This window comes from Rhizobium sp. TBD182 (assembly GCF_001950375.1).
In the GTDB taxonomy this organism is placed as follows: domain Bacteria; phylum Pseudomonadota; class Alphaproteobacteria; order Rhizobiales; family Rhizobiaceae; genus Agrobacterium; species Agrobacterium tumefaciens.
Genome location: NZ_BDLN01000008.1, coordinates 119,405 through 177,075, shown reverse-complemented (window position 1 = coordinate 177,075; position 57,671 = coordinate 119,405). Strand labels below are relative to the sequence as shown.

The 57,671-nt window shown below is 60.1% G+C and carries 47 protein-coding genes (2 of these 47 running past the window's edge); 23 read left to right on the top strand and 24 right to left on the bottom strand.

All coding sequences use genetic code 11. The features are described from left to right. Window positions 1–9, bottom strand: the 5' end (the start) of a protein-coding gene (locus T18_RS21105; RefSeq protein ID WP_019566922.1) for a condensation domain-containing protein. 1,338 nt of this gene lie to the left of the window's left edge; only the first 9 of its 1,347 coding nucleotides appear in the window; the start codon lies at window positions 7–9; its stop codon lies beyond the left edge, outside the window. 48 nt (window positions 10–57) lie between these two features. After that, a complete protein-coding gene (locus T18_RS21100) occupies window positions 58–4,497 on the bottom strand; it encodes an amino acid adenylation domain-containing protein (RefSeq protein WP_075807804.1) in 4,440 nt (1,479 codons plus the stop codon). Between the two features lie 81 nt (window positions 4,498–4,578). On the opposite strand from T18_RS21100, the gene T18_RS21095 reads away from it, so the two are divergent. The 10 genes from T18_RS21095 to T18_RS21050 all read left to right on the top strand — a co-directional run bounded on the left by T18_RS21095 (window position 4,579) and on the right by T18_RS21050 (window position 16,992). Beyond that, the gene (locus T18_RS21095) at window positions 4,579–5,754 is read left to right on the top strand and encodes an isochorismate synthase MenF (protein ID WP_038494929.1); all 1,176 of its coding nucleotides are present in this window, start codon (window positions 4,579–4,581) and stop codon (window positions 5,752–5,754) included. A gap of 18 nt (window positions 5,755–5,772) precedes the next feature. Beyond that, window positions 5,773–7,392 carry a (2,3-dihydroxybenzoyl)adenylate synthase gene (locus tag T18_RS21090; RefSeq protein WP_038494926.1) on the top strand — a complete coding sequence of 540 codons (1,620 nt, stop codon included), beginning with the start codon at window positions 5,773–5,775 and terminating at the stop codon, window positions 7,390–7,392. Window positions 7,393–7,465: 73 nt separating this feature from the next. Then, complete coding sequence (locus T18_RS21085; protein ID WP_038495882.1) at window positions 7,466–8,335, top strand: isochorismatase; 870 nt, start codon at window positions 7,466–7,468, stop codon at window positions 8,333–8,335. A gap of 13 nt (window positions 8,336–8,348) precedes the next feature. Further along, window positions 8,349–9,104, top strand: a complete 756-nt coding sequence (dhbA, locus tag T18_RS21080; protein WP_038494923.1) for a 2,3-dihydro-2,3-dihydroxybenzoate dehydrogenase — start codon at window positions 8,349–8,351, stop codon at window positions 9,102–9,104. Window positions 9,105–9,134: 30 nt separating this feature from the next. After that, window positions 9,135–9,848, top strand: a complete 714-nt coding sequence (locus T18_RS21075; protein WP_038494921.1) for a 4'-phosphopantetheinyl transferase family protein — start codon at window positions 9,135–9,137, stop codon at window positions 9,846–9,848. A 129-nt stretch (window positions 9,849–9,977) separates the two neighbouring features. Then, complete coding sequence (locus tag T18_RS21070; protein WP_025595095.1) at window positions 9,978–11,891, top strand: PhoX family protein; 1,914 nt, start codon at window positions 9,978–9,980, stop codon at window positions 11,889–11,891. Between the two features lie 163 nt (window positions 11,892–12,054). Next, window positions 12,055–12,450: a cupin domain-containing protein gene (locus tag T18_RS21065; protein WP_003518141.1), complete on the top strand. Its 396-nt coding sequence runs from the start codon at window positions 12,055–12,057 to the stop codon at window positions 12,448–12,450. A 219-nt stretch (window positions 12,451–12,669) separates the two neighbouring features. Then, window positions 12,670–14,301: a SulP family inorganic anion transporter gene (locus tag T18_RS21060; protein ID WP_410118143.1), complete on the top strand. Its 1,632-nt coding sequence runs from the start codon at window positions 12,670–12,672 to the stop codon at window positions 14,299–14,301. Further along, window positions 14,285–14,902, top strand: a complete 618-nt coding sequence (locus T18_RS21055; protein WP_038494918.1) for a ParB-like protein — start codon at window positions 14,285–14,287, stop codon at window positions 14,900–14,902. Before T18_RS21060 ends, T18_RS21055 begins: the two co-directional genes overlap by 17 nt. Then, the gene (locus tag T18_RS21050) at window positions 14,899–16,992 is read left to right on the top strand and encodes a mechanosensitive ion channel domain-containing protein (protein WP_038494915.1); all 2,094 of its coding nucleotides are present in this window, start codon (window positions 14,899–14,901) and stop codon (window positions 16,990–16,992) included. Before T18_RS21055 ends, T18_RS21050 begins: the two co-directional genes overlap by 4 nt. Before the next feature lie 24 nt (window positions 16,993–17,016). Here T18_RS21050 and purU read toward each other — a convergent pair whose 3' ends face one another. From purU to T18_RS21020, 6 genes are all read right to left on the bottom strand, one after another. Continuing rightward, window positions 17,017–17,901, bottom strand: a complete 885-nt coding sequence (gene purU, locus T18_RS21045) for a formyltetrahydrofolate deformylase (protein WP_013762268.1) — start codon at window positions 17,899–17,901, stop codon at window positions 17,017–17,019. A 90-nt stretch (window positions 17,902–17,991) separates the two neighbouring features. Next, window positions 17,992–19,260 carry a serine hydroxymethyltransferase gene (gene glyA, locus T18_RS21040; protein WP_038494912.1) on the bottom strand — a complete coding sequence of 423 codons (1,269 nt, stop codon included), beginning with the start codon at window positions 19,258–19,260 and terminating at the stop codon, window positions 17,992–17,994. 17 nt (window positions 19,261–19,277) lie between these two features. Then, the gene (gene soxG, locus T18_RS21035; RefSeq protein ID WP_038494909.1) at window positions 19,278–19,832 is read right to left on the bottom strand and encodes a sarcosine oxidase subunit gamma family protein; all 555 of its coding nucleotides are present in this window, start codon (window positions 19,830–19,832) and stop codon (window positions 19,278–19,280) included. A 13-nt stretch (window positions 19,833–19,845) separates the two neighbouring features. Continuing rightward, entirely contained in the window at window positions 19,846–22,836 is a 2,991-nt protein-coding gene (locus T18_RS21030; protein ID WP_038494907.1) for a sarcosine oxidase subunit alpha, read from the bottom strand. Continuing rightward, on the bottom strand, window positions 22,833–23,153 hold the full coding sequence (locus T18_RS21025; RefSeq protein ID WP_038494903.1) for a sarcosine oxidase subunit delta: 321 nt from the start codon (window positions 23,151–23,153) through the stop codon (window positions 22,833–22,835). The genes T18_RS21030 and T18_RS21025 overlap by 4 nt, the downstream gene beginning before the upstream one ends. 11 nt (window positions 23,154–23,164) lie before the next feature. After that, the gene (locus T18_RS21020) at window positions 23,165–24,418 is read right to left on the bottom strand and encodes a sarcosine oxidase subunit beta family protein (RefSeq protein ID WP_003518155.1); all 1,254 of its coding nucleotides are present in this window, start codon (window positions 24,416–24,418) and stop codon (window positions 23,165–23,167) included. A 100-nt stretch (window positions 24,419–24,518) separates the two neighbouring features. Between T18_RS21020 and T18_RS21015 the strand changes: the two genes are divergently transcribed. Both T18_RS21015 and T18_RS21010 read left to right on the top strand, forming a co-directional pair. Next, window positions 24,519–25,550 (top strand): GlxA family transcriptional regulator, encoded by a 1,032-nt coding sequence (locus tag T18_RS21015; RefSeq protein ID WP_019566906.1) that lies wholly within the window; start codon window positions 24,519–24,521, stop codon window positions 25,548–25,550. Between the two features lie 129 nt (window positions 25,551–25,679). Next, window positions 25,680–26,558, top strand: coding sequence for a hypothetical protein (locus T18_RS21010; protein WP_038494899.1), 879 nt, complete (start codon window positions 25,680–25,682; stop codon window positions 26,556–26,558). A gap of 8 nt (window positions 26,559–26,566) precedes the next feature. Here T18_RS21010 and T18_RS21005 read toward each other — a convergent pair whose 3' ends face one another. Next, window positions 26,567–27,604 (bottom strand): LacI family DNA-binding transcriptional regulator, encoded by a 1,038-nt coding sequence (locus T18_RS21005; RefSeq protein WP_003518158.1) that lies wholly within the window; start codon window positions 27,602–27,604, stop codon window positions 26,567–26,569. 139 nt (window positions 27,605–27,743) lie between these two features. Between T18_RS21005 and T18_RS21000 the strand changes: the two genes are divergently transcribed. The 6 genes from T18_RS21000 to T18_RS20975 all read left to right on the top strand — a co-directional run bounded on the left by T18_RS21000 (window position 27,744) and on the right by T18_RS20975 (window position 33,917). Next, the gene (locus T18_RS21000) at window positions 27,744–28,778 is read left to right on the top strand and encodes a Gfo/Idh/MocA family protein (protein ID WP_038494896.1); all 1,035 of its coding nucleotides are present in this window, start codon (window positions 27,744–27,746) and stop codon (window positions 28,776–28,778) included. Between the two features lie 12 nt (window positions 28,779–28,790). Further along, entirely contained in the window at window positions 28,791–29,693 is a 903-nt protein-coding gene (locus tag T18_RS20995; protein WP_013762259.1) for a sugar phosphate isomerase/epimerase family protein, read from the top strand. Window positions 29,694–29,761: 68 nt separating this feature from the next. After that, window positions 29,762–30,994 carry an ABC transporter substrate-binding protein gene (locus tag T18_RS20990; protein WP_003518162.1) on the top strand — a complete coding sequence of 411 codons (1,233 nt, stop codon included), beginning with the start codon at window positions 29,762–29,764 and terminating at the stop codon, window positions 30,992–30,994. A gap of 114 nt (window positions 30,995–31,108) precedes the next feature. Further along, on the top strand, window positions 31,109–32,011 hold the full coding sequence (locus tag T18_RS20985) for a carbohydrate ABC transporter permease (protein WP_003518164.1): 903 nt from the start codon (window positions 31,109–31,111) through the stop codon (window positions 32,009–32,011). Next, window positions 32,008–32,835: a carbohydrate ABC transporter permease gene (locus tag T18_RS20980; protein WP_003518166.1), complete on the top strand. Its 828-nt coding sequence runs from the start codon at window positions 32,008–32,010 to the stop codon at window positions 32,833–32,835. The genes T18_RS20985 and T18_RS20980 overlap by 4 nt, the downstream gene beginning before the upstream one ends. Further along, window positions 32,832–33,917 (top strand): ABC transporter ATP-binding protein, encoded by a 1,086-nt coding sequence (locus T18_RS20975; protein ID WP_038494892.1) that lies wholly within the window; start codon window positions 32,832–32,834, stop codon window positions 33,915–33,917. Before T18_RS20980 ends, T18_RS20975 begins: the two co-directional genes overlap by 4 nt. A gap of 69 nt (window positions 33,918–33,986) precedes the next feature. Here T18_RS20975 and T18_RS20970 read toward each other — a convergent pair whose 3' ends face one another. Beyond that, window positions 33,987–34,652, bottom strand: coding sequence for a transglutaminase-like cysteine peptidase (locus T18_RS20970; RefSeq protein WP_038494889.1), 666 nt, complete (start codon window positions 34,650–34,652; stop codon window positions 33,987–33,989). Window positions 34,653–34,910: 258 nt separating this feature from the next. On the opposite strand from T18_RS20970, the gene T18_RS20965 reads away from it, so the two are divergent. Both T18_RS20965 and T18_RS20960 read left to right on the top strand, forming a co-directional pair. Next, complete coding sequence (locus T18_RS20965; RefSeq protein ID WP_003518169.1) at window positions 34,911–35,927, top strand: DUF1402 family protein; 1,017 nt, start codon at window positions 34,911–34,913, stop codon at window positions 35,925–35,927. 301 nt (window positions 35,928–36,228) lie between these two features. Next, window positions 36,229–37,788, top strand: coding sequence for a TerC family protein (locus tag T18_RS20960; protein WP_038494886.1), 1,560 nt, complete (start codon window positions 36,229–36,231; stop codon window positions 37,786–37,788). 113 nt (window positions 37,789–37,901) lie between these two features. On the opposite strand, the gene T18_RS20955 is transcribed toward T18_RS20960, so the two are convergent. The 7 genes from T18_RS20955 to T18_RS20925 all read right to left on the bottom strand — a co-directional run bounded on the left by T18_RS20955 (window position 37,902) and on the right by T18_RS20925 (window position 46,037). Next, window positions 37,902–38,528: a dual specificity protein phosphatase family protein gene (locus T18_RS20955; RefSeq protein ID WP_038494883.1), complete on the bottom strand. Its 627-nt coding sequence runs from the start codon at window positions 38,526–38,528 to the stop codon at window positions 37,902–37,904. Between the two features lie 49 nt (window positions 38,529–38,577). After that, the gene (locus tag T18_RS20950) at window positions 38,578–39,495 is read right to left on the bottom strand and encodes an inositol monophosphatase family protein (RefSeq protein ID WP_038494881.1); all 918 of its coding nucleotides are present in this window, start codon (window positions 39,493–39,495) and stop codon (window positions 38,578–38,580) included. 59 nt (window positions 39,496–39,554) lie between these two features. Next, complete coding sequence (locus T18_RS20945) at window positions 39,555–40,643, bottom strand: ABC transporter substrate-binding protein (RefSeq protein WP_038494878.1); 1,089 nt, start codon at window positions 40,641–40,643, stop codon at window positions 39,555–39,557. 73 nt (window positions 40,644–40,716) lie between these two features. Beyond that, the gene (locus T18_RS20940; protein WP_233284969.1) at window positions 40,717–41,853 is read right to left on the bottom strand and encodes an ABC transporter substrate-binding protein; all 1,137 of its coding nucleotides are present in this window, start codon (window positions 41,851–41,853) and stop codon (window positions 40,717–40,719) included. A 25-nt stretch (window positions 41,854–41,878) separates the two neighbouring features. Further along, window positions 41,879–43,006, bottom strand: a complete 1,128-nt coding sequence (locus T18_RS20935) for an ABC transporter substrate-binding protein (RefSeq protein WP_038494874.1) — start codon at window positions 43,004–43,006, stop codon at window positions 41,879–41,881. A gap of 44 nt (window positions 43,007–43,050) precedes the next feature. Beyond that, on the bottom strand, window positions 43,051–44,184 hold the full coding sequence (locus T18_RS20930) for an ABC transporter ATP-binding protein (protein ID WP_038494871.1): 1,134 nt from the start codon (window positions 44,182–44,184) through the stop codon (window positions 43,051–43,053). Continuing rightward, the gene (locus tag T18_RS20925) at window positions 44,184–46,037 is read right to left on the bottom strand and encodes an ABC transporter permease (protein WP_038494868.1); all 1,854 of its coding nucleotides are present in this window, start codon (window positions 46,035–46,037) and stop codon (window positions 44,184–44,186) included. The genes T18_RS20930 and T18_RS20925 overlap by 1 nt, the downstream gene beginning before the upstream one ends. A gap of 518 nt (window positions 46,038–46,555) precedes the next feature. On the opposite strand from T18_RS20925, the gene T18_RS20920 reads away from it, so the two are divergent. After that, window positions 46,556–47,542 (top strand): LacI family DNA-binding transcriptional regulator, encoded by a 987-nt coding sequence (locus T18_RS20920; RefSeq protein WP_003518188.1) that lies wholly within the window; start codon window positions 46,556–46,558, stop codon window positions 47,540–47,542. A gap of 48 nt (window positions 47,543–47,590) precedes the next feature. On the opposite strand, the gene T18_RS20915 is transcribed toward T18_RS20920, so the two are convergent. The 4 genes from T18_RS20915 to T18_RS20900 all read right to left on the bottom strand — a co-directional run bounded on the left by T18_RS20915 (window position 47,591) and on the right by T18_RS20900 (window position 52,509). Continuing rightward, window positions 47,591–49,234: a Na/Pi cotransporter family protein gene (locus tag T18_RS20915; RefSeq protein ID WP_038494866.1), complete on the bottom strand. Its 1,644-nt coding sequence runs from the start codon at window positions 49,232–49,234 to the stop codon at window positions 47,591–47,593. A 97-nt stretch (window positions 49,235–49,331) separates the two neighbouring features. Continuing rightward, window positions 49,332–51,014 (bottom strand): metallophosphoesterase family protein, encoded by a 1,683-nt coding sequence (locus T18_RS20910; protein WP_038494863.1) that lies wholly within the window; start codon window positions 51,012–51,014, stop codon window positions 49,332–49,334. Next, window positions 51,008–51,616, bottom strand: a complete 609-nt coding sequence (locus T18_RS20905; RefSeq protein ID WP_038494860.1) for a dual specificity protein phosphatase family protein — start codon at window positions 51,614–51,616, stop codon at window positions 51,008–51,010. Before T18_RS20905 ends, T18_RS20910 begins: the two co-directional genes overlap by 7 nt. A 53-nt stretch (window positions 51,617–51,669) precedes the next feature. Beyond that, window positions 51,670–52,509, bottom strand: a complete 840-nt coding sequence (locus tag T18_RS20900) for an inositol monophosphatase family protein (protein ID WP_038494857.1) — start codon at window positions 52,507–52,509, stop codon at window positions 51,670–51,672. Between the two features lie 215 nt (window positions 52,510–52,724). On the opposite strand from T18_RS20900, the gene T18_RS20895 reads away from it, so the two are divergent. Together T18_RS20895 and proP are read left to right on the top strand one after the other, a co-directional pair. Next, window positions 52,725–53,021: a PRC-barrel domain-containing protein gene (locus T18_RS20895; protein WP_003518197.1), complete on the top strand. Its 297-nt coding sequence runs from the start codon at window positions 52,725–52,727 to the stop codon at window positions 53,019–53,021. Between the two features lie 185 nt (window positions 53,022–53,206). Then, complete coding sequence (gene proP / locus T18_RS20890) at window positions 53,207–54,727, top strand: glycine betaine/L-proline transporter ProP (RefSeq protein WP_025595114.1); 1,521 nt, start codon at window positions 53,207–53,209, stop codon at window positions 54,725–54,727. A gap of 65 nt (window positions 54,728–54,792) precedes the next feature. On the opposite strand, the gene T18_RS20885 is transcribed toward proP, so the two are convergent. The 3 genes in view from T18_RS20885 to T18_RS20875 are tightly spaced (at most 55 nt apart) and all read right to left on the bottom strand, a layout consistent with a single transcriptional unit that may run on beyond the window. Next, entirely contained in the window at window positions 54,793–55,518 is a 726-nt protein-coding gene (locus T18_RS20885) for an SDR family oxidoreductase (protein WP_038494854.1), read from the bottom strand. A gap of 55 nt (window positions 55,519–55,573) precedes the next feature. Beyond that, window positions 55,574–57,184: an FGGY-family carbohydrate kinase gene (locus tag T18_RS20880; RefSeq protein ID WP_038494851.1), complete on the bottom strand. Its 1,611-nt coding sequence runs from the start codon at window positions 57,182–57,184 to the stop codon at window positions 55,574–55,576. Between the two features lie 25 nt (window positions 57,185–57,209). After that, on the bottom strand, window positions 57,210–57,671 hold the 3' portion of the coding sequence (locus T18_RS20875; protein WP_013762241.1) for an SDR family oxidoreductase. It continues 270 nt past the right edge of the window; 462 of the gene's 732 nt are visible here — the last part of the coding sequence; the start codon falls outside the window, past its right edge; its stop codon occupies window positions 57,210–57,212.

Here is a 57,671-nt window from a genome sequence, read left to right as displayed (position 1 = left end):
ATGCGCCATCTGTTTTTCCTTGAATTATTTCCGTGATTTGGGCCGCAATAACGCGGCTCATGCCGCCGAAGCGGGTAAAAGCGAACTGACCTGTTTGGCGTTTCGGCAACGCAGGAGTTGCTGCGGCGAAAGCTCCACGCCGAAGGCGCTGCGAATTTCGGCCGAGACGGTTTTCAGATGCGAGGGCAAAAGGCCAAGCGCCAGCAGATCACTGCTAGTATCCACATCTACCGGGTTTTTACCCAGCACGCCGAGATAGATATCCAGCACGCGGAGATCGCCCTGATCGGCGGCTTTGACTGTTACAGCTGCGGGTGCCTTTGCCGGTTCCGCTGCCATCAGCAATTCGCGGGCGCGGCGGCGATCCGGCTTGCCATTAGCCGAGAGCGGCAGATCGGCCACATTGAGAAAGCGGCCGGGCACATGCGATTCCGGCAGATGCCTGCGGGCAAAATTGCGCAGGTCGGCGGTGGAAAGCTCAAGGCCGGGCATCCGAACATAAAGCACGCCGATAGCGGCCTCCCCCTTTTGCTCGGCACCGTAATCCACCACCAGTACACGCTGGATGGAGGGGTGGCGGATAAGTTCATTTTCCACATCCGGCAGCGAGACCCGCACCCCGCGCACCTTGACGTAACCGTTGACCCGGCTGGCGAACATGATCTTGCCATCCGGCCGGTAACGGCCCCTGTCTCCGGTGCGAAAAGCGCGCACCGCATGTCCATCCGTATCGCTGACCGTCACGAAATCCGTCTGGGTAATGGCGCCATCTTCCAGATAGCCGATCGCCACATTCACGCCCACTGTGTGGATGCGCCCGACAACGCCCGTCGGGCAATGGCCGCCCTGATCGTTGAGGATGAAATAGCGATTGCCGGGCAAGGGATGCCCGTAGGGTATCGCCGAGGTATCGGCTGTCACGATCTCGTGCCAGATGCTCCAGATGGTCGTTTCCGTCGGCCCGCCCAGCGATATCAGCCGAAGCTCGGGTTTCAGCCGGCGCAACTCCTCGATGACCACGGGCTTGATGTAATCACCGCCCTGCGCAACGAGCCGGAGCGAGCCGAGCTGGTCGCCACGATGGCAGGACAAGAGCATCTCAAGAATCGCCGGCACCGAGCACCACAGCGTAACGCCGTGTTCGGCCACCAACTCGTTCCAGCGGACCGCATCCTTTTCCTCGCCGGGTTCCGGCAGCACCAGTGTCGCACCGGCGGCAAGCGACCCAAAAACATCGAAGACCGACATGTCGTGGTGCAAGGGCGTGACGGAGATGAAGACGTCATTTTCCGTCACCGCCCATTCCGAAAGCGTGCTGCCGATGACATTGGCCGTGGCCCTGTTAGAGAGCACGACGCATTTCGGCTTGCCGGTGGTACCGGAGGTATAGAGGTAATAAGCGGGTGCTTCGCTTGCTGAAAGTGCCGCCAGTTCCGCCGCGTTAACGGGCACGCCGGAGGCGGCTGGCGCTGCGAGAAGCTCCTCGGGACCGACAGCGTCGAATCCTTGCGGAACGGAACGGGCAACGATCATGGCCGGGCGGCAATTGGTCAGCAGATAGTGCAGGCGATCTTCCGGCGAGCTCGCATCGATCGGCACCCAGATGGCGCCGATAAGTGCAGCGGCGAGCGTGACGGCCGTGTGCTCCGGGCTGCGCGGCAGGCACACCGCTACGACATGGCCCCGGCCGATGCCGCGCGTCTTAAGGCCCGCCATCGCCCGCGCCACCGCGTCGCGAAGTTCGTGATAGGAGATGCGCCGTTCGCCGTTGATCAGGGCCGTGCGCGATCCGTCTCCTTCGAAAAGATGCGAGGCGATCCGTTCCAAGAATGGCGGGCAGACGAAGTTCCGCTCGTCGCCATTCAGCCGATAGTGAGACAGGTCGACGATCTCGCGGAAATTCATCGAAAACGTCCCGCTGGCGGTGATCGCGGTAATCGCACGCTCTATGGCGCCGAGAATGCCAGCCACCATTCCGGCATCGATCGCCTGCTCCGCATAATCGATATCGAGGACGAGATCGCCATCCGGGTTTTGCGAAAACCGGAAATCCAGCGCCACCTGTGGTGTCTGGGTCAGCCCGTCCGTCCAACGAAGCGTGGAAGCTTGCGAAAGCGTCGGCCATGAGAGGCCGTTGGTGATGACGACAGGCAGGGCGAGCCCGCCGGGATTGGCGTTGAGAAGGATGCGATTGAGATCGATCCCTGAAAAAGCCAGATGATTGAGGCCCTCAAGCACATCCGTTTGCAAAGCTGCGGCACGCTCCGCAAAATCGCCCTTGGCCGCGTCCCATTTGAGCGCGATGAAGCTCGAGCGATTGGCAAAGGTGCCTTCCACCTGCGGGGCGACGGGAATGCCGACGACGAGGGCACCTTCGTTCAGCCAAAGCGACAGCACATCGAGGATTACCGCCGTCAGCGCAGAGTTCTTGAACAGCCGCTCTTTCGCGCCGATCCGTGAAAAGGCGGTAAAGCGTTGTTTTTCCACGGTCAGGCTCTGGCGGCTGTAACGCGAAACGGCAATGGTTTCGAGCGGGGCTTTCCAAGGCAGTTGCGAGGGCACTTCCGCACCCTCAAGTTTCTCCGCCCAATAGGCGGCATCTTCGGCGCGGGCCGCTGCGATATCCTGCTGCGCGGCGATGTTTGCTACGGTTGATGCGGGCGGCACGACATCGTCGAAGAGTTCCGCCGCAAGGCTGGCTATTCCCCGCCCATCGAGAATGAGGGCGTCGAAGCGCAGGAAGACCGCCACGCTGTCCCCCACCGCAACCTCCGGCAGACGAAAGACCGTGACCTGCCAGGGAGAAGCGGCAAGATCGAAATGGGCATGGGAGAAATCCTGCCGCACGGTGCCGATCCGCTGTTCGGCTTCGGCAGCGGACAGGTGCGAAAGATCAACAATATCAAGGTTTAGCTTCGGCTCATTCGAGACCACCTGCACCAGACGCCGCTCATCGATGTGGGTGCGCAGGCTTTCATGCCGCTCGACCATTGCGGTGAGGCCCGAGCGAAGCAATGCCGGATCGATATTGCCGCGATATTCGCGGAACTCCTGCATCGCCACGCCGCTCAGCGGCAGATGGGTGCCGCGACCGAGCAGATAGGCCTTTTGCAAGGCTGAGAGTGGCCGTTCCATGGATTTTCCTTTTGTCTGCACTGTCGCTTCAGGCGCTTGCAAGCCTAATCGCTCCACGGTCTCGGAAACGAGATCAGGGCTGGTGGCAAGGTGGCGAAGACGGGCGGTATAGGCGTCGAACAGGGCTCGCAGCCAGCTTTCCGGCAGCGCATCGAGCCGCACATCCCAGTTGATCAAAAGCCCGCCATCGAGCGCTGCGACCTGCGCATCCAGCGCAACTCCAGGCCCCTGCGAGACGGTGTGGATCATCGGGCCGAACACGCGCCCCACATTTTCCGAAAACAACTCGCCCCCGGGCAAATCGACACCCGCGGTAAAGACAACCGGTGAGGTCTGCAAACCGCCGCGCAGGCGGGAAAGGTCGCGCATGACGCTGACCCCGGGATAGGACTGGTGCGCCAGAAGCCCGTTCATTTCTCCGAACAGCCGTCCAAGCAGTCGCTCAAGGCTCTCCTCAGGCCGGATATCAACGCCAAGCATGAGCACATTGGAGAATTCGCCGACGATGCCATCGACCCCTTCCACCAGCGGCGCGCGCCAGAAAGCCGGCACGGAAAGCCGGAACTTTTCCGTATTCGTCGCTTGCGAAAGCACCATTGCAAAGACACCAAGCAACAGGGTCGACGTGGTCACGCCGCAGCGCCGCGCCATCCGTTCCAGACTGCTGCGTTCAGCCGGAGAAAGTCTTGCTGCAAGGCGATCGGTGTGAACGGCGCGTGACGGGTCCTCGGGCAAAAACGGCAATGGCGGTGCCTCCGGAATATCGGCAATATGTTGCCGCCACCACAGCCGGTCCCTTTCACGCTGGGCTTTGAGTTCCGGATCGGATGCAAGACTTTCCGCCCAGCTGAAAAACGATGGTGGTGTATCCCCCAATGGCTCGAGTTCGTCCGCGTCGGCTTCATAAAAGCGGGCGAGATCTTCCAGCACGATACGCATACTGGCGGGATCGATGGCCAGCATGTCGGTATCCAAATGCAGCCTGGCGCGACCTGCGGGCAGCAGGCTGAGCGATACTGCCGCCGGTGGGGCAACGCGCAGATCGATCTGGCGATGGCTCCACGCCTCACGTTTGGTGGCAAGACGGTGCGCAAGCGCCTCCTCATTGAGAGACGCCATGTCCTCCACGTCGAGGCCGAGCGGCCGGCCGGCGGGGTCCACCGTCTGTCGCCCTTCCGCATCGATCCTGAGGCTGAGCATGGGGTGACGCCGGCAAAGCCTTTCGACCGCGACGGCCAGTCTTTCCGCCTCCAGCCCCCTGCCTTCGAACTCGAGATAGAGATGCGGCGTAACTTTTCCGAGTATCCCGTCCGCCTCTCGGCCAACCCAGTAGGCAACCTGCATGGGGGTTAAATTTAGCATGTGAATTTGCACCGATTGACAAAACATGATTATCATAATCAAGTATAAGCCACCGTCAACCACTCGCACAGGAGGCATCCCATGAAAACGGGAGCACTCAGGACGAATGACGTCGATTCCGACGAAATTACTGATTTTGATAGAGAATTTCTGTTCACTTCTGGCTCGGGCGAACTGCGTGCCAGAGGCATTCGCGAAAGGATAACGATTCCTGCCCATGGCGCCGAAGACGCGGGAAGCCCTTTGCAGAAGGCGATAAAGGCCGCTTTTGAGAGGGCGCGCAGGGCCGGACAGGACAATCCCATCGCCATTGGCGCCATCCCCTTCGACGTCAACGAGCCATCCTGCCTATATATCCCCAACAACCATGAGTCGAATCCAAAGGGTGCCGCTTCGATCTCGACTGATTCGGCCATGCCAGCGCTTGTCGGCCAAAACAGCCTGCCCGATGAAAATGGTTTCAAGCGCGCCGTCGAGCATGCCATCGTCAATTTCCGCCATTCCGATGTCCGCAAGGCAGTGCTTTCGGTCATGCGCGAACTGACCTTCGCCTCCGAGGTCAATGTCGAAAGATTGCTGGCCAGCCTCGCCAAACAGAACCGCGAGGGTTACCAGTTTCGCATTCCGCTGCCCGATGGCGGCGATCTGATCGGCGTGAGCCCCGAACTCCTCATCCGCAAGCAGGGTGAAAAAGTCATCTCGAACCCGCTCGCGGGCTCGGCAAAACGCATGGCTGACCCGGTAGCGGACAAGGCCAATGCAGACCGGCTTTCGGCTTCGGAAAAAGACCATTACGAGCATAGCCTCGTGATCGAGGATATACGCTCGCTGCTTACGCCTTGCTGCACTGAAATCGACGTTCCCGAAAAACCCTCCCTCATCAACACGGCCGCTCTCTGGCATCTTTCAACGCGCATCGAGGGTCGCCTTGCTGATCCCGAGACCAATGCGCTGCAACTCGCGTGCCTGCTGCATCCCACACCTGCTGTTTGCGGTTTCCCCACCGAGCGTGCCCGCAGGCTTATTCGCTTCGTCGAGCCTTTCGAGCGTGGGCTGTTCACCGGCATGGTCGGCTGGACGGATGCCGAGGGTAACGGCGAATGGGTGGTGACAATCCGTTGCGGCACCGTGCAACGGCAAACCGTGCGGCTGTTCGCAGGCGCCGGCATCGTTGAAGCCTCGGAACCCGAATCCGAGTGGGCCGAGGTGCAGACCAAGCTCAAGACCATGCTGAACGCCTGCGGTCTTTCTGCCTAATTTTCCCAGGGACACACCATGACAATCGAATTTGAACGCTGGCCCGAAGATCTGGCGCGCCGATACCGCGACCGCGGCTACTGGATCGACAGACCGCTCAGCGACATCCTCACCCAGCAGGTGGAACTTCGGCCGGACGCGACCGCGCTGATCTGCGGCGACCGCCGCTTCACCTATGCCGATCTCGACCGGCAATCTTCCAATCTTGCCGGGCATCTGGCTGCCGCCGGGATCGGCAGGGGCGACACGGCACTGGTGCAATTGCCTAATATCGCGGAGTTCTATCTCGTCTTTTTCGCTCTGATGAAAATCGGCGCTGCACCCGTCAATGCGCTTTTCAGCCATCGCCGGCTGGAAATGACCTCCTATGCGGAACAGATTGCGCCAAAGCTGGTGATCGGCTCGCGTTCGCACGAGCTTTTTGCCAATGACACGTTTCTGGATGCGCTGAAGCTTGCCTCTCCGCAGCTTGCCGTAACGCTGCTGCTTGGTGAGACGGAACCGCAGCGCAGCCTAGAACAATGGCTCTCATCACCCGCCGAAAATGCGCCGCATTACGGCCCTTCGGCAGCCGATGAGGTAGCGTTGTTCCAGCTTTCCGGCGGCAGCACCGGAACACCGAAACTGATCCCCCGCACGCATAACGACTATGACTACAGCGCCCGGGCCAGTGCGGAAATCTGCGAGTTGACGCCGCAGACCCGTTTCCTCTGCGCCATTCCGGTGGCGCATAATTACCCCATGAGTTCGCCGGGTGCGCTTGGCGTGTTCCACGCTGGCGGCACCGTGGTAATGGCGGCCAATCCCGAGCCGCTTGCCTGCTTTGACCTCATCGAAAAACATGGCATCGACATTGTGCCTCTGGTGCCGCCGGCCGTGGCGCTGTGGTTGCAGGTGGCGCCCGCCCATCGCGAACGGCTGAAATCCCTCAAGCTGCTGCAGGTCGGCGGCGCAAGCTTCGCTGAAGCTTTAGCGCGTCAGGTGCCGCAGGTGCTGGGTTGCGCCCTCCAGCAGGTCTTCGGCATGGCGGAAGGTCTGGTGAACTATACCCGCGCCGGTGATCCCGACCATATTGTCTTCACCACGCAAGGGCGGCCGATCAGCCCGGATGACGAGATCCGCATCGTTGACGAGGACGGCAACGACGTCCCAGAAGGCGAAGCCGGCATGCTGGCGACGCGCGGCCCCTATACGTTTCGCGGATATTACCGCGCCGCCGAGCACAGCGCGCGCGTCTTCGACAACCAGGGTTTTTATTATTCCGGCGATGTCGTTCAGCGCACGCCCGAAGGTTACCTGCGGGTGGTTGGCCGGGTGAAAGACCAGATCAATCGCGGCGGCGAGAAGGTCGCATCGGAAGAGGTGGAAAACCTGATCCTTCAGCATCCGGATGTGACGCATGCCGCACTGGTCGCGATGCAGGACGAACTCCTCGGTGAAAAAAGCTGCGTCTTCGTCGTTTCCCGCAATCCCGCTCTCAAGGCACCGGCCATCCGCCAGCATCTCTCTGGTCTGGGTGTTGCGGATTACAAGCTGCCGGATCGGGTGCGTTTCATCGACACCATGCCGCTTACTGCCGTCGGCAAGATCGACAAGAAACGTCTGCGCGACATGCTCGCAGCGCCAATCCCGGCGTAATTGAGCGTGCACGCCTCAACCATTTGAAAATTGCGTGTCGCCCATGCCGATGCGCCAAACCATCGAGGTCAATATGACGATCCCCACCATTTCCGATTATCCGATGCCGGTCGCAGCAAGCTTTCCGGCCAACAAGACAAAATGGCAGCCGGACGCCAAGCGCGCCGTGCTGCTCATCCACGACATGCAGCGTTATTTCCTGCGGTTCTACGAGGCCGACGGCAGGTTGATGACAACCCTCATCGACAATCTTGCAAAGGTAAAGGCATGGGCGGTTCAGAACGGCGTGCCGGTCATCTACACCGCCCAGCCGCACGACCAGCCTGCCGCCGACCGCGCGCTTCTGAACGACATGTGGGGACCGGGCCTGACCGTGGTCGACCCGGAGTTGCAGAAGGTCGTGGACAAGCTTGCGCCGACGCCCGACGATGTGGTGCTGACCAAATGGCGCTACAGCGCCTTCCAGCGTTCAGACCTTGCCGAGCGCATGAAGGGGTGGGGCCGCGACCAGATCATCATCGGCGGCGTCTATGCCCATATCGGCTGCATGATGACGGCTGTTGAAGCCTTCATGAAGGATATTCAGCCCTTCATGCTGGGTGATGCCGTCGCCGATTTTTCCGAAGCCGAACACCGCATGGCGCTGCAATATGTGGCAACACGCTGCGGCGTGGTGATCGACACTGCAAGCCTTGCCGGCGCGGGAGAGACCACCGATATCAGCGAATGGCTGAAGGCTCGCGTCCTGCAAATGGTGGAGGACGAGAGCGACATCGACCCGGATGAGAACCTGATCTTCTATGGGCTGGATTCGCTGCAGGTGATGAAGCTTGCCGGCGAACTGAAGGAACGCGGCGTCATCGTGGGCTTCGAAGAGCTTGCCCGCGTACCGACGCTTTCTGCCTGGTGGGCGCTGATCGAAGAAAAGCGGCTCGCGGCCTGAGCGGACGGACAAGATGATGCAGAACAGATTTAACGGGCGGCGCGTGCTGGTGACGGGTGCCGCGCAGGGCATCGGCCGCCGCATCGCCGAGCGTTTCACCGAGGAAGGGGCCGAGGTCATCGGCCTTGACCTCATTGCCGATGCAACCGATGCAACCTTCCGCCAGATCACGCTCGACATCACGGACGCGGCGGCAGTGGAGGCGGCGAGCAAGGCGATCGAGAAGGAATGGGGCGGGCTGGACATTCTCGTCAACGCCGCCGGCATCCTCCGGCTCGGCGACAGCGAAAGCCTGACGCCGCAGGACTGGAACGCCTGCATGGATGTCAATGCTGCGGGGCCGTTCTACCTGCTGCGGCAATGGAGCGGCGTCTTCAAGCGGCAGCGGCGCGGGGCAATCGTCAACATTGCCTCCAACGCCGCCGTTGTACCGCGCATCGGCATGCTCGCCTATTGTGCTTCCAAGGCCGCACTCGTCAGCCTCAGCCATTGTGCAGCACTTGAACTCGCGCCCTATGGCGTGCGCTGCAATGTGGTGTCACCCGGCTCCACCGATACACCGATGCTGGCCGGCATGCTGAACGATCCCAGTGGCAAACAGCTACTGGTCGCCGGTCTTCCCGAGCAGTTCAAGCTCGGCATTCCGCTGGGCAAAATCGCGCGGCCGGACGACATCGCCGACACGGTGCTGTTCCTCGCCTCCGATCAGGCAGGCCATGTGACGATGCAGCAGATCGTGGTCGATGGCGGCGCCACGCTTGCCGCCTGAGCATCGGTCCGCGTGATGAGGATGACAGATATGGCCCACGCGCCGGCGTTTTACGGCGAAGCTGTTTCCGGCGATCCACCCGAGGCCATCTGGCCTTGGCCGGACGACAGATGCGATTGTCATTGCGTCACCCTTCATTACAGCGCCGAAGAAGGGCGCGGCGGCAAGGTCCCTCCCTTGCCGCCGCAGCTTTTGCGCGCTGCGCCCAGACGCAAGGCGGAATTTATCGCCGGGCGCAGATGTGCTGCCGAAGCCATACGCCGTCTCACCGGCCGCGCCGCCTTTCCCGGCATGGGAGAGGATCGCGCCCCTATCTGGCCCGAAGGCGTGGTCGGCGCGATTTCCCACAGCCACGAGCGGGCAATTGCGCTTGCCGGCTCTTCCGAGCGGTTCTGCGGCATTGGCATCGATATCGAAAGGCTTCTGAGCGAGGAGGAAGCTTGCGATATTGCCCCGCAGGTACTGACCGCAAACGAACGCCTCAGTCTTGGAAACGACATCGATCCCTTCATGACCGGGCTGATCTTTTCGGCCAAGGAAAGCCTGTTCAAAGCGCTTTATCCGACCGTCAGACGTTTGTTCTTTTTCGAGGCGGCGGAGTTATCCGGCTATGAAGAGTGCGGTTCAGCATCCCTTCGGCTGACGACCGACATCAGCGGCGAGTGGCGCAAGGGAACGGACATTGCTTTCCACTTCTGCCGCTTCGAAGGCTTTTTGCTCACCCGTATCCTTCTCCCGCATTAAGGGAAAAATACAGAATTGTTTTCTGTGAAGATCATATTTAAAGTCGTTATTCCCGTCATTTGTGTGAAACACTGAAACGGTACGCACCGTGTTGGAATGATTCCAAACATGCAACGGTGGAGATACGATATGACCGACATCGATACGAGCAAGCTTTCCTGGGATGCGTGGGACGAGCTGCAAAACCCGCCGCCGGCCGAAACCGATTTCGACCGCGTGGTCGAGACCGCGATTTCCCGCCGCGGCTTTCTCGGTGGCGTGCTTGCCTTCGGTTCGGCCGCAGCAGCCATGGGCACGCTCGGCAACCTGATGACCAGCACCTCGGCGGAAGCGCAGGAAGCGGCAGCCGGCCGTTTCCCCTTCAAGCCGGTGGCTGCCGCGACCGACCACACCATTCACGTGCCGGAAGGCTACAGCTGGAAGCCAGTCGCCAAGTGGGGCCAGCCGCTGTTCTCCAACGTGCCCGACCTCGACCCTACCAAGGGTGTCAGCGTTGAAAACTCCGACAAGGTCTTCGGCGAAAATACTGACGGCATGGAACTGTTCATGGTTGGCAATCACCAGCTGATCGCCGTCAACCATGAATATGTAAACCCCGAAACCAACCTGCCGCATGCCGAAAAGGGCAACCCGAAAACGGCCGACGACGTCAAGATCCTGCAGAACATGCAGGGCGTCACCGTCATGGAAGTTGCGGAAGGCACCGGAGGCTGGGAAATCGTTCTCGACAGCCCGTTCAACCGCCGTATTCACCACAACACCCCGATGAAGCTTTCCGGCCCGGCCGCAGGCTCGGACCTCGTCAAGACCGCCGCAGATCCGAAGGGTGTCGACTGTCTGGGGACCTTCAACAATTGCGGCGCCGGCCGCACGCCCTGGGGCACCTACCTCACCTGCGAGGAAAACTTCAACGGCTATTTCGGTACCACTGATGCCGCCTTCAAGCTGCCGGATGACTACAAGCGCTACGGCATCGTCGCCGAGACCCGTTACGCCTATGAGAAGTTCGATGCGCGTTTCGATGTCGCCAAGAACCCCAACGAGCCGCGCCGCGCCGGTTACGTGGTTGAGATCGATCCTTCGGACGCCTCCTCCACCCCGATCAAGCGCACCGCCCTTGGCCGCATCAAGCACGAAAACGCCGCTGTGGTGATCGCGCGTGACGGCCGCGTGGTGGTTTACATGGGCGATGACGAGCGTGGCGAATTCCTCTACAAATTCGTCTCCAACGGCATTTACGTGCCCGGTGGCGACACCTCGAAACTGCTAGACGAAGGCACGCTCTACGTCGCCAGGTTCTCGGACGACGGCGCTGGTGAATGGCTGGCTCTAACGCCTGAGACGACAGGCATGAAGATCGATGAAATCTGCGTCTTCACCCGTCAGGCCGCTTCCAAGGTGGGCGCGACAACGATGGACCGCCCGGAATGGGTCGCCATCAACCCGGTCGCCATCGAAGCCTATTGCGCCCTTACCAACAACAGCCGTCGCGGCGAAATGAAAGACGGCAAGTTGCGCGCCAATGCTGGCGGCGACGCCATGGCGATCAATGCTGCCAACCCGCGCGAAAAGAACGAATACGGCCAGATCGTGCGCTGGTACCCGGAAAACGACGATCACGCGGACGGCAGATTCAAGTGGGACCTGTTCTGCATGGCCGGCAACCCCACCGTTCACAAGGATGCCTATGCCGGCTCTTCGAACATCAACGAAGGCAACATGTTCAACTCGCCCGATGGCATGATGTTTGACTCGACCGGTCTCCTCTGGATCCAGACCGACGGAGAGGACAGCAACGAAGGCAACTTCGCCGGCCAGGGCAATAACCAGATGCTGGCAGGCGATCCGGCCACCGGCCGTATCGAGCGTTTCCTGACCGCGCCGAAGGGTTCCGAAGTTACCGGCCAGACATGGTCCGGCGACAAGCGTACCCACTTCGTCGGCATCCAGCACCCCGACGCCCCCTTCCCGGATGGCGAAGGCAAGCTGCCGCGCTCCACCGTTATCGCCATCAAGCGTGACGACAACGCGCAGATCGGCTGACGCTTTGGCTTAGGCGGAACCGGGTCTCGGCATAGCGGAGATCCGGTTCCTGTCACCCGTGACCAAGGGTCGATGCGGCCTGACTGAATTTTCACTCGCCAGTGGACAAGAGAGGCATTACCGCTTCAAATCCCCCCACACGATACCAGTCAGGAGAATGACCATGGAAATATTGCGCGCGGGAACACGGGCCTCAACCAAAGGCCCCGAGGCATGGTTTACCGGCACGGTCCGTATCGATCCTCTGTTCAACCCGTTCGATGCAGAGCGGGTGCAGGGCGCTCAGGTCACCTTCGAACCAGGCGCGCGAACCGCATGGCACACGCACCCGCTCGGACAGACCCTGATCGTGGTTTCAGGGTTTGGAAGGGTGCAGCGCGAGGGTGGCCCCGTGGAAGAAATCCGCCCCGGCGATACCGTGTGGTTCGCGCCGGGCGAAAGGCACTGGCACGGGGCGGCACCCGATGTCGCCATGACGCATATCGCGCTTCAGGAAGTGAAAGACGGCAAGGTCGTGGACTGGATGGAGCACGTCACGGACGATCAGTATGGTGGCTGAAGCGGCCTGGCCGAAATGGCGCTCGTCCTGCCTGCCGGACGATCTCCAGCGTTAAGCAACATCCGGAAGAGCCGAAATATTTCGGGGGCGCGATTTAAACTTTGACTCGTATGCGCATTGGGTGAACCTTCATCGCGTCGCGGGAACATGGTGGAGAATCGTGATCTTAACCGGTGGAATTGTCCTTGCCCTTATCACCGCCAATGCGGTTGCAATTCCATGCCCATGACACTCAACCGGCGCGATGTGGTGGCGGGGTTGTCGATTGCCGGCCTGATGTTACCGGAAGCGATCGCCTATTCGGGGATTGCCGGCGTTCCAGCCCAGCACGCCATCCTTGCCGCCATCATGGGCTGCATCGTCTATGCCATTTTTGGCCAGAGCCGTTTTGCGGTCGTCTCGCCCACATCCTCCTCCGCCGCAATCCTGGCGGCAATGCTTGCGACGCTCTCGGTCACACCAGCGCAAAAGATGCTGCTCGTTGCCATTACGGTCGCTCTGGTGGGCCTGCTGTTTCTGCTTGCAGCTGCCACGCGGCTCGGCGCCCTGTCGAGTGTGATCTCGCGCCCGGTGCTGCGCGGTTTTGCCTTCGGCCTCGCCATTCTGATCACCATAAAGCAATTGCCGAGCCTCTTCGGGATAAAGGCGCAGTCGGGCGAGCCGCTTTCCATTCTCCTGCAAATCCTCTCCCGCCCGCAGGACTGGAGCCTTGAAAGCATCGCCGTCGGCGTTGCGGCACTCGCCGTGCTGCTTCTCCTGCGCAGGAGCCCCGCCATTCCCGGCAGCCTCGTCGTCATCGTGGCAGGAATTGCCATCTCGATCCTGCTCAACCTTCAAAGTCGGGGCGTAGCCGTCGTCGGCCAGATCGATCTTGCCGGCATATGGGCCGGCCCGTTTTCGGTGTCGCTCGACGATGTCGCGCATGTTGCCCGCTTCGCGCCGCCACTCGTCCTCATCCTCTTTGCGGAATCATGGGGCACCATCCGAAGCCTTTCGCTTCGCCATGGCGAGATTGTCGATTCCAATCGCGAACTCAGAGCATTCGGGCTTGCCAATATCGCCAGCGCCGCCATGCAGGGTATGCCGGTTGGTGCGGGTTTTTCCGCAGGCGCAGCAAGCGAGGCGGTTGGGCCGCAAAGCCGGCTTGCCTCTGCCATCGCCGCAATCGGCCTGGCGGTCTTCAGCCTGCTCGCCGCCAGCTGGTTCGCTTTCATCCCGGAAGCAGTCCTTGCCGCCGTGATCGCCGTGGCGCTGCTGCATGCGCTCGACCCCGCGCCGATCATCCGTTTATGGCGGCTCGGCAACGACGCCTATCTGGCACTTGCCGCCGCAGCCAGCGTACTTGCCTTCGGTGTGCTAAACGGCATGCTTGTCGCCGTCGCCCTTTCCTTCGCCGTCTTCGTTCGCCGGCTTTCCCTACCGCATGTCATGCATCTTGGCCGGCTGGGCGATAGCCACGACTTTGTCGACATGGAACGCCACCCGGATGCGAAGGATGTGTCAGGCATGATTATTCTCCGGCCCGCACAGCCGCTTTTCTTCGGCAATGCGGAACCGATCCTTGCCGCCGTTACCAAATACATCGTTGCGCGGCCGGAACTGCACATCGCAATTGTCAGCCTTGAGGAAACATTCGAACTGGATTCCACCGCGCTTGATGCGTTGCTGGAGTTCGATGCAGCGATGCAGCGCAGCAGCATCGTGGTCTATTATGCGCGCATGCACGACCATCTGAAGGATCTGCTGCTTGCTGGCGGCGGATCCGACATGGTGGCGCGCAGCAATTTCAGTGTCGATGATGCCGTGACGGCGGCCATGCATCGGGAGGACAGCCGTGCCACACAATCTTGAACCGCATCTGACCCCGGTTGAAATCACCTCACTCAAACCAACGCAGATGACAGTCGGTCTGCGCGAGGTGGAGGACAAGCGGCGGCAATGGGCCGCCATCCGTGAGGAAAAGGGAGCCGACTTCCTCGGACACCATATGGTACCCGTCGTCCTTGGTCACAAACAACGTCTTTATCTGGTGGACCACCACCACCTCGCTTTAGCCTTGCATGAGGAAGGCGTGAAACATGTACTAACCAGTATCGTTGCCGATCTTTCCCATCTCGACCGGCAGGAATTCTGGTCGGTGATGGACCATCGCAACTTCGTCTATCCTTTCGACGTGGATGGCGTGCGCCATCCTATCGAACATCTTCCCAAACGGATCGTCGATCTCAAGGACGATCCCTTCCGCGCGCTGGCCGGCGCGATTCGCGACGCTGGCGGTTTTGCCAAAATAGACGCTCCCTTCAGTGAATTCCTCTGGGCGGATTTCCTGCGCCGCCGGGTGGGTGGCAAGAAGCTGCGACATTCCTTCGAGGACGCGGTTGAGGAAGCGATGCAACTGGCACGCTCGCGCGATGCGCGGCATCTGCCTGGATGGTGTGGAGCGGACCGATGACCACCCTTCCCTCCCTTTTCCGAGTGATGGCGGCTGCCATCGCAGTTTTCGTACTTGGCGCGGCGAGCCTAGCTGCGCAGGAACTACCGCCGCCAGCGAGACCGGCCCCTACGGAACAGACGACAGAGCAGAAAGTCGACCAGTTGCTACAGCTTCTGGGACAGGACGATGTTCGTGCCCTTCTCACACAGAAGCTTGCGGCGGCCGGCACAGAGCAGCCGCCAGAACTGACGCCGCAGAGCCAGTTGAGCGATCTCGACCAATGGGCAAGCAAGCGGCGCGAACACCTAGGCCGCCTCGCAAGGGACCTGCCCGGCATGTCCACGCAGATCATCGCGGCGCTGGGAAGGCTTTGCGACGAGATAAGCAACTACGGTGCAGCCGTCTTTTTGCTGCACGTATCCATCCTGTTCGGTGCGGGCCTTGCCGGCGGCATTACCACGAACCGGATCATAGCGATGCAGGCCTCCCGCAGGAACGTCGCGGATATCGGCAAGGAGGCCTCGTCTGTCGTATCGCGGAGGCTTTTGCCCGTCTTCGGCTACGGCATTGCTGCCACCGCCATGTTCCTTGCCATCCAGTGGTCACCTTTGCTGAGCGCCGTTCTCCTGCCCTGGCTTGCAACCAGCATCGTGTTGCCGCTGCTTTTTGCCTTCACGGGCCTGCTGCGGCGGGTCGTTGGCCGCGAGGCCAATGCCCGGCGCGATTTCTGGATCGTCCGCTGGACATGGCTCCTGACCCTTGCCGGCGTCTTCTGGGCATTACTCAGGACGCTCGAGAATCTCGATGTCCCGCGTGACACGCTTGGGCTTTTGTCCTCCGCCATGGTCGGCCTGCTGTTCCTGCTCGCATGCATCTGGATCTGGCGTCGTCCGGTCGGCGATCGCCGCTCGGAGCGGGCTAGGTCAATCGATGTCGCGCTGATCTTCGGCCTCATCATCCTCTTCGGGTTGCGGCTCGCCGGCGCCGGGGTCCTGTTCTGGATCGGGCTTTATGCGCTGGTTCTGCCCGGCCTTGCCTCGACGCTTGGCATCGCGGCGCGAAAGCTGGCAACCGACATCGGCACCTATGGGCAAAGCGATCTTCGCCCGGTTCTGGTCGAGCGAGGCGTGCGGCTTGCAATCGTCGGGACTGCCATCCTGTGGCTGATCTTCCTCGTGCGCGCGCATCCGAATTCCCTGCCCGATGGCGCATTGCTGACGTCGATCGTCGTCGGCGTCCTGCACGGGGCGCTGATCCTGCTTCTCGCCGATCTCGTCTGGATCGCCATCAAGTCGATGATCGCACGGCGGCTGGAGTTGAGTACACCCGCCGGCAACCCGATGAGCGGCCAACCGGGTGTGGGCCAGCCGCAAGATGACCGGCTTTTGACCATTCTGCCGATCCTTCGCAACATGCTCGGCATCATCATCGCCGCGGTTGCGGTCATGACGGCACTTTCGGAACTCGGCGTCAATATCGGGCCGCTGCTGGCGAGCGCCGGCATCTTCGGCATCGCCATCGGTTTCGGTTCGCAGACGCTGGTCAAGGACATCATCAGCGGCGTGTTCTACATGATCGACGACGCCTTCCGCGTCGGCGAATACATCCAGAGCGGTTCCTATCGCGGCACGGTGGAATCCTTCAGCATCCGCTCGGTCAAACTGCGGCACCATCGCGGCCCGATTTTCACCGTCCCGTTCGGATCGCTCGGCGCCGTCGAAAATATGAGCCGCGACTGGTCGATCGACAAATTCCTCGTCACGGTCGCCTTCGATACTGACATTGCCAAGGTCCGGGCCATTACCAAGGAGATCGGTAAGGCGCTGAAGGAAGACCCGGAATTCGGACAGTTCCTGATCGAAACCGTCAAGCTGAAGGGCGTCGAGCAATTCGGCGAATATGGCATGACGCTTGGTTTCGGCATGATGCTGCGCGCCGGCGGGCAATCCTCCATGGTGCGCCGCAAGGCCTATTCGATGCTGAAGGATGCCTTTGCGCAAAACGACATCCAGTTCGCCAGCATGGCGGGCGCCTATCCCACATCTACACGAAGCGCGCGGCCACAGGAGCCCGAAGCAAGCGACGGGACGGGGCCGGTGGAAGAATAGGCCTCCGGCAACCGCGCCCCAACCTTAGCCCATTCGTTCGGACATATATTCGCCCGGCGAAGCTGGAAACACCACGGTCTTGTTGCCGTTGAGGAAGACACGGTGATGGATATGGGCATGAATGGCGCGCGCCAGAACCTGGCTTTCCACGTCCCTCCCGAGGCTCACATAATCCATGCCGCTCTGGGCATGGGTGACGCGGATCGTGTCCTGTTCGATGATCGGGCCTTCATCGAGATCAGCGGTGACGTAATGGGCCGTCGCGCCGATCAGTCGCACGCCGCGCTCATAGGCCTGCTTGTAAGGGTTTGCGCCCTTGAAGGAAGGCAGGAAGGAGTGGTGGATGTTGATGATGCGGCCAGACATTTCCTGGCACAGCCGTTCCGACAGAACCTGCATGTAGCGCGCCAGCACGACGAGTTCGGCGCCTGCATCGCGCACCACCTGCAGTATGGCCGCCTCGGCTTCCGGTTTCGTCTCCGGCGTGACGCGAATGTGGTGAAAGGGAATATCCTCGTTCACCACCTGCTTCTGATATTCGAGGTGATTGGAGATGACAGCGACAATCTCCACAGGCAATGCACCAATGTGGGAACGATAAAGCAGATCGTTCAGGCAATGGCCGAAGCGTGAAACCATGATCACGACTTTCGTTTTCCGCGAGAGATCATGGATATCGTATTCCATGTCGAAATCGGCGGCGACGGAAGCGAACCCTGCGACGAGAGCAGCGGGTTCCATCCCTTCCTCCGAAACGAAGCTCAGCCGCATGAAAAAGCGGCCCGTTTCCAGGTCGGTGAATTGCGAACTGTCGTTGATGTTGCAGCCGGACCGCGCGAGATATCCGGACACGGCGGCAACGATGCCGCTGCGTGCCGGGCACGAGACTTTCATGACATAGCTGGTCAAATCCTGCTCCCCTTGATGGATCAGCGATCGGGCACATTGGCGGTGATGCCGCCCTGCCCGATCATGGCTAACGAGACCGATAATAGCGTGTTACGCGCCGTAGATCGGGAAGTCCTCACACAGCGCAGCAACCTCGGCCCGCACGTTCGCCTCAATCTCAGCATTGCCTTCGGCACTGACAGCCAGCGCGTCGATGACGCGCAGGATCAGCACGCCGATGCGCTCAAATTCGGCCACGCCGAAACCGCGCGTGGTGCCGGCCGAACTACCGAGCCGGATACCCGAGGTGACGAAGGGCTTTTCCGGGTCGTTGGGAATGGAGTTCTTGTTGCAGGTGAGGCCTGCCCGCTCAAGAGCGATTTCGGCAACCTTGCCGCTAACGCCCTTCGGACGCAGATCGACCAGAACCATATGGCTGTCGGTTCCACCAGACACGATCCCCAGACCGCCATCCGTCAGCACTCGCGCCAGAGCCTGTGCATTGGCGATGACCTGACCGGCGTAGTCGGCAAAGTCCGGCCGCAGCGCCTCGCCGAAGGCAACGGCCTTGGCAGCGATGACATGCATCAGCGGGCCGCCCTGATTGCCGGGGAAGACGGCCGAATTCAGCTTCTTCGCCAGATCGGCATCGTTGGTCAGAATTACGCCGCCGCGAGGGCCGCGCAGGGTCTTGTGGGTGGTGGAGGTGACGACATGGGCGTGCGGCACCGGATTTGGATATTTGCCGCCGGCGATCAGGCCGGCATAATGGGCCATGTCGACCATCAGCCATGCGCCAACTTCGTCGGCGATCTTGCGGAAGCCTTCGAAATCGATCTGGCGCGGATAGGCCGAGGCGCCTGCGACGATCAGCTTCGGCCTGGTTTCCAGCGCCTTTGCCCGCACCTTTTCCATATCGATCAGATGCGTCTCTGCATCCACCTCATAGGAGACGACATCGAACCACTTGCCCGACATGGTGACCGGCGAACCGTGGGTCAGGTGGCCGCCATGGGCCAGCGAAAGCCCCATGATTCGGTCGCCCGGCTGAAGAAGTGCTAGAAACACCGCCTGATTGGCCTGCGCGCCGGAATGCGGCTGAACGTTCGCGAACTCCGCGCCGAAAAGTTGCTTCAGCCGGTCGATGGCGACCTGCTCAACCTTGTCGACGAATTCGCAGCCGCCATAATAGCGTTTGCCGGGATAACCTTCGGCATATTTGTTGGTCAGCACCGAGCCTTGCGCCGCCAGAACGTCGGCGGACACGATATTCTCCGAAGCGATCAGTTCAATCTGGGTTTTCTGGCGATCGAGTTCCTCGGCGATGGCGTCGGCAATCACCGTATCCGAAACGGCATTATGGGACAGACGGTTGAGCATTGTTTCCTCCTCAAGAATCAGGCGATTTCGGCGGCAAGTTCCTTGCAGCCGGTTTCAAGCAAATGGCCGAGATGCGGCGCGAAACTGTTCCAGATATCCATACGGAAACCATCCGGCGCATCGCGCCACAGCACCACGGTCACGCCATCGAAAATCGTTCTGCGGGCCTCGCCAACCGGAATGGTGTCGATGTCGCGGGCGCAGCCGAGTGTCAAAAGCTCGGCGGCGAGCGGCCCCTTGATCGCGAGCGTCACTTCCCTTCTGGAAATATCGACGAGACTATGCGGATGGCCGGCATAAACGCCAGCGCAGGCCGCAATCACCCCGTCGACCGCGCCAACGGGAGCAAGGATCGTCCATTCGTCGGGGCCAAGGCGCACGGCCTCGATTTCGCCTGCAGCAGTGCGAGCGCCGATCCGGTCGGGCAGGGTCAGGCCAAGGGCTGTATTGAGCGGGACCAGATCGCCGCGCGCACGCAGCGACAGCCGCCCCTGCGCGGCCAATATGCTGACCCGGGCTGCTTTGCTCTCGGCCAGCGTGCCGGGAACGGGGGAGGAAACGCGCATGTTCATTGTCATCTCCGGGTCAGATCTTCAGGCGGGTGTTTTCGGGATCGACAAAGACCATCCCGGTGATTTTTGCGGCAATCGTGCGTTCGGGCATCGGAATATAGACGGTCTCTCCCATCCGCTCATGGCCGCCCTCGACCAGCGCCAGCGCAATCGGCTGGCCAACCGCATCCGAATGATAGGATGAGGTGACATGACCGACCATTTTCATCGGGATAGGCTGCTTCGGATCGAAGACAATCTGCGCGCCCTCTTCCAGCTTCGAGCGGTCTTCGGTCAGAAGACCGACGAGGTGACGACGGCCCTTGGCGACGAGATCGGGGCGCGCGAGGCCACGCTTGCCGACGAAATCCGGTTTGGTCTTGCCCACGGCCCAGCCCATCGCGGCATCATAGGGCGTGACCGTGCCGTCGGTATCCTGGCCGACGATGATGTAACCCTTTTCGGCACGCAGCACATGCATGGTTTCCGTGCCATAGGCGGTGATGCCGTATTGCTGGCCGGCCTCCCACAGGATTTCCCAGAGTTTGCGGCCGAGCGGCGCGGGCACGTTGACTTCGAAGCCGATCTCGCCGGTGAACGACACCCGGAACAGCCGCGCCGGCATGCCGGCCACCGTGCATTCCGCGCAGGACATATGCGGGAAAGCCTCTTCCGTCAGCTCGACGCCCTCGACCAGCGGAGCGAGCAGCTTTGCCGCATTCGGGCCGTTCAGCGCAATGGTAGACCATTGCTCGGTGGTGGAAGTCAGCCAGACGTTGAGATCAGGCCATTCGGTCTGGAGGTAATCTTCCATCATGTTCATCACCCTTGCCGCACCGCCGGTGGTGGTGGTGACGTGGAAGCGATCCTCGGTCATGCGGCCGATGACGCCGTCGTCGCGAATGAAGCCGTCATCACCCAGAAGCAGGCCGTAACGGCAGCGGCCGGGCGCGAGCTTCGACCACGGGTTGGTGTACATGCGGTTCATGAACTCGACCGCATCCGGCCCGACGACCTCGATCTTGCCGAGCGTCGAGGCGTCGAACATGCCGAGGCTTTGCCGCACCGCCCGGCATTCGCGGCCGACTGCCGCATCCATGTCTTCACCTGGTTTGGGGAAGTACCAGGCGCGCCGCCATTGGCCGACCGGTTCGTAAACCGCGCCATGCTCTTCAGCCCAGCTGTCGATCTGCGTCTTGCGCGTCACCTCGAAATGCTGGCCGCGATGATAACCGGCGAAAGCGCCGAAGGTCGTCGGCGTATAGGGTGGGCGGAAGGTCGTGAGGCCTACTTCCGGCTGGCGTTTGCCGAGCGCTTCTGCCGCGATGTTGAGGCCGTTGATATTGGACATCTTGCCCTGATCGGTCGCCATGCCGTTGGTGGTGTAGCGCTTGACGTGCTCGATGGAGCGCATGCCCTCGCGCACGGCCAGCCGCAGATCCTTTGCGGTCACGTCGTTCTGGTAATCGACGAAGGTCTTGGCCTTGCCGGCATCGCGATCGCTCGGCAATTCCGTCAGCGATACGCCGCCGCCGGTGCGGTCGTGCTCCACCGCATAGTCGCGGGTATCGCCCGTCTTGCCCAGGGCTGCAGCGATCTTCCGGCCCTGCTCGGCGCCATCCTTCAGCACCGCTTCAATGCCCCAAAGCCCGCGCCCGGCGCCGGCAATTGCACAATCCTCATTGGTCATGGCCGGCAGGAAGGTGGTCCGCTGATCGTCCCAGGCAAGCTTGCCCTGCGTATGGGAAAACAGATGCAGCGACGGCGTCCAGCCGCCAGACATCAGCAACGCATCACAGGCGATTTCCTGCCCCGCGCCGACCGTGGAGCCATTCACCGGATTGACGCGGACTGATTTCACACGCAACCGGCCCGAAGTCGCCGTCACGGTATGCGACAGCCGCACCGGAATGCCGAGCGCGCGCGCCTCGTTCACCAGTTCCTCGCGCACCTTCGCACGGGTATCGACGATGGCCTGCACCCGCGCGCCTGCGCCATGAAGATCGAAGGCGGCATACCAGGCGCTGTCATGGCTCGTCACCACCACCGGCCTGTTGCCGACCTTGACGCCATAGCGGTTCAGATAGGTCTGGGCGGAGCCCGCCAGCATCACGCCCGGCCGATCATTGCCATGGAAGACCAGCGGTTTCTCGAGAGCCCCCTGCGCCAGCACCACATGGCGCGCCCGCACCCGCCACAGGCGTTCACGCGGCATGTCCTTGGTCACGGTTTCGAGATGGTCGGTCAGCTTTTCGCAAAGCCCAATCATGTTCTGGTGGTAGTAGGCAATCGCCGTCGTGCGGGTCATGACCCTGACGCCGCGCTCCTTCAGCGCCTTCAACTCGTCCGCCAGCCAGTTCCATGCTGGCTGGCCGTCGATCTGCGCCTGCGGCTCGGACAGCAGCGTCCCGCCGGCTTCGGCATTTTCGTCCACCAGCACGACCTTGAGACCATCGACCGCCGCTGCGCGCGCCGCAGCCAGACCCGCAGGACCGGCGCCGACGATCATCACGTCGCAATGCAGGTTGCGCGAGGCATAGGTATCGGGGTCTTCTTCCGTGGGCGAGACGCCGAGACCGGCCGCCGCGCGGATGAAGGGCTCATAGACCTTGTTCCAGAAGCTCTTCGGCCACATGAAGGTCTTGTAGTAAAAGCCCGCCGAAAACAGCATATAGGCCATGTCGTTGACTGCGCCGATATCGAATTTCAGGCTCGGATATTTGTTCTGAGAGGTGGTTTCCAGCCCGCTCCAGATTTCCTGCACCGTGGCGCGGGTATTTGGCTCGAACCGGCCGGAGCCGCGGCGGGTGCCGATCAGCGCATTCGGCTCCTCGGAACCCGCCGCTACAGGGCCGCGCGGGCGGTGGTATTTGAACGAGCGGCCCATGAGATGTACGCCATTGGCGAGAAGCGCGGAGGCGACCGTATCCCCCTTTACGCCGCGATAGGTCTTCCCATCGAAGGTGAAACTTACCGAGCGGGCGGCATCCACCCGGCCACGGCCGGAAACGCGATAGGAGTTCATTTCGACACCTCGGAGCTGGCTGGTGCGCGGGTCAGGGAAGAAAGCTCTGGACGCGGTTCGCCCGCGCGATAGGTCGTGAGGAACCGGTCGCTCACCGTGTCACGCACGGCATTGAAGAAGCGGCCACAGCCATGCAGGTGCCACCAGCGCTCGAAATGCGGACCCCTGGCGTTTTCGCGGATGAACAGGAATTCTTCCCACTGTTCATCACTCTGAGATGAGGGGTCGGCCGCGCGCACGACATGGGCCTGCCCGGCATAGGTGAATTCGGCTTCGGGCAGCGTTTCATGGCAATAGGGGCAACGGATCAGCAGCATGGGTTAGCTCCTCAGTGCGCCACGGCAGCGGCGGCGGCCTCGTCGATCAGGCGGCCGGAGCGAAAACGCTCCAGCGTGAAAGGCGCGTTGATCGGGTGCGGTTCGTTTTTCGCGATGGTCCAGGCGAAGGTGTGGGCAGCGCCCGGCGTGGCCTTGAAACCACCCGTGCCCCAACCGCAATTCACATAAAGCCCGTCGACCGGCGTCTTGCCGAGAATGGCCGAGCGATCCGGCGTGACATCAACAATGCCGCCCCATTTGCGCAGCATCCGCATGCGGTTGAAGATCGGGAAGATTTCGACGATGGCGGCGATCGTATGTTCGATCAGCGGCAGGCCGCCGCGCTGCGAATAAGAGGTATATTGATCCGTGCCGGAACCGATCACCAGCTCACCCTTGTCGGACTGGCTGATATAGGCGTGAACCGCATTCGACATGACCACGCAGGGGAAGATCGGCTTGATCGGCTCGGATACCAGAGCCTGCAGCGGATAGCTTTCGAGCGGCAGGCGCACGCCTGCGGTATCCATGACCACCGAGGTGTGGCCGGCAGCGGAAACCGCAACTTTTTTCGCCTTGATGAAACCTCGCGCCGTTTCGACACCCGCGACGGACCCGTCGGCGTTGCGGCGAATGGCGGTGACCGGGCAATTCTGGATGATATCGACGCCACGGGCGGCAGCACCGCGCGCATAACCCCAGGCAACCGCATCGTGGCGCGCCGTGCCGGCACGTTCCTGAAGCGCACCGCCCATCACCGGGTAGCGGGCGTTTGGCGATATGCTCAGCGGCGGACAATATTCCTTGCATTCTTCCGGGGTAAGCCAGCGATTGTCGACACCGTTCAGACGGTTGGAATGGATGTGGCGCTTGAAGCTCTGCACGTCGTGGACATTATGGGCGAGCATCAGCACGCCGCGCCGCGAATACATGACGTTGTAGTTCAGTTCCTGGCTCAAGTTTTCCCACAGATCGACGGCGTGATCGTAAAGACGCGCGCTTTCGTCGTAGAGATAGTTGGAGCGGATGATGGTCGTGTTGCGGCCGGTATTGCCGCCGCCGAGCCAGCCCTTGTCGATGACAGCGACATTGGTGATACCGTGCTGGCTGGCCAGATAATAGGCCGCACCCAGACCATGGCCGCCGGCGCCGACGATGACCACGTCATATTCGGCTTTTGGCTGGCTGTCGGGCCATTGCTCGTCCCAGTTCTTGTGGCCGGTCAGGGCATTCCGCAGGAGATTGAAGGCATTAAAACGCGTCATGAGCGGGCCTGCTGGTTGGAACTCTCGGTATTCAAAAGCCTACGGAGATTTACAGCGGCCGGGCTGGACAATCGCGTCTGTTTGCGTGAATATTTGCGCCATGAGCTCTCATCGCGCCAAGAAACGCCTCAGCGTCGCCTTCCTGCTCGCCGACCGGTTCACGCTGTCGGCCTTCGCCAATTTCGTCGATGTGCTGCGTCTTGCTGCCGATGAGGCTGACCGTTCCCGGCCGATCCTGTGCGAATGGTCCGTGCTGTCGGCGACCCTAGGCAATGTGCAATCGAGCTGTGGTGTGAAGGTGCAACCGGATACGCGGCTCATCGACGCCGTGCATTACGACTATATCGTTGTTGTCGGCGGATTGATCAGCGACCACAGCGCCCTGCCGCCGGAGGCATTGCGGTTCCTGAAAGACCGTGCGGCAGCGGGCACTCCCCTTATCGGGCTCTGCACCGGCGTTTTCATTCTACATGAAGCCGGCCTGCTGGATGGTTATCGCTGCTGCGTGAGCTGGTTCCACCATCAGGATTTTCTCGATCGTTTCGACGCCGAGCAGATGGTCTCCGACCAGCTCTTCGTCATAGATCGCAACCGCCTGACCTGTTCGGGCGGCCATGGTGCTGCGCATCTGGCCGCGTTCCTTGTGGAGCGCCATGTCGGCCAGTCGGCCGCCATCAAAAGCCTCAATATCATGATGATCGACAGTGCGCTCAGCGGCGAAAAACCCCAGCCCGGCCAGCAGAGCACCAGAACGGCAACCGATCCCCTGGTCAGAAAGGCGATCCTGCGCATGCAGCAGAACATCGAGGTTCCGAGAACCGTGCTGGAACTCGCGCGCGATCTCGGCCTTGGCCGACGCAGCCTCGAACGGCGTTTCCTTGGAGACCTGAAAGCAACGCCCTCCAAGGTCTATCTTGAGCTGCGGCTCGACCGCGCCCTTTCCCTCCTGCGCACCACGCGTGACCCGATCACCCAGATTGCGCTCGCCACCGGGTTTTGCGATGCCCCACACCTTTCCCGTACACTTCGTGCCGAGCGCGGCTTCAGCCCCAGCGAATATCGCAAAACGCAGATTGGCCACACGACAACAGACGAAGAATTCGCCGTCGGCGTGTTGTTGCCGCAACCTTGAGGCTTTGCTGTTCACCTGCGAAAAGTCCGGCCCTGCAAAAAATAGATCAACGTATTTGATATGGTCAGACTTGCCCGTACCGGTATAAAAGTCCTCGATCCTGTTTAGGGGAGCCGTGGGGGGAATGGGATGAATTCAGAGCGTCGTGGCGTTCTCGCGCTTTTAGGTGGCCTTGTGCTGGGAAGACCGTCTGTCGGCAAGGCCGCGAGCAACGTTCCGGCAGTTGCCCAATCCCGCTCCGAATACAAACCCCGGCATGTCCTTTGTTTTCTTGGCCCGGAAAATGGTCTGGCAGCGCTGCGGCAGAGCGCTCGCGCCGCTATCGATAAATTTGCCGGCGATTTCAGTCTCGATGAGGATTATTCGCAGGATGAACCGGACGACAGGATGGAACGCTCCTTCAATGTCTGCTGGGATCGTGTCGAGCCGGACGCCTATCAGGAGAGTGACGAGGAGGCAGTTGCAGGCCACGGCTCGGTTCTTTATGTGCTTGGCCCGTCAATGGCCGCGGAAACAGCCGTGGCGACCTGCGGTAAAGCCCTGATGTTCGTGCACCACATGCTCGATAGTGGCGCAGTTGCTGTAAAGGGTGAAAGCGCCGGCGTTGCCCATGGTGTGCAGCGGTGGAAGGAACTCTTCGAACAGTCGCGCCGTAACGCGACCGCAAACGACGCCCTGGCATTCGCCAGAACCTGCCGTCTAGCCTTCGCGCGCCGGCCCATCGGCGGCGATGCCGACGGCATGGGGAGCGTCGGCTTTCATCTGGTCGGATTGCCTGACGTGGAGATACACTTCACCCGAAAAGACCAGCAGCAGCCCTCAACAAATAGCGAGCAGCTGAAGATCGCCGCGCTGATTGACGATATCGCCGATCAAATGACCCGCAACGGGGTTGAAGCGGCCGTGAAGGATCGTCGTGCCGACCTGTCCGATGACACGCGGTATGAGGAGGACGAATATAAATTCAATCCGTTCGGCGTTGCGACCATTCGAGACCACAAGCCTTGACGCCACGCTTATAAAGATGCGGGGCCTGGGTCGCTCTCTCCGGCGACAAGCTGCATCGGCCAGACGCAGTAACGCGCCTGATTTGGGTAAAACGGCGCATAGGCCGGCATGGTAGACAGAAGCGTCTGCGCGACCATTACACCGAGATCGTGCAGGGACATGCGGAAACTGGTCAATCGCGGTTCGAGAAACTGGCCGCGTGGACCATCACGAAAACCGATGACCGCAAGATCCCGTCCCGGTTTCAGACCCACTTCCGCCAGACGGCGATAAAGGCCAAGGGCCATCAACTCATAGATCAGCACAAGCGCGGTTGGCCGCGGCCGCATCTGTAGCCACTCGCTGGCGGCGTGATATCCGCCCTGCTCGCTCGATTTCGCCCGGATGACCAGAGAAGGATCGTAAGCAATGCCGTTCTCCTCCAGTCCGCGCCGGTACCCGTCCATGAAAACATAACCGAGATTGACGTCGCTATCGGGTGCGGCAACCGCAATGGTGCGATGGCCGGCAGCGGCGAGCCGGTTGACGGCACTGCGCGCAACCTCCTCGAAATCGAGATCGATCCACGCATGATCGGCGCTGGAAGAGGTGCGGCCGAGCGTTACGAAAGGCAAGCGGGTCTGCTTTAAAAAATCGACACGCTTATCGACACGGCGGGTCGAGGAAATGATCATCGCATCCACCATGCGGCGCGCCACCATGCGCTTGAGATATTCGTCCGGGTCTTCCTCACCCGGACACGGCAGAACGATAAGATCGAGATTGTGAGCGGAAAACACGCTTTGCAAACCATCCGTCACTCCCATGAAGAAGTTGTCGGAGTTTTCCACCGTCTGCGCGTCGCTGCCGGTCATCAGGCCGATGACGTTAGTCGTCCCCTGCCTGAGGCTGCGGCCTGACTGGTTTGCGACATAGCCAAGTTTTTCCGCCGCCTCCAGAACACGCCGCCGCGTCTCCTCGTTAACGTCGGGCTTGCCGTTCAAGGCACGGGAAACGGTGCCTATCGATATCTCCAGATAATCGGCAAGCTGACGAATTCCTTTCATGCACTCCCCCTCCTGAGCCGGGTACCAAATATGGGTCCCCAATAACGGTATTGACATATCTAACATGATCATCCTAGTGTCGTAAACGTTTACGATGCTCTGCGCAAAGAGGAGTTTGCCCAGAGAGCGGGGAGAGAAGATGACATACAATGCCGTTTTATGCGGGTGCGGAGCTATGGCCAAAGGCTGGCTGCGCGCCATTCAATCGACGCCGGACATTCTCGGCGCGATCAAGATCGTCGGGTTCGTCGATCTGAACGAAGACACGGCACGCGCGCTTGCCGAAGAATTCTCCCTCACCGACGTCATCATCGGCGTCGATCTCCGCGATGTTCTCGCACGGACCAAAGCCGACATCCTGTTCGATGTCGTCATCCCGCAGGCACGGTATGCCGTGGTTGAAACCGGTCTTGCAGCCGGGTGTCATGTGCTCAGCGAAAAGCCGCTTGCGGCCTCGATGGAAGAAGCCGAAAAGCTGGTGGAACTGGCGGAAAAGGCCGGAAAAATTCATGCTGTGGTGCAAAACCGGCGCTTTATCTCCGGTATCCGGCGGCTGCGCCGGGCCGTGGAAGACGGCATTATCGGTGATTTGACGGCCATTCACTGCGACTTTTTCCTCGGGCCCCATTTCGGCGGTTTCCGCGAGGAGATGAAGAACGTTCTTCTTCTCGACATGGCGATCCACACTTTCGATGCGGCGCGTTTCGTCGCCGATGAAAAGCCGCTCTCCGTGTTTTGCGTGGAGAAAAATCCGGCAGGCTCCTGGTACGCCCACGGGGCAAGCGCCAATGCCATATTCGAGTTCTCCAACGATGTGGTCTTTACCTATCGCGGCTCCTGGTGCGCGGAAGGCGAAAGAACCAGTTGGGAAGCCCGCTGGCGGCTGATTGGCTCCAAGGGCATGATCCTCTGGGACGGCGAAGACAATTTCTCCGCATCCGTCGCCGGCGAAGAGCCGGGTCTTCTACGCGGATTCAAGACCGTAAACGTTTCCGACAGTATTTCCGAGAAGGATACGCACGGCCACGCCAGCGTCATACTCTCGTTTCTTCAATCCATCCTTACCGGCCAGATGCCGGAAACGGCTTCCTTCGACAACATCAACAGCCTGGCAATGGTGATCGGCGCGATTGAAAGCGCCCGCATCGGCCAGCGCGTTTCCATCGCAGCATAAGGACCGACAGACGTGAGCAATCCGGCAAAATCCATCCGCATCGGCACCATGGTCAGCGCCACCAAGGGACAGGCAGCTGAACGCATCGGGCAGATAGCCGATCTTGGTTTCGAAAGCTTCGAACCGTTCTTCTGGCAGACGACCAACGGCCAGGACCTTGCCGAGCTTGGCAAGCGTTCACTTGACGCGATCGGTGACCGCGACATCACCATCGGCACGCTCGGCATGTTCGGCAATCCGCTGGAGGAAACGGAAATCGACCTTCAGACCTTGCAGGGCTGGAAAGACTGCATCGACAATGCCCATCACTTCGGTGCCACCTGCGTTGCCGGTTTCACCGGCCGCCTGCGCGGAAAGCCGCTGCCCGAGAGCCTGCCCCGTTACAAGGAAATCTGGAGCGAGCTTGCCAAACGCGCAGCGGACAAGGGCGTGAAGATCGCCTTTGAAAATTGCGCCATGGACGGCAACTGGCAGACCGGCGACTGGAACATCGCCCATAATCCGGATGCGTGGGAACTGATGTTCAACGAAACGCCGGACGAGAATATCGGCATCGAATGGGAACCCTGCCACCAGATGGTTTATCTCATCGATCCGCTGCCGCAGATCCGCAAATGGGCGGACAAGATTTTCCACGTGCACGGCAAGGATGCGACCATTCGTTGGGATGTCATTCGTGAGCATGGGATTTTCGGCAAGGAAAAATTCGTCTTCATGCGCACGCCGGGCTTCGGCGACAGCAACTGGACGGACATTATTTCGGAACTGCGCCTGGCCGGCTGGTCCGGCTCGATCGACATCGAAGGCTGGCATGACCCCGTCTATCGCGACGCGCTGGAAATGACGGGACAGGTACACGGCCTGAACTATCTGAAACATTGCCGGGGCGGCGATTTTGTCGTCGATCCCACCTGAGGAATGGAAGCCTTTGGGAGAAGGCTTCCAGTAATTGCAGAGACGATAACCAAGAGGAGGAGATTATTATGGGTATCGCGAAATGCATGATCGCCAGTGCGCTTGTTCTGGCAGGCGTATCCGCCGGTGCGATGGTGGCGCATGCGGAAGATGTGACCTTGACCCTGTGGTCGCTGGACAGGGACATCCAGCCGGCACCCAACCTCGTTAACGAGTTCAACAAGCTCAATAACGGCATCAAGATCGAATATCGGCAGTTGCAGTTCGATGATGTGGTGAGCGAATCCATGCGCGCCTACTCGACCGGCAACGCGCCCGATATCATCGCCATCGACAACCCAAACCACGCCATGTTCGCCGCACGTGGCGCGTTTCTTGACGTGACGGATATGATTGCGAAGTCGGACGTCATCAAGACGGCAAACTATTTTCCGGGCCCGCTGAAATCCGTAACCTGGGACGGCAAATATTTCGGCGTCCCGAAGGCGACGAATACGATCGCACTCTATTACAACAAGGACCTGTTCAAGGCAGCCGGTCTCGATGCGGCAAAACCGCCGCAGACCTGGGACGAGCTTGTGGAAGCTGCCCGCAAGCTGACCAACCCCGCCAAGAATGTTTACGGCATCAGCTTCAGCGCCAAGGCCAACGAGGAGGGCACCTTCCAGTTTCTGCCATGGGCGCAGATGGCCGGCGCCACCTACAAAAACATCAATACCGATGGCGCGGTGAAAGCGCTTGAAACATGGAAGACCCTTCTCAGTGAAAAGCTGGCCTCGCCGGATACGCTGACGCGCAGCCAGTGGGATTCCACCGCCACCTTCAACGCCGGCAACGCGGCCATGGCGATCTCCGGTCCTTGGGAAATCGACCGCATGCTCAAGGACGCCAAGTTCGACTGGGGCGTGACGCTACTGCCGGTTCCGACGCCGGACGCGCCGCGGTCTTCGGCCATGGGCGACTATAACTGGGCGATCTTCTCCAAGAGCAAACATCCCGCCGAAGCCTTCAAGGCCATCGAATTTTTCGCCTCGCAGGACAAGGACATGTTCAAGAACTTCGGGCAATTGCCGGCGCGTTCCGATATTCCCGTTCCGCCCACCGGCAACGCGCTGAAGGACGAAGCGCTCAAGACCTTTATCGAGCAACTCAAATATGCGCAGCCGCGTGGTCCCTCGCCTGAATGGCCGAAGATTTCCAAGGCGATCCAGGACGCTATCCAGGGCGCCCTGTCGGGTCAGATGACGCCGAAGGCCGCGCTCGATCAGGCCGCTGAAAAGATAAAGCTGATCGAAGGCTGATCTGTCTGGGCGGGCGGCCGGGTTCACCCGGCCCCATCCAAGGGGTTCCTCCCGGTGGGGCTGCCTGCTGCTTAATGCAGCGGCGGCCCCGATCGGAGCTTGTGAGGATGTTTCATGAAAAAACTGTTTTCCAGCGTCAGCGACGGTCGTGGTTTCGACCTCATCCTCGTCGCATTTCCTTTGGGCTTCCTGTTCGTCATGGCGGGGCTGCCGCTCATCTACAACATCGTCATGAGCTTTCAGGAAGTCGACATGTTCAGCCTGGGCACCTTCGTGCGCCCCTTCGTCGGCTTCAAGAATTATATCGACCTGTTCCGGCAACCGGAAACATTGCCGATCCTTTTCAACACCGTCACCTTTGTCGTCACCTCGATTGCCGGGCAATTTGCCATCGGCTTCGGTCTGGCGCTGTTCTTCTGGGTGAACTTTCCCGGCGCCACCTGGCTGCGCGGGCTGTTCCTCGTTTCCTGGGTCATGCCCGGCCTCGTCGTCGGCGCGATCTGGAACTGGATATTGTCAGGCGATTTCGGCGTGCTGAATTTCTTCCTGCGGGAAAGCGGCATGATCTCAGGCAATATCTTCTGGCGATCGGACGCGAATTTTTCGCTCTGGGCCGTGGTCATCGCCAATATCTGGCTCGGCACCTCGTTCAACATGATCCTTCTTTCTGTCGGCCTCGCCTCCATCCCCGGCGATCTCTACGAAGCGGCGGAGCTGGATGGCGCGAACGCCTGGCAGCGTTTTTACACCATCACCCTGCCGATGATGCGTTCCACCATCGGCGCGATCATCTCGCTCGGCCTGATCTTCACGCTTCAGCAGTTCGATCTTTTCGCCGCCATCACCGATGGTGGGCCCAACAACAGTTCCAACGTGGCGCAATATTGGGCCTGGGATCTTTCGTTCCGGCAATATGATTTCGGCAAGGGCGCGACGATCTCCGTCATCATGATCGTTTTCGTCATGCTGGCTTCCGTCGTTTATGTGCGCTCGACACGGCATGAGGTGCGCGGATGAGTATCACGACCCGCAACCGGTTGATGCTGGCAATCGCCATCGTGCTTGCCGTCATCTATCTCTTTCCGCTCTACTGGATGTATCTGACCTCGCTGAAAAGCGGCTCGGAGATGTTTGCGAACCCGCCGGGCTTCTGGCCGGCCGATCCGCAATGGCAGACCTATGCCTATGTCTGGGAAAGCCGCAATATGGGCCGTTATCTGTGGAATTCGGTGCTCATCGCTTCAAGTGCCGTGGCGCTCATCACCGTGCTTGGCGTTGGCTGCGCCTATGTGCTGGCGCGCTATCGCAACGTCTGGGTTGATATCGGCCTCTTCCTCATCCTCATGCTGCAGGTTCTGCCGGCGTCCCTTATGATTACGCCGATCTTCGTCGGCTTCTCGCAAGTGGGTCTGCTGGATTATCCCCGCCTGTCGGTCATTCTCGCCATTGCGGCGAAAAGTATGCCCTTCTTCGTGGTGCTGGTGCGCGCAACCTTCATGGCGGTGCCGCAGGAGCTGGAAGAGGCAGCGCTTGTGGACGGCAATTCCCGCGTCGGCGCCTTCTTCAACATCGTGCTGCCGCTTGCCAGAAACGGCATTCTCGTCAGCGCCATTCTCATTTTCATGCAGGCATTCGGGGAATTCGTCTATTCGAAATCGATGATCCAGGCGGCTGAATTGCAGCCTGCCAGTGTCGGCCTCAATTCCTTCATGGGCCCCAACACCAGCGAATGGAACAACATCATGGCCTATGCGACCATGTATGTGACGCCCATTCTTGCCCTGTTCATTCTCTTGCAGCGCCGCATCGTTTCCGGCCTGACATCGGGAGCGTTAAAATGACCCTTCAGATCGAACTTTCCGGCGTAAACAAATATTACGGTGCCTTTCACGCGCTGAAGAACATCCATCTTTCCATCAAGAAGGGCACCTTCGTCGCCCTCGTCGGCCCGTCCGGTTGCGGAAAGTCCACCTTGCTGCGTTCTCTGGCGGGGCTGGAAACCATATCGAGTGGCGACATGCGCATTGCGGGCACTTTGATGAACGGCGTGCCGCCGCGCAAACGCGATGTGGCGATGGTGTTCCAGTCCTATGCGCTCTACCCGCACATGACGGTGGAGGAGAACCTGACCTACTCGCTGCGCATGCGCGGCGTGGCAAAATCGGAGGCCCGCAAGGCGGCAGAGGAGGTTGCAGCCACCACAGGCCTGTCAAAGCTGATGAAGCGCTATCCGCGCGAACTTTCCGGCGGGCAGCGCCAGCGTGTGGCGATGAGCCGCGCGATCATCCGCAACCCGCAGGCATTCCTGTTCGACGAACCGCTCTCCAATCTAGACGCGGCCCTGCGTGTGCACATGCGCAAGGAAATCCGCGCGTTGCACGACCGCCTGCACGCCACCTCGGTCTATGTCACCCATGACCAGATAGAGGCTATGACGATGGCGGATCACGTCGTCGTCATGCGCGACGGCGTGATCGAACAGCAGGGCACGCCACTGGAATTATACGACCGCCCGGTCAATCGTTTTGTTGCTGGCTTCATCGGTTCACCGGCAATGAATTTCATTCCGGCAACGGTCAGCCCGGACGGCGCGACGCTTCAGCTGCGTTTCAGTGAAGGCGAGCCGCAGCAGTCCATCAAAAACCCGGCTCCCTTATCGCCCGGCAAGCGTGTCATCGTTGGTATCAGGCCGGAACACATCCGGCCGCGAACCGCAACCGGCGCGGCGCTGACGTTACCTGTTTCGGCCGTGGAAACCACAGGTTCGGCCACCTTCCTCACCCTTGGCACATCGACCGAAGTGGTCATCGCTATACAGGGACGCAGTGAGGTCAGGAGCGGCGAAGTCGTCGGCCTCGACATCAACCCGACCGACCTGCATTTGTTTGATGAAGAGACCGGAGCCGGCCTCGGAGGCCGGTGAAACGAACCACCGGGCATATCCGGACCGGACGGCCCTTCGGGGCTTTCCGATCCGCACGAGGCGAAATCTTCAGCGCCCCATGATGATGTCGAGGATGTTGCGGCGCGCGGTTGCGGAGGTGGCGGTGGCCCGGCCAACCTCGCGAGCGGCGATGGCGGGCGAACCGGAACCTTCAATATCCACCCATCGACCGGCATGTTCCGTGGATTGACGCTTGAGATAGGTATAGGGCGTTTCGTCCCAGCGAAAGATCTTCGATTTCATATTGTCGAGAATGAAATCTCCGCGGTCCGTTCTCACCGTGAGGATGGCATGGCCATCGCCTTTTTCGTCGCGGACAACGGTGATCAGCAGATCGGAAACCGGGAAACCGGCATCCATAAGCCGTTTCCGTTTCTCCAGCGTGAGGTCCTCGCAGTCTCCCGCGCCGTTATAGGGATACTCCCAATAGTCCTCGTAACCCCACACTTCCATGTCGGAACGCTGGTCGATTTCGATATTGACTGCGCTGTTGATCGAAACAAGGGTAGCCCAGACATCAGGCGTAAGACTGAGCGGCGGCATTTCCTTGACCGGCTGACATTCATCCGTATGCCGCTTGCAGAAATCGTAATGCCCGATGGGCTGCGACGTGAACTTGCCAGTCTGCATCGAAGGAGACGCCTGCACCGGCGCAGCGAAACCCGCGACGGCCAGAATGAAACATGCTTGCAGCAATTTGATGAGATGGGTCATGTTCGTCTCCTGACGACATGACCTACCGGTGGCGATTTGAGTTCACATGAAACAAAATGCTCGACTTTTAACGAACCCGATAATTCCGCTCCCGATGGTCCCGACAACGAGCGGCGTTGACTGGGATAACGCCGGGGGAGCCACGGCATCTGAACGGTCAGCAACGGTAAAGTGAGCAGCGGGAACTTGCCACGCCGGGGCGGCCTGCCTATGAAGAGGCCGTCACGCAATAGTAATCCACATATTAGAGAACGCTGCATGAGCCTGTTTGCGAAGACCACCCGCGCGGCCGCTGTCATTCTGGCACTGGCCTGCCTGCCCTCAAATGCCGCAGCGCAGCAGATGGTCGTCGTACCTCCCGGAAACCGCTCCGCCCAACAGCCGGAAATACCCCAGGCCTCGGCGATCAGGACCAGGGCGTTTTCCACGACCTATGAGGAAAAATTCCGCAAGACGGTCGATCTTCTAAACAGCGAACCCGGTCTACTTGGCAAGATCAGGAAGGCGGGAGCGGCCTATGGCATCGATCCTATCCATATCGTCGGCGCTATCGTTGGCGAACACACTTTCAACGTCACCGCCGTGGACCGCCTGCAGACATATTACGTCAAGGCCATTTCCTATGCGGAACTCGATATAAAATTCAGCTATCAGGGCGTTGCCCTGAAGACGTTTCTCGAGCGTCCGGAATTCCGCTCCTGCGCGACGCTTGCCACGACATCCGAGCAATGGAGCTGCCGCGATATCGTTTGGGATGCAAGTTTCCGCGGCAAGGTCGTCGATGGCGTGAGCTATGAAGCGATTTCGTTCCAGCGGGCATTCTTCCAGCCCTTCTATGCCGGACAGACCTTTGGTCTTGGCCAGATCAGCCCGTTGACGGCGCTGCAAGTTACCGATCTCGTAAACAGAACCAGTGGTCTGCCGAAACTCTCCGCCGACAGGCCGAAAGAGATTTACCGCGACGTCATGGATCCTGACCGGAGCATCATCTACATCGCCGCTATCCTTCGAGATTCCATCGACGCCTACAGGGAAAAAGGCTTCGACATTTCCGGCAATCCCGGCATCACCGCCACCCTCTACAATGTCGGCCAACCCCGGCGTCGCGCCGAACGCCTGCGGACGGCCGTGGATGCAGGCGCAAAGAACCTCCTGCCGGTTGAAAACTACTATGGATGGCTTATCAACGAGCGCCTCGACGTTCTGAGAGGCATCCTCGATGGCAAGGCCATCGACAAGCGAACCACCTCGGATATCGGCGAAAAAACGCGATAATGCCCTTGCAGGGAGGATTGCAAATCCGCCTCGCAAAGGATGATGCACGCAAAACGCTTCCCCGACCGCCCGGAATCTGCTACTGCCACGTGCACAAGAATTGACTGATAGTGGGATAATTCCGCGATATGCCTGACGAAGGCGACAGTACCGACGATAGTCGACACCGAACGAGGCTGGCTTGCGTAAAGCGAAGCCAGCCTCGTCCTTTCTTGTTTTCTTCAACGAAACGGGTTTCAACCTCGGATGTTCAGTCCGGGGCTTTTTGCGTTCGCGCCCGTTCCCATAAAGGCCCCTGACCATGGAATTCCTCGCAGATCCAAATATCTGGATCGGCCTCGTTACCCTTATCGTCCTCGAAGTCGTCCTCGGCATCGACAACCTCGTTTTCATCGCGATCCTCGCCGACAAGCTGCCGCCGCATCAACGCCACAAGGCGCGGATCGTCGGTCTGTCGCTGGCGCTTGTCATGCGCATTCTGCTGCTGTTTTCGATTTCATGGATCGTGACGTTGACGCGGCCGCTATTTCAGGTCGCGGACTTCTCCTTCTCCGGGCGCGACCTCATCCTCATTCTCGGTGGTGCGTTCCTGCTCGCCAAGGGAACGATGGAACTGCACGAACGGTTGGAGGGCGCGCATAAGCCAAAACAGGGCAAGGTCGTCCATGCCGTCTTCTGGCAGGTGATCGTGCAGATCGTGGTGCTTGATGCCGTGTTCTCCCTCGACAGCGTCATCACCGCCGTCGGCATGGTCAACAATCTCTGGGTGATGATTACCGCCGTCTGCGTGGCCATGGCCGTGATGATGGCAGCATCGAAGCCGCTGATGAGCTTCGTGTCGAAACATCCCACCGTGGTCATTCTCTGCCTCGGCTTCTTGTTGATGATCGGCTTCAGCCTGATCGTCGAAGGCTTCGGCTTCCACCTTCCCAAGGGTTACCTCTATGCCGCAATCGGCTTTTCTGTGCTCATCGAGGCGGCAAACCAGATTGGCAGGCGCAATCGCGAAAGACGTATCACCGCCGGTGATATGCGCGAGCGGACGTCCGATGCCATTCTGCGGCTTCTGGGCGGCCGTGTCGGCGAAGAACAGTCCCTAGGCGAGACAGCCGACGTCATCGCGGCACAGGCGGCACGAAGCGACCTGTTCAAATCCGAGGAAAAGGACATGATCCGCGGTGTCCTTACGCTTGCCGAGCGCCCCGTTGTCTCAATCATGACGCCACGGACGGAAATCGACTGGCTCGATGTCGACGCCGATCATGATACGCTAAGGAACCGCCTGCTGGAACTCGACCATTCCCGCCTGATGCTCGCGCAGGGCAAGCTGGATTCGTTCCTCGGTGTCGCCGCAACAAGGGACTTGCTACGCGATCTTCTGCATGACGGCAAATTGAACCTAGAGCGCTCGCTGCGCAAACCCCTCGTCGTGCATGAAAGCGCCACCGCGTTGCAGGTCATGGAGCAGCTGCGCAAATCCCCGCTCCAGATGGCCGTCATCGTCGACGAATACGGCACGCTTCAGGGAATAACGACGCCTACCGACATTCTCGAGGCTATCGCCGGCGAATTTCCGGATGAAGGCGAGGAATCGCAGATTTCGGAACGGGCAGAGGACGGTTCCTGGCTGCTGGACGGCGCTGTCGACGTGAGACGGGTATCCTATCTGCTGGATATCGATCTGGTGGACGAGGACGATCGTTACTCCACCGTCGCCGGCTACATCCTCTGGCGCCTCAATCGCCTTCCCGAGATCGGCGAACGTGTTTCCGGCGACGGGTTCGAGTTCGAGATCGTTTCCTGCTCGGACAGAAACATCGAAAAGGTCCGGGTCTGGAACACCACGCTTCCCGAGGCGTGAGCTGGAAAAATCCCGAACCCGTTTCAAAATGGCGACGTGACGTGCAAGCCACGGCACGTCTCCACATTTGCATCACCGAGGAAGCGGCCGAGCGGTGAAAACCGTCCTCCGCTCTAGTGGGCGGCATCGATCGTGGTAATCCAGCCGGCGGCGCGGCGGGCTGCTTCCGCAAGCACCGGTTTCGGCGCCTTGTACCATTCGTTTTCAGGCAGCTCACGCTTCACGCGTACGAAGCTGATGGCATCGTCGAGCGTCGGGAATTCCACCGGCAACGTCATATGCAGAAAGAGCGCAACAACGGCGACGGAACGCGAGCGGCCGCCGCGGCAATTGATCAGCACGCTGCCGCGCTCGCGCCGGGGATAGGACGGCTTGTCGGGCAGTATCTGTTCGAGCGCCGCCCGCAGGATGTAATGGGCCGCAACCATCTGGGTATCGGGATTTCCATCGCCGTCGATCAGGCCGATCTTGTAATAACGTATTTCGCCGGGTCCATAGACGCTGCCTTCATGATCGGAAACGATCTGCCGCTGCTCCACGAAGTTGAAGTCGAGATTGACGGCGCAATTGACGACGGTGGTGATGCCGTTTTCACGCAGAAGCTTCAGATCGCTGGCGCCTTCCTTACCTGAAATGAAGAGATCGACGCCATAAAGCGGATGCCGCTCATATATGCGGCTGAGCTTCGGCAATTCGCCGGTTTCCTGTTCGCGAGATAGGGTCTTTTCCGGTTGCGGCATGTCTTGTCTCCATCGGCGCCGATGTGGCGGCCGTCATGTCCTTGCTTGTTCAGGCGTTTGCAGCCGTCTGGCTTGGCGGGATCGCTGCCCTGGCTATGCGGCTTGCGGATATGGATCGCGCCACCCGCTGCAATGTCTGGTAATTCGCCCCCTCGCCCGTGGCGATATAGCCGGGGCAGAGAAAATCGGCCGACCCCTCCGCCACCTTCCCCAAGGTCAGCGGCTCGTATGTTCCCCCGGCATTCTTGAGAATGAGGATGGCTGCTGCCACATCCCAGGCGTTGACGCCGAAGCCCGCAGCAGCATCTGTCCAGCCTACCGCCACATGCGCGATGCTGAGGGCAGCGCTGCCGGGCCGGCGCAGCGTCGAGAAGGTCTCGACAAGCGCACCGAAATTGGAAAGCGCCGCATCCCGCCCATCCAGCCGGAAATCGCGCGAGACCGGATAGCCCGTGATAAGCGTCGCCCGGGTTTCATCTGCAACGCTGCGGGAGCGCAGCCTTTCGCCATTGAGATAAGAAGCCTCGAGGTCGGCGGAAAACATCTGGTCAGCCACGGGGTCGTACACCACGCCGGCAACGGCTTCCCCACCGATGACGGCGGCAATCGATACGCACCAGAAGGCAAGGCCACGGGCAAAATTCGCCGTGCCGTCAATCGGATCGACATACCATTGCACCTCGCCGTTGCCGATCTGGCCACCCTCTTCGCCCATGATCGCCGAATTCGGCTCCCGTTCGAGAATGACGGCGCGGATCGCGGCTTCGGCGCGTTTGTCGTGAATGGTGACGATGTCGTGGAGATCGACCTTGTAATCCACCGCCATATCAGAGCGGAATGCCACCAGCAGCGGATCGCGCACGGCACGCGCCGCCGCTTCGGCGATTTTCATCAGCCGCACCGAGCGGGAAAGCGCCTCCTCATTTCCAGATTTGTTTTCAGTCGAAGAAGGGCTTTGCATCGGCATATCCAGTCTGTTTTTTTCGCAAAGGAGGGACCGGCGCGGCAGGACCGCGCCAGCCTGGATTATTTCCTGTAGTTGACGCGCCAGACATCCTGCCATTCCTCGCGACGATCGAAATCGTTGAGGCCGGTGGCGGACTCGTAACCCATCAGCCTGTCGGCAACCTTCATCAGCCCCGACGGCTCGTCAGCCGGCATCTTGATGTCGATATTGGTCGGCAGCTTGCCGTCCTTCATCTGTGGTGCGATGCCCTCTTCCGTCAGGATGTAGTGGACGAAGAGTTTCGCCATGTTCGGACTTTTGGTCTTGGAGGCGATGAGCCCAAGCTTGATGTAGGTCCAGCCGACCCAGGGATCGAGACCAGTGCAGAGGCCGAGCTTGTAGCCCTTGTCGGCATTGTCGCGGAACTTGGCAGAGCTGAGCAGGCCGAAGAAGGGCTGCTTCTGGCCGGGTGCGCCGACGGCCTCTGCCACCGGGTCATCGCCATCGGTGGCAAGCGGGCCGTTCTGCGCCAGCGCCTTGATCCAGGCTGCGGCCGCATCCTTTTCGATATCCTTGCCAAAATGCGCCTTGTAGGCGGCCGCCACCTTCTCGTTGCCGTGGGCTTCGAGCTGGTTGAACCAGTCCGTATAGGTGCTCTTGCTCAAGGGATCGACCATGGCGACCTTGCCTTTCCATTTCGGCTCGGTCAGTTCCCAGATGTTGGTCACCGGGCATTTATCATAGGCTTCCGTATTGTAAGCCCAGACATTGGCGTTGGTGGAGATTGCCAGCGGGTTCTGGAACTGCGCCGGGATTTTCGCAACCATGTCACCCGGCAGGTAATTCTCGACAAAACCTGCCGGCAGAAGCTGCGCGAGCGCCGATGGCGCATCGGTGATCAGCACCACGTCGCCCTGCACATTGCCGGACTGGCTTTCACGGATGATCATTTCCAGCTGGCTGTTGGCGGAAACCTTCACGCCTGTCGCCTTTAACCCGTATTTGGCGCTGAACTTGTCGGCCATCTCCACGATCTTGCCGGTGCTGTCGTAGATATTGATCGGCTTCTCCTGCTTCGCCGCCGCCAAGATCGCATCGAGATCGAAGGTTTCTTCGGCTGCAGCCCCCATTGCGGATAAGCCTGCAACGGCGATGGCTATCGCCGTCATCGGTAAAAATCTGCTTCTTCTCATCGTTCCCCTCCCAAGGAAGAGGCAAGGCAGGCTCGCGCCTGCCCTGCCGTTATTTTTTGTAGTTCACACGCCAGAAATCCTGCCAGCCTTCGCGCTTGTCGAGGTCGTCGGCCGCCGTTGCGGCATCAAAGGCCATCAACTCGTCGAGATGATCGGCTACCCGCGATGGTTCGTCCGCCGGCAGACCGATTTTCGTGTTGCCGGAGATTTTGCCATCGACCGTCTGCGGCGCGATGCCCTCTTCCGTCATCAGATAGTGAAGGAAGAGCTTTGCAGCATTCGGGCTTTTGGTCTGCCCGGCAATCAGGCCGAAGCCGGGATAGAGGAACCCGGAAAACGGTTTGACACCGCTGCAAAGACCGAGCTTCAGCCCCTTGGCCTCATTATCGCGGTATTTCGCCGCCGAGGTGATGACGAAAAAGGGATCGGTCTGTCCCGGAGCGCCCGCCGCATCGGCAACCGTGCTCGAGTCCGTCAGCAGGGGAGCGTTCTCGGCAAAGGCCTTCACCCAGGCAGCCGTCGCGCTTTTTTCACCCGTTTCCAGCTTCTTGCCGTAAAGCTCCTCATAGGCCTTGGCGACATCGGCATCATGATGGGTTTCGATCTGGTTGAACCAGTCGGCATAAAGCGGCTTGTCGAAGAGATCGAGCATGGCAAGCTTGCCCTTCCAACGCGGCTCCGTCAGCTGCCAGATGTTGGTGACCGGGCATTTGTCGTATTTCTCGGTATTGTAGGTCCACACATGCGGATCCGAAACGACCACGAGCGGATCGCGCAGCTTTTGCGGAATATTGCTTTCCATATCCGGTGGCGACCAGCTGGTGGCTATGCCTTCCGGCAGAAGTTCCCCCATTGCGGAGGCGACATCCGTTGCGACGCTGACATCGCCGACGACATTGCCGGCGCGGTGTTCGCGGATCATCAACTCGACCTGAGTTGCCTCGTTCACTTTCTTGCCGCTTGCCTGCACGCCATATTTGGCGGTGAAGGCCTGTGCGGTGTCGACGATCTTGCCGGTCACCGCATAAACGGTGATCGGTTTTTCCTTCTTCGCGGCGTCGATGAGCGCATCGATATTAAAGGCGTCCTGCGCGTGGGCAGCACCGCCAAGCGCCAGCGAGAAGATGAGGGAAAGGGCTGAAGTCACCATCCGCCGCCGCTCGCCACCATATCGGTTCTTGGTCATGATATTCACTGTGTCGGTCCCCCCGTTATTTCTTGTAATTCACACGCCAGAAGTCCTGCCAGGTTTCGCGCGCATCCCAGTCTTCCAGGCTGGTGGCCATGCTGTAGGGCAGAACGCGGTCGAGCACGGCGCCGATACCCGAAGGTTCGTCGGCGGGCAGTTTTACGTCTTTGTTGGTGGACATCTTGCCGTCGATCGCCTGCGGCGCGATGCCTTCAGCAGTCATGACGTAGTGAATGAAGAGCTTTGCAGCATTGGGGCTGTCCGTGCCCTTGGTGATCAGGCCGACACCTGGATAAAGCCAGCCGATCCACGGCTTCAGCTCCTTGCAGAGGCCGAGTTTCATGCCCTTGTCGGCATTATCGCGAAACTTCGCCGAGCTGATGAGGCCCATGAAGGGCTGCTTCTGGCCAGGCGTGCCAACGGCTTCCGCCGCCGCTGCATCGGCATCGGTCAGCAGCGGCGCGTTGGCGGCAAGTGCCTTGACCCAGGCCGCTGTCGCGCTTGACTCTGCGGTCTCGAGGTCCTTGCCGTAAAGCGCCCTATAGGCCGCCTTCACCTCCCCATCGCCATGCTTAGCCATCTGGTTGAACCAGTCGACATAGGATGCCTTGCCGAGCGGATCCTGCATCGCCACCTTACCCTTCCACTTCGGGTCGGTCAGTTCCCAGATATTGGAAACGGGGCATTTGTCGAAAAGCTCGGTATTGTAGGCCCAGACATTGGCGCTGGTGACGACGGTCAGCGGATCCTGATATTCTGGCGGAATATTGCCAGCGAGATCCGGCGGCAACCAGCTTTCGACAAAGCCCATTGGAATAAGCTGTGCCATCGCCGCCGGGGCATCGCTGATGATCGAGACGTCACCCTGAATATTGTTGGCCCGCGCCTCGCGGATGACCATCTCCAGCTGCGCTGTTGCCTTTACCTTCGCACCCTCCGCGCCCACGCCATACTTCTTGGCGAAATTCTTCGCCATTTCCACGATCTTGCCCGTGCTGTCATAGACGGTGATCGGCTTTTCCTTTTTGGCAGCCTCGATCAGGGCGTTGAGGTCGAAAGGCTCCCCCGCCTTCGCCACGCCGCCAAACGTTGCCAGAATTGCCGTTGCACACAGGAGACGGCTAAGGCCGCCCGTCATTTTCCGCTTCATACTGCTCCTCCTTCAGCAAGCGATTGTCAGTCTTTTCGTCGTTGTCAGTTGTAGCTACTGCTCCTCAGCACGGCGTCCGCTTCAGTGATCCGTTGCCCTTTTGCGTCGAACACATGCAGGGCGTCGGGAGGCACGTGGAAAAACACACGGTCGCCACTATCGACGCGCGGCAGGGCATGGGTGGTCAGGAACAGCGTGTGGTTCTCGCTCCTCAATTCGAGAATCCAGCTGCCGCCCGTCGGAAGCACGCCGGTCACCGTCATTTGACCGAAGAGGCTGCCCTGCGGTACATCCTCAGACTTTGCCGCGTAACCCATCGCCTCCGGCCGCATGCCGACCGAGGCGATGCCGCGCAACTGCGGATAACGTGTTGCGAAATAAGCCTCCGCATTGTCGGCGATATCAGACACGCCGGGCTGGCCGAAGGTCAGAATATTGATCGGCGGACTGCCGACGAATTCGGCGACGAAGCGGTTGGCCGGACGGTCGTAGATATCGTTCGGCGTACCCATCTGCTGGAGCGTGCCCTCGTTCATGACGGCGATTGTCGTTGCAAGTGTCATTGCCTCCCACTGGTCATGCGTCACGAAGACGATGGTGGTCTTGAACTCCTTGTGCAGCCGCTTCAGCTCGGCGCGCATTTCCAGCCGCAGCCGGGCATCGAGGTTGGACAGCGGCTCATCCAGAAGCAGCACACCGGGATTGACGGCAAGCATGCGGGCCAGCGCCACACGCTGCTGCTGCCCACCGGAAAGCTGTGACGGATAACGGTCGCGGTACTTGGCAATGTCGAGCGCCTGCATGACGCGCTCGACGCGTGCCTCCCGCTCGGCTTTCGGCAGCTTGCGCAGGCGCAGGCCGAAATCGGTGTTGCGCTCGATGGTCAGATGTGGCCAGAGCGCGTAGCTCTGGAAGACGAGCCCCATTTCGCGCTTTTCCGGCGGCACGAATATGCCGTCATTGACGGAATCTATTACCCTGTCGCCGACACGGATTTCGCCGCCGGAGAGGTTTTCAAGACCCGCGATCATGCGCAGCGTCGTGGTCTTGCCGCAGCCGGAAGGGCCAAGCAGGCACATGAATTCGCCGTCGCGGATTTCGAGATCGAGATCGGAAACCGCATTTGCGGAATTCACGCCGTAGTTCTTCTGCGCCCCGCGCAGGTTGATGGTAGGCATCAGCTTCCAAGTCCTTCTGCAAGATTTGTGCGGGTCAGCTTCTGGGCCAACAGGGTACCGAAATAGGCAATGCCAGCGATGATCAGCACCACGGCGTTTGCGGCCTGCGTATAGTGGTAGTCGACCAGCCGCAGCGAATAGGTGGTCAGAACATCCGTGCTCGGCACCGCGAGGATCACGAACAGGCTCAAGCCCTTGATGCCCGAGATGAAGGGCAGGAGAACCCCCGTCACCAGCGATCCCTTCTGGATCGGGATGACGATCGAGACCATGCGGCGGAACCAACCGGCACCGGCAATCTGTGCTGCCTCTTCCGGGTCCTTTCCAAGCTGTGTCATGGCCGAGATACCGGCGCGCGAGGCATAGGGCATCTGGTCGGCAATCAGTGCGAGGATAAGGATCGTCACCGTGCCGTAGAGCGCCGGCATCGGCCCGCGCGGAACCGCAAAGAGCGAGAGATAGGCGGCGGCAAAGGCGATGCCGGGCACAAGATAGGGCAGGAACGTGACCTGACGCAGATAGACCGACAGGGCGCGCACCGGCGTGCGGATGACGACATACCCGACCAGAAGGCCGAGGACGCCAGATGCGAGCGAGGCAAGACCAACGATCATCATCGTGTTCTTCGCGGCTGCCCATAGATCGGGGCTTAAAAGAACGCCGGTCTGCAAGGCCACCGTGTTGAGATTGCTGCCGATCCAGTAATCGAGCGTGAAATTGTCGAACGTGAATTTGGCCGGCATCTTCATGACGGTCGAGAGAGCGAGGGTGAGCAAAGGCAGGCCGACGCTGAGAATGAAAACAACGGCCGCAAAGCCCGTTGCCGGAAGACGCATTTTGCCGAGGCGGCTTTGCCGGTTCATCGACCCCTTCGAGCCGATCGTCACGAAACGGCGGGCTTCGCGAACCAGGCGGGCATCGATCATCAGCGTGATGATGCCGATGAGCATGATCGAGGCAGCAACGACACCGGCAACGCCGGTCTGGCGCGAGGCGATGCTGCGGAACAGCGATGTCGAGAGGACTTCGAACTTCACGGGAAGCCCGAGAACATAGGGTACGCCGAATTCGCCAAGGCACTTTGCAAAGATCAGCACCATGGAAGAGAGCAGCGCCGGGCGCATCAAGGGCAGGATGACCTGCAAAGCCACCTGATAGCGATGAGCGCCGAGAATGCGTGCCGAATCCTCCAGCTGCGAGTCGAAGCGGCGCAGCGCCGAGCCGAACAGCAGGATAACGAAAGGTGTATAATGCAGGGCAAGGATGATGGTGATCGGGAAGCGCCCATAGGCCACCCAGTCCGGCGGTGTAAGGCCCATCGCCTCGAACCAGCCGGGTTGGCCGCCAACGGTGCGGTTCTTGAACAGCGTCGTCCAGGCGAGAGCGAAGGTCCATGCGGGCAGCATGTAGGGCACGATCAGCGCGGTAGCGAACCAGCGGCGACCGAACATGTCCGTGCGGCTGATAAGCCAGGCAAGCACCGTGCCGATAACAAGCGAAAGCGCAATCGCCCCCAAAGCGACGGTGAGCGTGTTGAAGAGCGGATGCCAGAAAAGATCCGTTGCGACGGGCGAGAAGAACGCCCTGTCGAGATAATAGAGCGTGAGGTCACCGACATCCTTGCCAAGACGCCGTTCGTGGCCGAACTGGACACGGACGGCATCCAGAACGATAGAGATGATCGGAACGACGATCAGATAGGTGAAAAGTAACGCCGTCAGCACGCCGATGAGCGTCGTCGGCTCCCTGAGCGCGACCTTGAGGCGATATCGCCAGGCCTGCCATGCCGAAGGCGCGGTCGCCGTGGGACGCCCCAGTGCCTCCGCCTTCGTTGATTCGCTTAAAAGAGCCATTATTCCTCCCCATATGGCCGCAACATTGCTCCGACACGCCGGCAAGCATCTGCCTGCGCGCAACCTGCGGAACAGGCGGCGCGTGCGTCGAACATGAGCAATGCGTCAATGCTTCAGCAGCGGGCACATCAGGCCCGCGAGCAACGATGATCCAGCTCCTCCCGGAAACATCGCCGGCAAGCGAAACGTGGAATAAATATTCCATATAGCGCTTAACCTTGGAATGCATGATCCATCCTAAACGGCCTTTTGTCAACGAAAAAATGCACACGTGATCATTGATATATGCCATTGTTTTTAAACGGTTTTATTGAACGTGTTTTGCAAATTTTCTTATCGACGCACAAGCAGTCAATTTTTCCCGCAGAATGAAAATGGAAAGGACGATATATTTGCCGGCGAAAGCGAGAACCGCCTTCCATCAGCAAGAGCGCTTCGCACCTGAAATATTTCGATTGGAATAGTCGGCCCTTATGGCCTGTGATATCAGACATGAGGTTTTGCAACGGGGAAGTTGAATGGCGAGAGGGTTCGTGACGGCCGAAGAGGTGGCGAAAAAGGCTGGTGTCTCGCGCTCCGCCGTCTCGCGCACATTCACCCCCGGCGGCAGCGTATCGAAGGCCGTCCGGCGCAAGGTGTTGAAAGCCGCGCATGAGCTTGGCTACCGCGTCAACCGTCTGGCCCAGGGCCTCAATAATGACCGATCCAATCTCATTGGGGTGGTCGGTGCCAATCTCAGCTCGCCGTTTATTTCAAAACAGCTCGACCTCCTCAGCATCGGCCTTCTGCGTCGCGGCTTGCAATGTCTGCTGCTGAATGCGGCCGATGCACGCAAGGATATCGCGCCGCTGATCGAACTGCTTTTCGAGTTTCGCGCGCAGGCCATCGTCGTACTCTCCGGCGAGCCGCCAGCCTCTATCGTAGACGAATGCATTGCCAATGGCGTGCGCCTCATCCTCATCAACCAGCGCCTCGACCGGACCGATACGAACATGGTGCTGAGCGACGATTCCCACGGCGCCGATCTCGCCGCCATGCGGCTTGTGGCGGCTAAATGCCGGAAGGTCGCGGTCGTTTCCAGCGGCAGCCAGACACCGGCACAGCTGCGCCGCGCCGGCGCTTTCACCCAGCGCATGAGCATCGAGGGTATCGAGGTCGTTCCATGGTCGGGCGGTCCGACGAGTTATGACAGCGGCTATCAGGCAGGCTGCGAGTTGCTGACGGACAAGACAATAGACGGCGCCTTCTGCGTGACCGATCTGCTGGCACTCGGCTTCATGGATGCAGCAAGGCTAGAGATGGGCCGCCGAATTCCTGAAGACCTGTCGATTGTCGGTTTCGACGATATTCCGCAGGCGGGCTGGAAAAGCTATCAGCTGACGACCGTTGCCCAATCCTTTGACGCGCTGACCGAGAAGGTCTTGACCGCCCTCGACAGCGACGAGCCCGAGACCCGGCTTCAGGTCGTGCCCGTTGAGATGGTCGAAAGGATCACCGCGCGCTAGAAGAGCACTCCCGGGCAAAAACCACAGCGCCGTTTTACTGGCATGGCTTCAAACCGCCTGCTTGATCCGGCTTTCGATCAGGAGACCGCTTTCATCGAGGATCGGATGTGCGACGGCGGCGATATGGGCGTTGATGCGCTTTAGATCGCGCAGCATGTCGAGATGCACTGAGCTTGTCTGGATGCTGTCGGTCAGGCCGTCGCGCAGGCGCTGGAGATGTCGCTCCGATGACTGTTTTTCCAGCCGTCGCACATCTTCCTTCACCTCCACCAGCCGACGGGCAAGGTCGGCATTGCGGGTGGCGAAAACGGATTGCGCCATGCGGATATTGTCGAGCGTGATGGAGAATAGACGTTCCAGCTCGCTTTTGCCATCATCGGAAAACCTGAGGCCAAGATTGATCTTCTTTGCGATTTCCGGGCGGATGCCCTTCTCGATGATATCGCCGATATGTTCGAGATTGATGGCATATTCAACGATATCCATCGCACGTCGCTGATCCTTCTGGCACAAACCGTCCTGGCCCACCTTCGAGACATAGACCTTGATGGCATGCTGGATACTATCGACCCGGCCTTCCAGCGTACTGATATCATTGAGCTTGGAAAGATCGCTGTCGCGCATGGCGTCATTCGCCTGACGCAGCATGCGCTCGATCAGGTCACCAACCAGCATGACCTCGCGGCTTGCACCGGCAAGCGCCGCAACCGGTTGACCCAGATCATGACTGTCGAGATAGCTGCGGCGGCTTTCGGTTCCCTCTTTTTCCGGCAGCAGCGCGGTCGTCATCCGCAGCAACAACGGCGATAGCGGCCATGCGATCGCGGCAACAGCAAGATTGAAAAGGAGATGCGCATCTACCGCTAGATTGGCGTGCGAGAAAGGCGACATGTCGAGCAGTGCCGCGCCGTACCCGGCAAGAGGCAGGGCTGCGACACAGCCGGTGGTCCGGACGATGAGGTTGCCAAGCGCCACCCGGCGCGCCGCGACCGGCGCCTTCAACGTCGCCAGCACCGGAGGAACCGCGCCGCCGAGATTGGCGCCGAGTACCAGCACGATAACGAGGCTTGTTTCAATGCCGCCGCTTGCCGCAAGTGACAGGATGAGGACGACGATGGCAAGGCTCGATGATGCCAGCACGGCCAGCACCGCGGAAAAGATCAACGCGACCGGCCAGGCATTGCCGAGCATGGAAATGAAGAGGTTAAGCGCCGGCGACTGCCGGATCGGATCCGTCGCCGCAGAAAGAAGATGCAGGGAAAGCAGCATCAGGCCGACACCGGCAAGGGCAGCACCCGCACCCTGCCGCTGCACCGACTTTCCACGCAACAGGATGACACCGGCAAGGATCAGCATCGGCGACAGCCAGCCCAGACCGAGTGCGACAATCCACGCGGTCGTCGCAGTACCCACATTCGCGCCGAGCAGCACGATTTGCGCCATCGCCGGTGCGATCAAGTCTTTTTCAACGAAGGAGGCAACCATCAGCGCCGTGGCTGTCGAACTCTGCAGGGCGATCGTCGCCACGAGACCGGCGATGAAGGAGCGAAACCCACCCCGTGTACCGGCGGCAAGCCCGATGCGAAGCTTGGCACCGAAGGCACGCGACATTCCGTCCTTGATCTGCCCAAGGCCGAAAAGCAGCAGCGCCACCGCGCCGAACAGATTGATGCTGACAACGACCGATTCCAATAGATCACCTCGCCTGTCCTGCTTGCCGCCACTCTTTCCCGAGGGGGCGTTGATCTACCCCGTTCACATCGCGGATTGCGTCGAAAAAACCTACGGATCACACCGCAACGGATTGGAGTTGCGGTGTGAGACGGAGCTCCAGATTCCGCAAACCGCCTTCGGCACGGTCGAGAAACAGCCCAAGGGCACCGAAGAAGATTTCGATAAAACTCTTAACCGAACCGTCGTGGTGATCGGGCTCACGGCCGAACCGCTCCGCCAGCATCCGGTAAAGGGAAAGCCGTTGAGGCGCGATATGGACAAGCGCCAGACCCGCGCCCTGACGCAGGCAATACCAGTCAGCAATAAGCTCGAACATCGGCAGATCGGAGGAAAGCCCGACATCATGCAAGGCAAGGCTTTTTTCACCAAGCAGGCCGATAACCTCGGATGTGGTTTTATCCGCAATCGCCGACACGATCCCGGCTGGCCACTCCTTGGTGAAATAACGATGCCTGATAAGCGCGCGTTTGTGGCCAAGCAGGAAATCACCATAATTGCCGGCCGCAAATGCGCGGTCCTCATCCTCGCCCGCAAGTGCCATTTCCTGCGCATACCCCCGGCAAATGCGGCGGTTTATCGGCAGCGCGGCCATTTCCACCGTCTCGACGGAAATCTCGTGCTGCTGGGGATGAACGACCTTGAAGGCGGGTGGAAAGGCAACCAGAGACGGCACAGCGATATTGGTGAGCGAGGTTTCCCCTTCCCCACGCCGGGTTACGCCTTCCACATGCAGATGTCCGCTGAAATGGACTTGGAGCCCCGCCTCAACCAGCGCATCCTCAACCGCCTTGCGCGGCGTGCGACGCACCACGTTGGTTTCGCCGAACAGCGCACTTTCGGCACCGCTTGCGCCATCGAAGGGATCGAGCGCCGGATAGTGCGAAAAGCCGAGCAAAGTCTTGCCGAGCGCCTGCGCTCTTTCGCGCACATCGGCAATCCAGTCGATGATGAAGGGCTTGCAGCGCAAAAGCGCATTCCAGCCGCCAGAGGTACTGTCGGTGAAAGCCGCTTCCTCACCCGTCTCGAAAGTGCCGTCAAGCGGTTCGAAAATATTGGCGTCGATCATGAGCAGCCAGAGGCCCGGCTCCGGCTCAACCAGATAAGATGCGTCCATCAGCCGGTAGATATTGGTGCCATCGGGGGAAAGCACCTCGTAGAGACGATCTTCCGTCGCATCGGAAAGCCCGAACGGTGTTTCCCAATGCAGATAGTTCGGCTGGCGGAAATATCCGAAAGCCGCCATTGGGCCAAGGCCAACGGGGTAGCCTTCGCAATACATCCGGTCGCTGATCACCACCCGATCACCGGCCCGCCGCGCATCGCTTGAAACGGAAAGGCATTTGCCGTTCTCCGTCAGAAACTCCTTGGTATGATGTCGGCCACGCGGACCGAAAATATCGTGGTTGCCGGGCAGCGCATAAAAGGCAGTGCCATGGGTATCACGATGACGCTCCAGAATACCCTTCAGCGTTTCGGATGTCGCGCGCTGGCCGTCGTCGGTATAGTCGCCAAGCAGCACCACATGGCGAATGCCCCGCTGCCGCACTTCTTCGAGTGCAGCATGCAGCGCATCGGCGCTTTCGTTGAAAACACGGGTGGATTCGCGTGTATCCGACCAGCTACGCATGGTGATGCGTTCTCCATCGACCTCTATGCCGGGAAAACCGAAATCGGCCGCCGTGTCATGGAAATGGGCGTCGGCAATGACGGCGACGGAAGGAAGCGTGCGTTTCAGCATGGTTGGACAGTCTTTCTGCCTTCGACCATATCGATCCAGTCGGAAGCGCGGCGGGCAGCAGCATAAAGCATCGGTTTCGGTGTCTCGAACCATTCGTCCGGCCGCAATTCCCGCTTCGTGCGGATCACAGCCAGTGCATCGTCGAGGTTAGGGTAAAGATGCGGCTGCTGCTTGTGCAGGAAAAGCGCGACCAGCGATACCGAGCGGCTGCGGCCGCTGCGGCAATTGACGAGCACATTGCCGCCATCGGGGAACGGATAGGTTTCGCGCTTCGGCATGGTCTGCCGCAATGCGCCGTCGAGAATATAATAGGCCCCCAGCATCATCGTGTCCGGACTGCCTTCGCCGTCGATAAGACCGAGCTTATAATAACGGATGTCGCCATACCCCACCGCGCACCTGTCGCCATCTTCCGCCAACGCCTGCACGAGATTGATATCCAGATTGACGGCGCAGTTGACGACGGTGGTAATGCCGTGCCGGTGAAGGAGCCCAAGGTCGCTCGCACCATCGCTGCCGCCGATATAGAGCGCAACGTTACGCGGGCCGAGCCCTTCCGCAATCAGGCTGATCGCAGGCCGGGCATAAACGGGTCCATCCATCTCATTCCTCCACATGCACCAAGCACCCTTCACGGACGGGCGCTCGTCTAAACTCAGGCCGATACGGCCCGCTGCCGATCCGAAGGCTGCCGCTCTGCCAAAGGTATCTTCGATGCCCGGCTGACGCCGCTTGCAACACCGCTGGCTGCGGCCAGCACCGGCCCGCCATTTTCAAGACTACCGATCTCCAGGAAAGGGCAGACGTCGCCGCCAGCTTCGCTGACGAGTAGCAGTCCCGCAAGACAATCCCATGAATTCATGTGCAATTCGAGATAGGCATCGGAGCGGCCATCGGCCACATAGGCAAGCGCCAGCGCACCGGAACCGGCGCGGCGCACGTTGGTGCCCATATCGAGCAGGTTCTTGACGACATCAAGATAGGTGGCATTCTCGATACGGGTCGACCAGCCCATTTCGATTGAGGCCGCATCGAAACGTTCCGTCTGCGCAACCTGGATCGGCTGCCCGTTACGCGTTGCCCCCTCGCCGCGTCGGGCGAAATAAAGTTCATTCAGAGCCGGATTATAGATAGCGCCGATTTCGGTTTGCCCGTTTTCGACATAGGCGATGGAGATGCAGAAGTGCGGAATGCCGCGGGCGAAATTTGCGGTGCCGTCCACGGGATCAACGACCCAGACGCGATCACCGATCACACCGCCGCCCTCCTCGCCGAAAAAACTGTCCTTAGGAAAGCAGGCAGAGATCGCGCCGCGAATATGCGCTTCTGAGGCTGCATCCGTCACCGTCAGAAAGTCCTGCGGGCCCTTCATCGAGAAGCTGCGTGTCGCCTCGCCCTGAAAGCCTTTCAGCACCAGTTCCCCGGCGGAAAGAATAACGCTGCGGCACAGTTCGGCACGGGCTGCCAACGTATCCGGATAAGGCATCAGGTCCATGCGGAATAACCATCCCTCAAAAGATTGAACACGCGTTCATATTGCACACGTGTTCAATCTTTTCAAGCGTGATTTTGTGGCGGGCGGTCCGCTGGAGTTCATACCAGTCCCCTAAGCATTCAGACAACCGGTTTAGCCCAAAATCCCCCAGACGCGATGGAACGGTTTTGCACTGCGGGAGTTTCCATATCGCAACCCAAGCAGGAGGAAGAAAAATGGATCACGCCAATCACGTACGCCTCGTTGAAACCGAACTGACCCCGTCGGTTCTGGAAGGTGCAACAGTTTATGGCGCAGATGACCACAAGGTCGGCAAGGTCGATCATGTCCATGGCGTCGGCGCGGCAAGCACCGCGATCATCGACGTCGGCGGCTTTCTCGGCATCGGCGCAAAGCCCGTCGCCGTACCGCTCAGCGATCTCGATTTCATGCGCGATGAAGACGGCGATGTCCACGCGATTACTTCGTGGACTAAGGATCAGCTCAAGGAAATGCCTGAGCATCACCACTAATCTTTAAAAAACGCCCGGCTACCAGCCGGGCGTTCTTTTTTCTCCTGTCGGGCGACCCCGCCCATACTCCCCATAAGATGAGCTAAGGCCCGATTGTTCTGCCGACCGATGGAACGCTTAAGCGTATCGAGCATTTTCATGGCGCTCAAAAAATTCGGGCGCAATGCAGTTCAGGGGGACAGTGATTGAACAACCAGATACAGGCCACTCCGCTGAGCATCGACGACGTCACCGTCATCGATGACGAGAAGGTCAAAAAAGCAGTTACGGCAGCCGCTCTCGGTAACGCGATGGAGTGGTTCGACTTCGGCGTATACGGCTTCGTCGCCTATGCCGTCGGCAAGGTCTTCTTCCCTGACGCGTCACCCGCCGTTCAAACGGTGGCGGCGCTCGCAACCTTCTCCGTCCCCTTCCTCATCCGCCCTTTGGGGGGCGTATTTTTTGGCGCCATGGGCGACAAATTCGGGCGTCAAAAAGTCCTCTCCCTGACAATCATCATCATGGCCGCGAGCACCTTCTGTATCGGCCTCATCCCCGGTTATGCCACCATCGGCATATGGGCACCCATTCTGTTGCTGTTATGCAAGCTTGCCCAGGGGTTTTCCGTTGGCGGCGAATATACCGGTGCGGCCATTTTCGTGGCGGAATACGCGCCTGACCGGAAGCGCGGTTACCTTGGAAGCTGGCTCGACTTCGGCTCCATCGCCGGCTTTGTGCTTGGCGCGGGGCTCGTCGTGCTGCTCAGCACCGCGATGGGTGAAGCCAAGTTCCTCGACTGGGGCTGGCGCATTCCGTTCTTTCTGGCGGCACCCCTCGGGCTGATCGGGCTTTATCTGCGCCACGCGGCAGAAGAAACACCAGCCTTCACCGAACGCCTGCAGCGCTCCGAAGAAGAAGACCGGCAGTCGCTGAAAGAGCGCCCCATGGTTCCCATCGCCGAGATCGTGAGCCAACATTCCCGCTCGCTGGCAATATGCATAGGCATGGTCCTCGTGACCAACGTCACCTATTACATGCTGCTTACCTACATGCCGACATATCTTTCGAAGACGCTGAATTACAGCGAGGACCATGGCGTCCTCATCATCATCGCGGTTATGGTCGGCATGCTGTTCGTCCAGCCCGCCATCGGGCTTTTGAGCGACCGGATCGGACGCAGGCCGTTTCTGGCGGTTGGCAGCACGGCGATCCTGTTTCTTTCACTGCCGGCATTTCATCTCATCGCCAGCGGGCAGGTTGTTCAGATTTTCTTCGGCCTGCTCATCCTGGCGGTCGCACTTAACTGCCTGATCGGGATCATGGCATCCACCCTCCCGGCCCTTTTCCCGGCCCGCATCCGCTACAGCGCGCTGGCTATCGCGTTTAATATTTCGATCATCGTTGCCGGGCTCACGCCGACACTCACTGCATGGTTGGTGGAGGTAACGGAAAATATCTATATGCCGGCCTACTATCTCATGGTCGCGGCCATCTTCGGCATTGTGACGACATTTTTCCTCAAGGAAACCGCCAACCGGCCGCTTTATGGCGACACGCCGAATGCGTCTAGCCGAAAGGAAGCGAAGTCGCTTCTTGCAGAGCAATATCTGCACATCGAGAAAAGCGTCGAGGAGATAGACGACGAATTGCTCAAACTTGAAGAACAGAAGGAAATTCTTCAGGCAAAACGCAACCAGCTGGTTGGCAGACATCCGGATCTGACCTGAGCGGATATCCAGTCCTGGAACAGGATGCGCGGCGATGCATTTGCAGCCCGCGCATCCCTTGAACGTCAGACGGCGAGGAACCCGCCATCGATGGGCAACACCGCGCCGGAAATCATGCTGCTATCATCTGACAGAAGCAGTGCGATGCTCTGTGCCACGTCTTCGGCCTCGGCAAAGCGCTGCAGCGGATGGCGAACCATCATTGGTGCGCTCTTGGCCGGATCGTTCCATGCTTCGGCAGCCAGTTCAGTCAGCGTGATGGTTGGTGCGACGGCGTTGACACGGATGCCGTGCGGCCCGAGTTCCTTGGCAAGAACGCGGGTCGCGCCTTCAAGCCCCGCTTTCGAGGCCGCGTAGCAGAGATGATCCTGAAAACCGCGATGACCGGCAATTGACGTGATGTTGACGATTGCGCCACCGCCGCCCTTTGCGATGCGGGCACGGGCGAATTCCTGGCAGGTGACGAGCGCGGCACGCAGATTGATGCCGAGCACGGCCTCATAACCTTCGTCGCTCATATCAAGCACGCTTTCGAGCACGTTGATGCCAGCGCTGTTGATGAGAAAATCACAAGGACCCGCTTCGGCCATCGCGGCCCGCGTCGACGCCACATCTGCGAGATCGACACGGATCGAGCGTCCGCCGATTTCGCTTTTCAGGCTGTCGAGATCGGACTGGGTCCGGCTGATTGCCACGACCTCAGCACCGCGCGCGGCCATCAGGATAGCGCAGGCACGGCCGATGCCCTTGCCTGCGCCGGTGATGATGACGGATTTTCCGGAAAACTGCATGGAATCCTCTTTATTTTGCGGCCAAGACGGCCGGACGATGGAAGCGTGTGGCGCTTCAGGAATGGTTTGCGGAACGAATGGCGCGCGCCGCATTTTGCAGTGCCAGAAACGCGTCGTAGCGTGACTGGTGCACTTGACTGAATGCAGCGTCCGGTGCCGAATATTTGGCAATACGCGACATGGCGGGCATTGTGGAAATCAGGTCGGGATAGGCCTTGGCAGCAACCGCACCGAGCATTGCCGATCCCAGAAGCACCGGCTCCTCGCATTCGGTGAGTTCAACCGGGAGCCCCGTCGCATCCGCCAGCAATTGTCTGGCAAGCGGATGCGCGCCCGCGCCGCCGCTGACACTGATCGTTTCCACGGGAGCGCCATGACGCGCCTGCGTCTCGATGATCTGGCGAAGCCCGTAACCGAGGCCGAGAAGCCCCGCCACGTAAAGCGCGACAAGCGAATCCACCCCCGTCTCGGTGCCGTAACCGGCAATGACGGCACGGGCATGAGGATCGGCGAAAGGCGCGCGGTTGCCGAGGAACTCCGGCACCACGTGAAAATCCTCGGCAATCTTTACGGCAGCGGAAGCAGACGTGGCCAAAGCCAATGCACGGTCGGCAAGCCATGCAGGTAATGACTTGCCTTCTTTTTCGGAAAGCGCCTTTGCCTCTGAAAATGCCGGGTGCAATTGCACCAGATAATCAATGGCCGCACCGGCGGCGGATTGGCCGCCTTCATTGAGCCACGCGCCGGGAACCATGGCGGAATAATAGGGACCCCAAACACCCGGCACGAAAGCCGGCTCCGAGGTGGTTGTCATGGTACAGGAAGAGGTACCAAAGACGTAACCGAGGCACCGCGAAGCATCGCCGCCCGCAGCCACCGTGCCGACACCCCCGGCATGCGCATCGATCAGACCGGCGGCAACGGCGGTTCCAGCAACCAGCCCCATGGCTGTTGCGGCCTCATCGGTCAAACCATTACCCAGCGCCGTGCCTGGATGAACGACGCTTTCACCGATACGGCGGAATCCCTGCTCCGCCAGATCGCCAAGCCCGATACGGGTGAAATATTCCGCATCCCAACGTTCCTCATGGGCGAGATAAGTCCACTTGCAGGTAACCGTGCAGGCGGAACGATCAAGCGCTCCTGAGGCTTTCCAGGTCAGGAAGTCCGTCAGGTCGAAGAAGTGCTCGGCGCGCGCATAGATGTCCGGCTTGTTTTCGCGAAGCCAGAGCAGCTTGGGCGTCTGCATTTCCGGGGAAATCCGACCGCCGACATATTTCAGAACGGCATGTTCGCCCGCATTGATCCGCTCCGCCTGTTCGACGGCGCGGTGATCCATCCAGACGATAATATCGCGCTCTGGATGATCCGGCGCGCCGACCGGAAGGGTCTCATCCTCAGGCCCGCGCACCACGAGCGAGCAGGTGGCATCAAAACCAATGCCAACCACGGCTGCGGGATCTATGCCGGCGCGCGAGACACTTTCCCGCACGCTGTCGCAAACGGCTTTCCAAACCTCACCACTCGACTGTTCGGCTATGCCGCCGTCTTCGCGATGCATCGTGATCGGGCGCTTGGCGGTGGCGAGAAGCCTGCCCGCCACATCAAAGACACCGGCACGGGCAGAGCCGGTACCGACATCGACGCCAATCAGGTAGGAAGCCATTTGCGGTACTCCTTGGGAGTGTAGTTTAAACGCGGTCGAAGTTGGTGGGCAGCACCAGCATGTCGCGGATGGTGACGGTGCGCTTGCGGGTCAGCATGTAAACAACCGCATCGGCCACTTCACTCGCGTCGATGAGGCTACCCGATTCCTTGGCCTTGCGAAGATTTTCTTCCGGCCAGTCTGCCAGAAGGGCCGAGACGACCGGGCCGGGAGAGACCTGCGCGACGCGCACACCATGCGGGATCATCTGGCGACGCATGCCCTGCACGAAGCTGGTGATCGCCCATTTCGAACCCGAATAGACCGGCTCCCAATAGGTCGGGAAATGTCCGGCGATCGAGCAAGTGACGATGATGTCGCCGGTCTTGCGCTCCGACATGTGCGGCACGACGGCCTGTACATTCTTCATCACGGCATTGACGTTGAGGTTCAACATCTTGTCGATGGCTTCCGGCGTGGTTTCGGTGAGATCGCCACCAATATAAGT

Excerpts from the sequence above, each read along its gene's own strand:
- T18_RS21100 (WP_075807804.1), bottom strand. The coding sequence starts at position 4,497 with ATGCTAAATTTAACCCCCATGCAGGTTGCCTACTGGGTTGGCCGAGAG.
- T18_RS21095 (WP_038494929.1), top strand. The coding sequence starts at position 4,579 with ATGAAAACGGGAGCACTCAGGACGAATGACGTCGATTCCGACGAAATT.
- T18_RS21090 (WP_038494926.1), top strand. The coding sequence starts at position 5,773 with ATGACAATCGAATTTGAACGCTGGCCCGAAGATCTGGCGCGCCGATAC.
- T18_RS21085 (WP_038495882.1), top strand. The coding sequence starts at position 7,466 with ATGACGATCCCCACCATTTCCGATTATCCGATGCCGGTCGCAGCAAGC.
- dhbA (WP_038494923.1), top strand. The coding sequence starts at position 8,349 with ATGATGCAGAACAGATTTAACGGGCGGCGCGTGCTGGTGACGGGTGCC.
- T18_RS21075 (WP_038494921.1), top strand. The coding sequence starts at position 9,135 with ATGGCCCACGCGCCGGCGTTTTACGGCGAAGCTGTTTCCGGCGATCCA.
- T18_RS21070 (WP_025595095.1), top strand. The coding sequence starts at position 9,978 with ATGACCGACATCGATACGAGCAAGCTTTCCTGGGATGCGTGGGACGAG.
- T18_RS21065 (WP_003518141.1), top strand. The coding sequence starts at position 12,055 with ATGGAAATATTGCGCGCGGGAACACGGGCCTCAACCAAAGGCCCCGAG.
- T18_RS21060 (WP_410118143.1), top strand. The coding sequence starts at position 12,670 with ATGCCCATGACACTCAACCGGCGCGATGTGGTGGCGGGGTTGTCGATT.
- T18_RS21050 (WP_038494915.1), top strand. The coding sequence starts at position 14,899 with ATGACCACCCTTCCCTCCCTTTTCCGAGTGATGGCGGCTGCCATCGCA.
- glyA (WP_038494912.1), bottom strand. The coding sequence starts at position 19,260 with ATGCTCAACCGTCTGTCCCATAATGCCGTTTCGGATACGGTGATTGCC.
- soxG (WP_038494909.1), bottom strand. The coding sequence starts at position 19,832 with ATGAACATGCGCGTTTCCTCCCCCGTTCCCGGCACGCTGGCCGAGAGC.
- T18_RS21030 (WP_038494907.1), bottom strand. The coding sequence starts at position 22,836 with ATGAACTCCTATCGCGTTTCCGGCCGTGGCCGGGTGGATGCCGCCCGC.
- T18_RS21025 (WP_038494903.1), bottom strand. The coding sequence starts at position 23,153 with ATGCTGCTGATCCGTTGCCCCTATTGCCATGAAACGCTGCCCGAAGCC.
- T18_RS21020 (WP_003518155.1), bottom strand. The coding sequence starts at position 24,418 with ATGACGCGTTTTAATGCCTTCAATCTCCTGCGGAATGCCCTGACCGGC.
- T18_RS21015 (WP_019566906.1), top strand. The coding sequence starts at position 24,519 with ATGAGCTCTCATCGCGCCAAGAAACGCCTCAGCGTCGCCTTCCTGCTC.
- T18_RS21010 (WP_038494899.1), top strand. The coding sequence starts at position 25,680 with ATGAATTCAGAGCGTCGTGGCGTTCTCGCGCTTTTAGGTGGCCTTGTG.
- T18_RS21005 (WP_003518158.1), bottom strand. The coding sequence starts at position 27,604 with ATGAAAGGAATTCGTCAGCTTGCCGATTATCTGGAGATATCGATAGGC.
- T18_RS21000 (WP_038494896.1), top strand. The coding sequence starts at position 27,744 with ATGACATACAATGCCGTTTTATGCGGGTGCGGAGCTATGGCCAAAGGC.
- T18_RS20990 (WP_003518162.1), top strand. The coding sequence starts at position 29,762 with ATGGGTATCGCGAAATGCATGATCGCCAGTGCGCTTGTTCTGGCAGGC.
- T18_RS20985 (WP_003518164.1), top strand. The coding sequence starts at position 31,109 with ATGAAAAAACTGTTTTCCAGCGTCAGCGACGGTCGTGGTTTCGACCTC.
- T18_RS20980 (WP_003518166.1), top strand. The coding sequence starts at position 32,008 with ATGAGTATCACGACCCGCAACCGGTTGATGCTGGCAATCGCCATCGTG.
- T18_RS20975 (WP_038494892.1), top strand. The coding sequence starts at position 32,832 with ATGACCCTTCAGATCGAACTTTCCGGCGTAAACAAATATTACGGTGCC.
- T18_RS20970 (WP_038494889.1), bottom strand. The coding sequence starts at position 34,652 with ATGACCCATCTCATCAAATTGCTGCAAGCATGTTTCATTCTGGCCGTC.
- T18_RS20965 (WP_003518169.1), top strand. The coding sequence starts at position 34,911 with ATGAGCCTGTTTGCGAAGACCACCCGCGCGGCCGCTGTCATTCTGGCA.
- T18_RS20960 (WP_038494886.1), top strand. The coding sequence starts at position 36,229 with ATGGAATTCCTCGCAGATCCAAATATCTGGATCGGCCTCGTTACCCTT.
- T18_RS20955 (WP_038494883.1), bottom strand. The coding sequence starts at position 38,528 with ATGCCGCAACCGGAAAAGACCCTATCTCGCGAACAGGAAACCGGCGAA.
- T18_RS20950 (WP_038494881.1), bottom strand. The coding sequence starts at position 39,495 with ATGCCGATGCAAAGCCCTTCTTCGACTGAAAACAAATCTGGAAATGAG.
- T18_RS20945 (WP_038494878.1), bottom strand. The coding sequence starts at position 40,643 with ATGACGGCGATAGCCATCGCCGTTGCAGGCTTATCCGCAATGGGGGCT.
- T18_RS20940 (WP_233284969.1), bottom strand. The coding sequence starts at position 41,853 with ATGACCAAGAACCGATATGGTGGCGAGCGGCGGCGGATGGTGACTTCA.
- T18_RS20935 (WP_038494874.1), bottom strand. The coding sequence starts at position 43,006 with ATGAAGCGGAAAATGACGGGCGGCCTTAGCCGTCTCCTGTGTGCAACG.
- T18_RS20930 (WP_038494871.1), bottom strand. The coding sequence starts at position 44,184 with ATGCCTACCATCAACCTGCGCGGGGCGCAGAAGAACTACGGCGTGAAT.
- T18_RS20925 (WP_038494868.1), bottom strand. The coding sequence starts at position 46,037 with ATGGCTCTTTTAAGCGAATCAACGAAGGCGGAGGCACTGGGGCGTCCC.
- T18_RS20920 (WP_003518188.1), top strand. The coding sequence starts at position 46,556 with ATGGCGAGAGGGTTCGTGACGGCCGAAGAGGTGGCGAAAAAGGCTGGT.
- T18_RS20910 (WP_038494863.1), bottom strand. The coding sequence starts at position 51,014 with ATGCTGAAACGCACGCTTCCTTCCGTCGCCGTCATTGCCGACGCCCAT.
- T18_RS20905 (WP_038494860.1), bottom strand. The coding sequence starts at position 51,616 with ATGGATGGACCCGTTTATGCCCGGCCTGCGATCAGCCTGATTGCGGAA.
- T18_RS20900 (WP_038494857.1), bottom strand. The coding sequence starts at position 52,509 with ATGGACCTGATGCCTTATCCGGATACGTTGGCAGCCCGTGCCGAACTG.
- T18_RS20895 (WP_003518197.1), top strand. The coding sequence starts at position 52,725 with ATGGATCACGCCAATCACGTACGCCTCGTTGAAACCGAACTGACCCCG.
- T18_RS20885 (WP_038494854.1), bottom strand. The coding sequence starts at position 55,518 with ATGCAGTTTTCCGGAAAATCCGTCATCATCACCGGCGCAGGCAAGGGC.
- T18_RS20880 (WP_038494851.1), bottom strand. The coding sequence starts at position 57,184 with ATGGCTTCCTACCTGATTGGCGTCGATGTCGGTACCGGCTCTGCCCGT.